Annotated in this window: 37 protein-coding genes; 24 read left to right on the plus strand and 13 right to left on the minus strand. The window is 64.3% G+C overall.

The genetic code is table 11. The features are described from left to right. The first annotated feature begins 55 nt into the window (after window positions 1-55). From AC3WRI_RS23475 to AC3WRI_RS23490, 4 genes are all read left to right on the plus strand, one after another. Window positions 56-2,008, plus strand: coding sequence for a type VI secretion system Vgr family protein (locus AC3WRI_RS23475; RefSeq protein WP_492294193.1), 1,953 nt, complete (start codon window positions 56-58; stop codon window positions 2,006-2,008). Further along, the gene (locus AC3WRI_RS23480; RefSeq protein WP_011614613.1) at window positions 1,998-3,824 is read left to right on the plus strand and encodes an esterase/lipase family protein; all 1,827 of its coding nucleotides are present in this window, start codon (window positions 1,998-2,000) and stop codon (window positions 3,822-3,824) included. The genes AC3WRI_RS23475 and AC3WRI_RS23480 overlap by 11 nt, the downstream gene beginning before the upstream one ends. Beyond that, window positions 3,821-5,032, plus strand: coding sequence for a T6SS immunity protein Tli4 family protein (locus AC3WRI_RS23485; protein WP_011614614.1), 1,212 nt, complete (start codon window positions 3,821-3,823; stop codon window positions 5,030-5,032). The genes AC3WRI_RS23480 and AC3WRI_RS23485 overlap by 4 nt, the downstream gene beginning before the upstream one ends. A gap of 67 nt (window positions 5,033-5,099) precedes the next feature. Then, complete coding sequence (locus AC3WRI_RS23490) at window positions 5,100-5,540, plus strand: T6SS immunity protein Tli4 family protein (protein ID WP_011614615.1); 441 nt, start codon at window positions 5,100-5,102, stop codon at window positions 5,538-5,540. 55 nt (window positions 5,541-5,595) lie between these two features. Here the strand turns inward: AC3WRI_RS23490 and AC3WRI_RS23495 are convergent, their stop codons facing one another. Together AC3WRI_RS23495 and AC3WRI_RS23500 are read right to left on the minus strand one after the other, a co-directional pair. Then, window positions 5,596-6,537, minus strand: a complete 942-nt coding sequence (locus tag AC3WRI_RS23495) for a LysR family transcriptional regulator (protein WP_037025144.1) — start codon at window positions 6,535-6,537, stop codon at window positions 5,596-5,598. Window positions 6,538-6,619: 82 nt separating this feature from the next. Further along, entirely contained in the window at window positions 6,620-7,633 is a 1,014-nt protein-coding gene (locus AC3WRI_RS23500; protein ID WP_010811233.1) for a LacI family DNA-binding transcriptional regulator, read from the minus strand. A 225-nt stretch (window positions 7,634-7,858) separates the two neighbouring features. On the opposite strand from AC3WRI_RS23500, the gene AC3WRI_RS23505 reads away from it, so the two are divergent. Next, on the plus strand, window positions 7,859-8,800 hold the full coding sequence (locus tag AC3WRI_RS23505; RefSeq protein ID WP_011614616.1) for a zinc-binding dehydrogenase: 942 nt from the start codon (window positions 7,859-7,861) through the stop codon (window positions 8,798-8,800). A gap of 263 nt (window positions 8,801-9,063) precedes the next feature. Here the strand turns inward: AC3WRI_RS23505 and AC3WRI_RS23510 are convergent, their stop codons facing one another. From AC3WRI_RS23510 to AC3WRI_RS23525, 4 genes are all read right to left on the minus strand, one after another. After that, window positions 9,064-9,984 (minus strand): dioxygenase family protein, encoded by a 921-nt coding sequence (locus AC3WRI_RS23510; protein WP_010811235.1) that lies wholly within the window; start codon window positions 9,982-9,984, stop codon window positions 9,064-9,066. A gap of 394 nt (window positions 9,985-10,378) precedes the next feature. After that, a complete protein-coding gene (locus AC3WRI_RS23515) occupies window positions 10,379-10,933 on the minus strand; it encodes a cupin domain-containing protein (RefSeq protein ID WP_011614618.1) in 555 nt (184 codons plus the stop codon). A gap of 214 nt (window positions 10,934-11,147) precedes the next feature. After that, window positions 11,148-11,759 carry a UdgX family uracil-DNA binding protein gene (locus AC3WRI_RS23520; RefSeq protein ID WP_041687167.1) on the minus strand — a complete coding sequence of 204 codons (612 nt, stop codon included), beginning with the start codon at window positions 11,757-11,759 and terminating at the stop codon, window positions 11,148-11,150. Between the two features lie 31 nt (window positions 11,760-11,790). Then, window positions 11,791-12,486 carry a recombinase family protein gene (locus AC3WRI_RS23525; protein ID WP_011614620.1) on the minus strand — a complete coding sequence of 232 codons (696 nt, stop codon included), beginning with the start codon at window positions 12,484-12,486 and terminating at the stop codon, window positions 11,791-11,793. 288 nt (window positions 12,487-12,774) lie between these two features. Here AC3WRI_RS23525 and AC3WRI_RS23530 point away from each other — a divergent pair, with 288 nt between their 5' ends. Together AC3WRI_RS23530 and fdxA are read left to right on the plus strand one after the other, a co-directional pair. Beyond that, window positions 12,775-13,242, plus strand: a complete 468-nt coding sequence (locus AC3WRI_RS23530; RefSeq protein ID WP_010811239.1) for a hemerythrin domain-containing protein — start codon at window positions 12,775-12,777, stop codon at window positions 13,240-13,242. Window positions 13,243-13,376: 134 nt separating this feature from the next. Beyond that, entirely contained in the window at window positions 13,377-13,706 is a 330-nt protein-coding gene (gene fdxA / locus AC3WRI_RS23535; protein WP_010811240.1) for a ferredoxin FdxA, read from the plus strand. Here the strand turns inward: fdxA and AC3WRI_RS23540 are convergent. After that, the gene (locus AC3WRI_RS23540; RefSeq protein WP_010811241.1) at window positions 13,703-14,797 is read right to left on the minus strand and encodes a substrate-binding domain-containing protein; all 1,095 of its coding nucleotides are present in this window, start codon (window positions 14,795-14,797) and stop codon (window positions 13,703-13,705) included. The genes fdxA and AC3WRI_RS23540 overlap by 4 nt on opposite strands. Window positions 14,798-14,947: 150 nt before the next feature. Here AC3WRI_RS23540 and AC3WRI_RS23545 point away from each other — a divergent pair, with 150 nt between their 5' ends. Genes AC3WRI_RS23545 through AC3WRI_RS23565 form a run of 5 tightly spaced genes read left to right on the plus strand, consistent with a single transcriptional unit; the run spans window position 14,948 to window position 21,055 of the window. After that, window positions 14,948-15,478, plus strand: coding sequence for a formate dehydrogenase subunit gamma (locus AC3WRI_RS23545; protein WP_011614621.1), 531 nt, complete (start codon window positions 14,948-14,950; stop codon window positions 15,476-15,478). Then, window positions 15,475-17,037: a formate dehydrogenase beta subunit gene (locus AC3WRI_RS23550; protein ID WP_011614622.1), complete on the plus strand. Its 1,563-nt coding sequence runs from the start codon at window positions 15,475-15,477 to the stop codon at window positions 17,035-17,037. Before AC3WRI_RS23545 ends, AC3WRI_RS23550 begins: the two co-directional genes overlap by 4 nt. Before the next feature lie 35 nt (window positions 17,038-17,072). Continuing rightward, entirely contained in the window at window positions 17,073-19,952 is a 2,880-nt protein-coding gene (fdhF, locus tag AC3WRI_RS23555) for a formate dehydrogenase subunit alpha (RefSeq protein ID WP_011614623.1), read from the plus strand. A 15-nt stretch (window positions 19,953-19,967) separates the two neighbouring features. Next, entirely contained in the window at window positions 19,968-20,834 is an 867-nt protein-coding gene (gene fdhD, locus AC3WRI_RS23560) for a formate dehydrogenase accessory sulfurtransferase FdhD (RefSeq protein ID WP_010811245.1), read from the plus strand. Next, window positions 20,831-21,055 (plus strand): formate dehydrogenase subunit delta, encoded by a 225-nt coding sequence (locus AC3WRI_RS23565; protein WP_010811246.1) that lies wholly within the window; start codon window positions 20,831-20,833, stop codon window positions 21,053-21,055. Before fdhD ends, AC3WRI_RS23565 begins: the two co-directional genes overlap by 4 nt. Window positions 21,056-21,073: 18 nt before the next feature. Here the strand turns inward: AC3WRI_RS23565 and tssA are convergent, their stop codons facing one another. From tssA to AC3WRI_RS23595, 6 genes are read right to left on the minus strand one after another with little or no spacing between them, the layout of a single operon-like run. After that, window positions 21,074-22,120 carry a type VI secretion system protein TssA gene (tssA, locus tag AC3WRI_RS23570; RefSeq protein WP_011614624.1) on the minus strand — a complete coding sequence of 349 codons (1,047 nt, stop codon included), beginning with the start codon at window positions 22,118-22,120 and terminating at the stop codon, window positions 21,074-21,076. A 2-nt stretch (window positions 22,121-22,122) separates the two neighbouring features. Then, on the minus strand, window positions 22,123-23,163 hold the full coding sequence (tssG, locus tag AC3WRI_RS23575) for a type VI secretion system baseplate subunit TssG (RefSeq protein WP_011614625.1): 1,041 nt from the start codon (window positions 23,161-23,163) through the stop codon (window positions 22,123-22,125). A gap of 2 nt (window positions 23,164-23,165) precedes the next feature. After that, window positions 23,166-25,046, minus strand: coding sequence for a type VI secretion system baseplate subunit TssF (tssF, locus tag AC3WRI_RS23580; protein ID WP_041687169.1), 1,881 nt, complete (start codon window positions 25,044-25,046; stop codon window positions 23,166-23,168). A gap of 4 nt (window positions 25,047-25,050) precedes the next feature. Further along, on the minus strand, window positions 25,051-25,572 hold the full coding sequence (gene tssE / locus AC3WRI_RS23585) for a type VI secretion system baseplate subunit TssE (protein ID WP_011614627.1): 522 nt from the start codon (window positions 25,570-25,572) through the stop codon (window positions 25,051-25,053). Beyond that, the gene (locus tag AC3WRI_RS23590; RefSeq protein ID WP_011614628.1) at window positions 25,565-26,401 is read right to left on the minus strand and encodes a type VI secretion system accessory protein TagJ; all 837 of its coding nucleotides are present in this window, start codon (window positions 26,399-26,401) and stop codon (window positions 25,565-25,567) included. Before AC3WRI_RS23590 ends, tssE begins: the two co-directional genes overlap by 8 nt. Then, window positions 26,391-26,993: a TagK domain-containing protein gene (locus tag AC3WRI_RS23595; RefSeq protein ID WP_011614629.1), complete on the minus strand. Its 603-nt coding sequence runs from the start codon at window positions 26,991-26,993 to the stop codon at window positions 26,391-26,393. Before AC3WRI_RS23595 ends, AC3WRI_RS23590 begins: the two co-directional genes overlap by 11 nt. 454 nt (window positions 26,994-27,447) lie before the next feature. On the opposite strand from AC3WRI_RS23595, the gene tssH reads away from it, so the two are divergent. The 12 genes from tssH to icmH all read left to right on the plus strand — a co-directional run. Then, window positions 27,448-30,162: a type VI secretion system ATPase TssH gene (gene tssH / locus AC3WRI_RS23600; RefSeq protein ID WP_011614630.1), complete on the plus strand. Its 2,715-nt coding sequence runs from the start codon at window positions 27,448-27,450 to the stop codon at window positions 30,160-30,162. A gap of 39 nt (window positions 30,163-30,201) precedes the next feature. Beyond that, window positions 30,202-30,735, plus strand: a complete 534-nt coding sequence (gene tssB / locus AC3WRI_RS23605; protein WP_010811254.1) for a type VI secretion system contractile sheath small subunit — start codon at window positions 30,202-30,204, stop codon at window positions 30,733-30,735. A gap of 49 nt (window positions 30,736-30,784) precedes the next feature. Next, window positions 30,785-32,278, plus strand: a complete 1,494-nt coding sequence (gene tssC / locus AC3WRI_RS23610) for a type VI secretion system contractile sheath large subunit (protein WP_492294182.1) — start codon at window positions 30,785-30,787, stop codon at window positions 32,276-32,278. 128 nt (window positions 32,279-32,406) lie between these two features. Then, complete coding sequence (locus AC3WRI_RS23615) at window positions 32,407-32,892, plus strand: Hcp family type VI secretion system effector (RefSeq protein WP_010811256.1); 486 nt, start codon at window positions 32,407-32,409, stop codon at window positions 32,890-32,892. 313 nt (window positions 32,893-33,205) lie between these two features. Then, window positions 33,206-34,300, plus strand: a complete 1,095-nt coding sequence (locus tag AC3WRI_RS23620) for a T6SS immunity protein Tli4 family protein (protein WP_011614632.1) — start codon at window positions 33,206-33,208, stop codon at window positions 34,298-34,300. Window positions 34,301-34,323: 23 nt separating this feature from the next. Continuing rightward, window positions 34,324-36,918, plus strand: a complete 2,595-nt coding sequence (locus AC3WRI_RS23625) for a type VI secretion system Vgr family protein (protein WP_011614633.1) — start codon at window positions 34,324-34,326, stop codon at window positions 36,916-36,918. A gap of 33 nt (window positions 36,919-36,951) precedes the next feature. Next, window positions 36,952-39,300 carry a T6SS effector phospholipase Tle3 domain-containing protein gene (locus tag AC3WRI_RS23630; protein ID WP_492294183.1) on the plus strand — a complete coding sequence of 783 codons (2,349 nt, stop codon included), beginning with the start codon at window positions 36,952-36,954 and terminating at the stop codon, window positions 39,298-39,300. A 91-nt stretch (window positions 39,301-39,391) separates the two neighbouring features. Then, window positions 39,392-40,852: a hypothetical protein gene (locus tag AC3WRI_RS23635; RefSeq protein ID WP_011614635.1), complete on the plus strand. Its 1,461-nt coding sequence runs from the start codon at window positions 39,392-39,394 to the stop codon at window positions 40,850-40,852. A gap of 145 nt (window positions 40,853-40,997) precedes the next feature. Continuing rightward, window positions 40,998-41,258: a PAAR domain-containing protein gene (locus AC3WRI_RS23640; RefSeq protein ID WP_010811517.1), complete on the plus strand. Its 261-nt coding sequence runs from the start codon at window positions 40,998-41,000 to the stop codon at window positions 41,256-41,258. Window positions 41,259-41,287: 29 nt separating this feature from the next. After that, a complete protein-coding gene (gene tssJ / locus AC3WRI_RS23645; protein WP_010811518.1) occupies window positions 41,288-41,794 on the plus strand; it encodes a type VI secretion system lipoprotein TssJ in 507 nt (168 codons plus the stop codon). Window positions 41,795-41,798: 4 nt separating this feature from the next. Then, on the plus strand, window positions 41,799-43,142 hold the full coding sequence (gene tssK / locus AC3WRI_RS23650; protein WP_492294185.1) for a type VI secretion system baseplate subunit TssK: 1,344 nt from the start codon (window positions 41,799-41,801) through the stop codon (window positions 43,140-43,142). Next, a partial coding sequence (gene icmH, locus AC3WRI_RS23655; RefSeq protein ID WP_492294187.1) for a type IVB secretion system protein IcmH/DotU occupies window positions 43,139-43,777 on the plus strand: 639 nt, incomplete at its 3' end. The genes tssK and icmH, both read left to right, overlap by 4 nt.

Below are 43,777 nucleotides of genomic sequence, written 5' to 3' on the forward strand. Positions count from 1 at the left end.
TTCTGACGGCAAGCACCGCCTGGTTCTGGTCGATCACGTCGGTGGCTATTTCAGCATGCCGAGCGAGGCGTACCAGGCGCTGGAAATCCATCCGCCTGGCGCCCGGGTCGATCAGGAACACCTCGATGCCTTCTCGGTTGTCGATGCCGTGGTCGCAGGCAAGTACACGACCAATGCCTACAGCTTCACCCAGCCACGCGGCAACCTGAGCGCCAGCAGTTCGGACCCGCGGGACACGGGCCTGAACACTGGCGCGCTGCATCAGGAGGTGTACGACTTCCCCAGCGAGCACGCCCAGCCCGCCACGGACAACCGCCCGTGGGACGAAGGCGACATGATCGCCCGCATCCGCATGGAGGAGATCCGTTCGCGCGGCCTGCGCTGCTTTGGCGCCGGCAACCTGCGTGCCGTGGTGCCCGGCTGCACCATGCACGTCAAGGGACACCCCCAGCACGCCGCCAACCGCGAATACGTGGTGCTCAACACCAGCCTCAGGCTGGAAGACGTGGCCGAAGCCTCTGGTGAAGGCCAGCGGTGGCACTGCCGGGTGGAATTCGAGTGTCACCCCACCCATGAGGTCTTCCGTCCGGCACTGAGCATCCCGTGGCCAGTGGTCACTGGCCCGCAAAGCGCGACGGTAGTTGGCCCCGAAGGCCATATCGTATGGCCCGACCGCTTCGGGCGCGTGCGCGTGCAGTTTCCGTGGGACCGCTTCAACAGGATGTCCTGCTGGGTACGCGTGGCGACGCCATGGGCGGGTTCGCAGTACGGCCAGGTCAGCATCCCGCGCATCGGCAGCGAAGTGCTGGTGATGTTCCTGGACGGCGGTGATCCGGACAAGCCCATCGTGATGGGCGCGGTGCCGAACAGCCTCAACATGCCGCCGTGGCAGCTACCGCATCAGCATGCGCTGACCGGCATTCGCAGCCGTGAGCATGACGGCTCCAGCAGCGGTCATCTGGTGTTCGACGATACCAAGGGGCAAATCCAGTCCCAGCTGTCCTCGGACTACCAGCGCTCGCAACTGAGCCTGGGCTACCTGAGCCGCATCGAGGACAACCGGGGTCGCCAGGATCATCGGGGCAACGGCTTCGAATTGCGCACCGATGGGCACGGTGCCGTGCGCGGCGGCGATGGCCTGCTGATCAGCACCGAGCCCCGACCCGATGCCAGGGCGCACCATAAGGACATGGGCGAGACGGTTGACCGGCTGCAGCAGGCCCAGCATGCCCACGACACCATGGGCCAGCTCGCGCAGCACCATCACGCGCAGGATGAGGAACAGCAGGACGTCGCCAAGGCGCTCAAGGCCCAAGATGAAGAAATCCGCGGTTCGGGCGAGGTCAATGGCGAGTTGACCGCGCCTCATCTCGTCCTTGCGTCGGCAGCAGGATTGGCCGCGACGACCGCCAAATCCACCCAATTGCACAGCGGCGAGCATCTGGCTGTCACGACTGGCAAGCATGCATCCATCGTCAGCAGCGGCGGCATCTTTGCCAGCGCGGCGCGACGGATTGCGCTGTTCGCGCACAGCCTCGGCATACGGCTGGTGGCCGCCACGGACCACATTGCGCTCGAAGCGCAGGATGGCGACATCAAGGGCACCGCCAAACGCAACATTCATTTCCGCGCGCTTGGCGACATCGTTTTCGAGGCCGACCAGGGCATTCTGTTCAAGGTCGGGCAGACCTATATGCGCGTGACTCCCTCGCAGATCGTCGAGGGCATGGGCGGGGTAAGGCAGATTCACGCGACCGATTTCAGTGTCGATGGCCCGGATGGCATGAACCCCAGCGCCCTGGCGCTACCACAGAGCGATTTCGATCAGGAGGTGTACTTGCATCTGCCCGACGGCTCGCCCGCCAGGAACTGGAAATTCCGGCTGACGCAATCCGACGGCAACGTGATCGAGGGCCTCACCGGCCCCGATGGGCTGACCAAGTTCCAGCAAAGCCAGGGCGCTGAAAACATCATGATTCAGATTCTGGAGTCCGCAAGTGGCCACTGATCGCATCCATCTGAAAACCGGCGAAGAGATCGGCGGACACGCCGGAGCCGTCGTTGCACTCACACCTTCGACCGACACGCGCCGCGCCAGTCTGCCGGTGCCGCCTGACAAGGTGATTCCGGTCATCTTCCTGCCGGGCATCATGGGGAGCCACCTTCGCATGAGCCGGAAGCGGCAGGAAGATCTCAAGCGCGACGACAACATTGCCTGGCGGCCGGATGACACTGGGGACACGCTTGCCCGCCGCAACGACTCTCCGGGTCGCCGGCAAATGAACTTCGATCCCGATGAAACCGAAGTGGACCGTTACGAGATCACCGAGGACGCCGGAAAGTTCGACATGACCGGCGAGGAAACGGTCAATTCCGACAAGCGGCACGCCAACGTCCCCGATGGGCTGCCCGACATCGGCTTGCTGATGAGCGCGCCGTTGCCGCCTGCCGCCGAGCAGTGGAAGGCCAAGCGTGGCAAGCACGAGGCCACCGCCGCGCAGAAGGCCCGCTGGCGCGGCTGGAGCGAAGTCATGTTCGAGACCTACGGCGAGGTGATCAAGCTGATGGAGGCTCACCTGAACGACATGCTGGTGGCCGGGGAGCTCTCGCCGGCCTGGAAGAAGGGCAAGAAGGTGGAAGTGCTGGGCGTCAACCCCGCCTATTGGGGCGGCGCCGGCGATGCGCTGACCGAGGCCGATGTCCTGCGCGTGGCGAACTGCTGGTATCCGGTCTACGCGATGGGCTACAACTGGCTGGAAAGCAATGGCACGTCCGCAAAGAAGCTGGCCAGGCGCATCGACGAAATCATCGGGATGTACAAGGCCAACGGGCGGCAGTGCAAAAAGGTGATCGTCGTCACGCACTCGATGGGTGGCCTGGTGGCCCGCGCCCTGCTGCATCCGGACTACGGCAACGCGCAGGACAAGATTCTCGGCGTCTACCATAGCGTCCAGCCTGCGCTCGGCGCCGGGGCGGCCTACAAGCGCGTGCGCACAGGGTCCGACGTGCAGGACAATCTGGTTGGGAACATTGCCCGCAATGTCATGGGCAGAACAGGCAAGGAAGTGACGGCGGTATTTGCCAATGCCTCGGGGCCGCTGGAGCTGCTGCCGACCGCCTCCTATCCGCGAGGATGGTTGCGTCTGCAGACCGGCGACTACCGACAGGCCATGGCGCTGCCGATTGCATCGGATGCACCGCTGAAGGCGTATCTGAGCGATCTGGACTTGCATCAGAAGCTGGGCGTGGACAAGCCGGCGCCGCCGATGGCGGTGGGCGATCCGGTCTACGACATCTACACGCGCAATCCGAAGTGCTGGTGGCGGCTGCTGAATCCGGATTGGATCAATCCGGCTAACAAGCCTTACGTCGATATGGATGCAGATACGGCCGCTAAGTGGAAAATCGCCGAAGCGCAGAAATTCCACAAGAAGATCAAGGACCTGTATCACCCCACGACCTATGCGAGCTACGGCGAGGACAGTTCGCAGAAATGCTACGGCAGCGTGACCTGGCGGGCGGACACTGCCGATCTGGCACCGCATGGCGACCCACTCACGTGGACCATCGAGAGCGAGGATGCCGAGGGCCGCATCGTGGTGCGCACCAGAGGCAATCAGACGCTCACCCTGCGCCTGGAGCCGCCGACAGATGCCGGGGACCAGACGGTGCCTGCCAAGGCGTCCGCCGAAGCCGTGCGCGGTACGCTATTCCGGCAAACCGGCTACGAGCATCAGGGCAGCTATCAGAATGACCAGGTGCTGGCGAGCGCGCTGTATTCGATCATCAAGATTGCCAACACTGCGCCATGGTGGGGCATATGACCCGCTGCGGCTTCACCACGATCTTGGCTGGCCTGCTGCTCGCGGGTTGCCAATCGTTTGCGTATCCGGAGAACAAGATGTCGGAACCCGTTGCACTGTCGCCGCGCTTGCAGACTCTCTTCGCCAAGACCAAACCAGTGTGCTTTGGCCGCTATGTGATGGAAGTCCCGGCGGAAGCCAAACTACTGTGGGGCTTCCAGGATTTCCCCGGCGAAATTGTGACCCATGTCGGCGCGGCAGGCAGGCTGATGGAAATGGCGGAAACATATCGCGCGGCGCAACTCGCAAAAGACAAGACGGCTGAAATCACTTACTTCGGGCGGGGGCCAACGGAACACAGTGTACAAGTTCGCTGGTTCCCAAGCGATGTCGCCAAGCAATATGGGGCCGAAGGGACCTACACCTTTGTCACGGCAGGGCCGCATCTGTATGAGTGGTCGGGCGGACGAAAGAACCCCGAACTGATTCGAGCGCTGCGTGCACGCGACAACGCAGAAATCCCCACGGCCCCCGGCGTCTGCATCGACCACGGCTTCGTCGCGGACGCGTCCGGCAGCTATCAGGAAATCTTTGGCGCAGGCATTCGGCTGCCCAGCCTGCCCGATGTGAGCTTTTCCGTGGACTCCAACAAGCTGGCCAGCGTGGACGGCGAACCTGGTCTGCTGACTTCGATTGCCGAGCAAAGGAAGTACCTGGGTAGCCGCTACCCGAAATTGACGACCCTGCGCGAGGGCAAGCGCACGGTCGGCGTCTGGCAAGGGGAAGAATCGCTGGTCCGCCGTGCGGATGGCACACATGACTTCGAGTGGGAAGCTGTTGGCAGGGAGCGAACGACGCTGCATCCGGCAGTGATCGGCGCCAAGATGTACACCAAGGTGGCGGCCAATCGCATCGGCGCTGCGGATCAGGCATCGCTGACGGACGAAGAAGCTGTAGCCCTCTGGGACAGGCTGCTGGATGGTGTGCGTTTCCGCGTGAACGCACCGCCGACGCAGACCGGTGATCCGGTCACGGTTCGGTCGGGCGAAACCACCCCGCTGTCCGGCATCTGGCGCGCCTCGCTTCCGCCCGAACACCCTCAGGCGGATTGGGTGGCCAGCAAGTCCGGCATCCTGCGGCAAAAAGGGATGCCGATGATCCGCTTCGGGCTTTTGCCGTCCGACGAAGCGCTGGTTGTCTGGACGTGGATGGGCGAGGCCAGCACATGAGCCCCCGCCGCATCATCACGGTCGGTGACATGACAGATCGCACAAGCACTACAACATGGGAGGAGCAATGATCCACCGCGCCTTGGCCATCATCAGCATGACTGCCCTGCTGATGGTGGGCGGCCAATCGTATGCCGCGCCGGAGAACGGAAAGTTGGAATCCGTAGCGATGTCACCGCGCTTGCAGACCCTCTTTGCCAAGACCAAGCAGGTTTGCTTTGGGCGCTATGCGATGGAGGTCCCGGCGGAAGCTAATCTCGGGAGTGGTGCCCAATACTTTAGTAGGGAACGTTCTACGCTGCACCCAGCTTGGATCCACGCGAATATGCGAACAGAGGTCGTCGCTGCGGACAAGGCATCGCTGAGCGACGAGGAAGCCATTGTCCTTTGGGACAAGCTACTGGAAGGCGTGCGTTTTCGAGTCAACGCGCCGCCCACCCAAACGGGCGATATGACCGACCACAATGGCGTGGTGGCCACGGGTTCCCCCAAAATACAAGCGCCGTAGCGCGGCTGCATGACGAGGTGGACTGCCCAACAGCCGCGCCCGCCAAGCGCGTCCGCTAACTATCCAAAACCTCCCCCAACAACCGACTATTAGGCCAGTTCCCATCAACCGCCAATTCCCTGGCAACATCCCTGAGCGTTTCCATCACAGCCAGCGTCGCCCGCGACGGCGGCCGCGCGGCCGCATAGCCGATCATCCGATGCAACTCCAGCCCACGAATCGGCAAGGCCTGCAGACGCTGCGCCTGCAGCTCGTCGCGTATCGCCGCGGCAAAGTGCACGGTCCAGCCGAACCCGCGCACCACCAGGCGCCTGGCCACCTCGATTGATTCGACCTCCATCGTGACTTGCAGCTCCACCCGCTGGCGCGCCGCCAGCGCTTCCAGCGCCAGGCGCACGCCTGACTTGGACACCCCAGTCAGGATCAGAGGCAGGCCCTGCAGCTGTTCAATGTCCACAGGCCCATCCCCCAGCGACGCAGCGCCCCAGGGGCCGATCGCGCACAGGCTTTCGGCAACCAGCGGCACTACCGAGACCCCGGGGCTCGACACCGGCCCGCTCAGCAGCCCGACGTCGAGCGTGCCTTGCAGCAACGCATCCTGTAGCGCGGGCGCAAAGTTCTCGACCAGTCGCAGCCGGATTTCCGGATAGCGCTGGCGCAGCGCCTCGGCCAGCGGGATGAACAGCAGCGGCGCCAGCGCCGGGGTCAGTCCCAGCGCCACCAGCCCGCGCGGCGAGGCCGCCAGGTCGGCGATGTCGACCTTGACCTGGTCGGCATAGCGCAGCAGGAAGGACGCGCGGTCCAGCAACACCAGGCCTTCCGGCGTGGGCGTGGCGCCGCGCACATGGCGTTCCAGCAGCCGCACGCCCAGCTCTTCCTCGAGCAGCCGGATCTGCCGGCTCAGCGCGGGCTGCGCGATGTGCAGCGCAGCCGAGGCGCGGCCGAAGTGCTGCAGCGTGGCCAGCACCTTGAAATAGCGAAGCTGTCGGAGATCCATCGTCATGCCTCAGGGTAGGTGCCTTATCGTGCAATCGATTGCACGATAAGGCACAAAGAAGCGGAGCCATATGGCGGCCGCCTTACAGGGGCCGGGTTGATGCCCGCACCACCAGCTCGGGAGTCAGCAGGGTCCGCGCCGTGGTGGCGATGCTGCCGTCGAGCGCGCCCAGCATCAGCGCCGCCGCGCGCGTGCCCATCTCGTAGAACGGCACGCGGATGGTGGTCAGTGCCGGCGACACCGCGTGCATCAGCAGCATGTCGTTGTGACCGACCACGGACAGGTCCGACGGACAGCTGCCGCCCGCCGCGCGCACGGCCGCATAGCAGCCGAGCGCAAGGAAATCATTGGCGGCCACGACCGCGGTGATGCGCTGCCGCCGCGACAGCAGCTGCGCGCACGCGGCCTGGCCGGCGTCTTCCGTATAAGCCGGCGCACGCTCCACCGGGCATTGGGACGCGGACAGGCCCAGGTCAGCCACTGCCTGCAGGAAGCCCGCCTCGCGTTCATGCCCGGTCGACAGGCTGGATGGCCCGGCAACATGCCCGATGCGGCGGTGGCCCAGCGCATGCAGGTGGCCGACTGCCAGCGCCATCGCCTGGCGGCTGTCGCCGACCACGCTCGACACGCGCCCCGCATCGTCGCTGCGGTTGACCATCACAATGGGCACGCCCTGCGCCAGGCAGTGCGCCACCACGGGGTCGTTGCGCTCGGCGGTGGCCAGGATCAGGCCGTCCACCTGGCGCGCCAGCAGCTGGTCGACGATAAAGGTCTGGCGCGCCTTGTCGCCGCCGGCATTGGCCACGATCGGAATATAGCGATGCCGGGACAGGGCGTTCTCGATGCCCAGTACGATCGGCGGGAACACCGGGCTGCCGATGTCAGGCACCACCACGCCGATGGTGCCTGAGCGCCGCGTGCGCAGTGCCGCCGCGATGCGGTTGGGCGAGTAGTGCAGGTCCTGTGCCGCCTTGAGCACGCGCGCCACCAGTTCGTCGCCGATGCGGTGGCGGGTCTCGGGGTTGAGCACGCGCGACACGGTCGAAGGATGGACGTCCAATGCCTCGGCGATCTGCTTGATGGTGGGTTTGCTCATCGCTGTCGTGCCATGTGCGGCAGGCTGCTTGCCATACCTTCTGGTTATCGGGATGCCGCCAAAAAGTGGATTGGACGCCGGGCTGCGGCCATTCCTAGAATCGGCCTCGATGCCGGCCAGCTTCGCGTTTGTTGTGCAATCGATTGCATTGTAATCTGCTGACTAGGCGATGCCAAGTCGCAGATCGACCCGGACCAGAAGGACATCAAGGACAAGGAGAAGCACATGAAAGGAGCGGTTTCGCTCGCCGGCAGGGCGCCGGTGTACCAGGAGTTTGACGATCCCACCCCGGCGGGCGGGCAGGTGGTAGTTGACGTAGGCGCCGCGGCGCTGTCACGGCTGGATATGGCCATTGCCGAGGGCCGGCATTACATCAAGCCGGCGGCGGGCAGCTTTGTCGTCGGGCGCGAGGGCGTGGGGCGGCTTGCGGATGGACAACGGGTCTACTTCAACGTCAACGCACCGGTCGCGCCGTTCGGCTCGATGGCGCAGCGCGCGCTGGTGGATCCGGCGCTGACCTTCCCGGTGCCGGACGGCATCGATGACGAGCGCGCCGCCGCGCTCGGCAACGCCGGCCTGGCGGCATGGCTGCCGCTGTCGTGGCGGGCGCGCATGCAGCCGGGCGAGACCGTGCTCGTGCTCGGCGCGACCGGTATCTCGGGATTGCTGGCGGTGGCCGCGGCAAAGCTGCTGGGTGCCGGCCGCGTGATCGCGGCAGGGCGCAATGTGCAGGCGCTGCAGCGCGCACGCCGGCTTGGCGCGGATGCGGTGGTGCCGCTCGACCAGCCCGGCGACTTGCTGGATGCCTATCGCAACGCGGCCGACGGCAACGTCGACATCGTGCTGGATTACCTGTGCGGCGCGCCGGCAGAGGCCGCGCTGCTGGCGCTTGGCCACGGCGGGCGGCTGGTCCATATCGGCACCACGGTGGCGCCCACCATTGCCTTTGCCGGCGCCGCGGCGCGCAAGGCGTGTTTCGACATCATGGGCTTTGCCTACTACCATGCGCCCGTCGCGGTCCAGGCGCAGGCCTATGCCGAGCTATGCCGGCATACCGCGGCAGGGCGCATGGAAATCGATATCGTCTCCGCGCCGCTGGAGGATGTCGGGCAAGTGTGGGCCGCGCAGGCCAGGGGCGCGCGCCAGCGTTTCGTGCTGGTGCCCTGAGTCGGCAGGGGTTCTTGCCAAGCGGCATCGAGCGATGCCGTTTGGTCATGACGCCGGAAGAACAAGCCCGGCCGGATCGCCGCGTCCGCGCATGGCGCCGGACTGGCGACCGCCAGCACTGCCACGATTGCGTGGACATCCAATGCTGGCGGTCGCGTGACCTGAATGAACTACGGAGCGAGCACGTCAGGGTCCGCGGCTTCGGCGCCAAGTTGCAGGGCGCCGGGCGGGCAGGTTCAACATCTCCGTGAGTCGAAAGAGGTTCAGGGCAAGGGCGGCTTGGGCAGGCGCGTCTCCCCCGGTTCGAGTTTCAGTTCGACATCGAGACGGAAGCCGCCGCCATCGACCGGCTCAAAATCGCGCAGCAGCGAGCCGACGGCGCCAAACGCCGCGTCGCTGAAGGCAAAGGGATCCAGGGCATCGAAGATCTGCGTGGTCAGTACCTTGTGCCCTGGTGCGATGGCGATGAAGTGAAGATGGGCCGGGCGCATGTGGTCGCGGTTCTGCAGGGCCAGGAGGTCGCCGCAGGGGCCGTCGATCGGGACGCCATAGCCTGAGGGCCGCACGCTCTCGAACCAGAAGCGCCCGTCGGCATCGGTCTCGAACGCGCCACGCAGGTTCATGTCCTCCTGGTGTTCGTCCTGGTTCTCGTACAGGCCGCTTGGCGCTGCCTGCCATGTCTCGACGCGCGCGCCGGCGATCGGCGTGCCGTCGATCGACACGACGCGTCCCTGCACGAACAGCGGATCGCCCGTGGTGTCCGGGGTTGCGATGTGCGCGCCGTTGGCGCGAACCGGCTGGTTCGCACGCCAGAACGGGCCGATCAGCGCGGGCTCGGTGCCGCCGGCTGCAAGCACGGCCTTGGCATCCATCAGAAGCACCAGCGTGGCAAGCCCGAGAATATCCGCCAGCAAGATGCCCTCGTGTTTTTTCGGTCCGGTGGCCTGGCCGATGCGGACCATGAAGTCCAGGCCATGGTGGAGTTCCTCATAGGTCAGTTGGACCTCTGACGCGAAGGCGTGCGCATGCCGGATAAGCGCATCAAGAATGGTCCTGGTGCGCGGGTCGTGTGTCCCGGAATTCGCTTTGAGCACGGCCTTCAGCAGTGCCTCGGGGGTGGCTGGAATCGATTGCGCGTTCGATGCGGATGGCGCGAGCGCGCTTTCTGCGGAGGCAGATGTCATGATGGTCGGCTCCTGATGATTGAAAGAGTGGATGTTGCCTGGCGAGGAGACGGACATTGGCGCCCGGTCTCAGTCGCTCTGGATACGTGCCTTGTTCGCGACTTCGGCCCGGAGCGGGACATTTTCCGCGACCCGGGCAGCGAGTTCTGTGGGCTGGCACAGCCACGGCCTCGAAGCCGAGATCGCGCGACTGTTGCCGCACTTCGCTGCTCGGCAGGATGCGACGGACGTACAGGTGGCGGCTCGGGTGCGCCTGCCGGAGCAAACAGCGCCTGTATGGTCTCGGAACGATAGCCCGCAAAGCCGGACTCGGCCAAGGTCGGAATCTGCGGCAGCCCGGGCTAGCGCCGAAGGCTACTGGGCGCTAGCACCCTGAGCGACCCGGCGGCCGTCTTCAGTCTGCGGCGCGGTGTTCCGCCTTGTCCGCTTCCGTTTCCGTGATGTAGCCGTCCTTGCCGTAGACGAGACCGGTGGCCTCGGCTGCCTTCACTACGTCCGGGTGCCAGGCAATGCGGCCGCACTCCTCGTCGGTGCCGCCGACCACCGAGTACACGACCAGGGCGTGGTCGTTAGGGTTGCGGAACCCTCTCATCACGCCGATCGGGCAGGAGATCACATCCCACTGGTTCAGCATCAGCGAGTACTGGCCCTTCTCGCCCCAGATGACTTCCATCTGGCCATTCAACGGGCAGAACACTTCCTCGGTCTTGTGCGCGTGCAGGCTGGCGCCTTGCCCGACCGGGATTTCGATAAAGGTCACGCCGAAGCGGTGGTTACCCGGAATCGCCGGCTCGACGCCTTTGTTCTCGAGCACGCCGCGGTTCATGATCTTGTAGATGTTCTTCTTCATGCCGGGCAGGCGGCTTTCGATGAAGGTCTCACCGTAAGGTTTGACCTTGCCCCAGCGCGCGATGCGGGTGGCTTCCATTTCCTGAGGAGTGGGATCCATGCTGATTCCTTGGTGCAATGAAGTTGGGAGAACGAGAGGGCGATCGCCTTCTGTCCGTGCAACTTTAAGAAGCGCCCAGCGATTAATCCATTACCATTTTTCTCGCGACTCGATAACATTTCGGTATCGAGAACTTGCAAGACTTCGGTACTTTGTCGTGACGGTATCCTGCCGGCCGATGGAATCTTCTCCCTTCAGGGAGTGGCCTGATGCTTCAGCCTTCCGCGCCGCCGCGCGCCAGCCGCGCGGCGGCGCGCAGGCTGCGCACGATGCGGTCGAAGGTGGCGGCTCGCGCCTCGTCGGTGCGCTGGCGCAAGGCGAACGACGGGTGGTAGGTGGCGATGACAAGCCGTCCCTCGTGCTCGACTGGCGTCTCCATCATTCCAGCCAGGGACACGCTCTTGCGGCCCAGCACCGCACGAGCCGCGGTGGCGCCAAGCGCGACCACGACCCTGGGCCCGACCTTCTCCAGTTCGCGCTCCAGCCACAGGCTGCAGGCCTCGATCTCCTGCTGTGCCGGCGACTTGTGCAGCCGGCGCTTGCCGCGCCATTCGAACTTGAAGTGCTTGACCGCATTGGTCATGAAGAGCTTGTCGCGGTCCAGCCCCGCGCTGGCCAGTGCTTCGTCCAGGAGGTGCCCGGCCGGGCCGACGAAGGGGGAGCCCTGCAGGTCTTCCTGCGCCCCCGGTTGCTCGCCAACCAGCATGATGCGCGCATGGGCGGCGCCGGCGCCGGGCACGCCCTGGGTGGCATTGCGCCACAACGGGCAACGCCGGCATTGGTTCAGTTCATCGCGGCTGACGGGCAGCTTCCTGTGCTCGGGCATGGGGGCACGGCGCGCTGTGCTGCTGTCGGTCTCATCCGGTGGCAGCTTCGGTCGCCGATTCTTCAGCGTCGGCCATGGCCGCGGATGCCGCATGGGGCTGGGCGCCTGGCTCGGCGGCGCGGATGCGCAGCACGGTCTGGCGTGAAGTGCTGAAGCGCCGCGCGGTCTCGCTCACTGAATTGCCCGCGGCCAGCGCGTTCAGGATCGCATGGCGCTGTTCAGGCGTGTGCTTGGGCGGGCGGCCCACCTGACGTCCCATGGCCTTGGCCGCGGCCAGGCTCTCGCGCACGCGCACGCTGCGGGCGGCGCCTTCCAGCGCGGCGACCGCACGCAGCACCTCGACCGCCTCCGGCGGCGTGGTGTTGGCCAGGTCGTCACGGGACAGCTGCACGCAATACAACGCCACCCCCAGCAGGCGGAAGCGCCGGATGGTGGCCAGCACCTCGGGCACGCTCCAGCCCAGGCTGCACAGCCGCAGTGACACGACCGAGTCGGCCGGCTGCACCTGGTGCTGCAGCGCGCGCAGGCGCGGGCGCTGCAGCGCGGGCACTGACGCGGGCTCTTCTTCCCAGAAGGCATGGCGCGCATCTACGCCATAGCCGGCCTCGCGCGCGGTTTGTAATTCGTCCATCATGGCCGGCTGGCCATCGGCACAATTGGAGTAGAGGAATGAGGTCGGCATGGTGGTGATGAACGGCGCGGACGCGCCGTCCGGTATCGGTTGCATTTCGGACAGGGATACTCCTGTTTCGGCTTACTGCGCCACGCCGCAAATTTCATGCCGCGCTTGCCCCGCACAGGGCAAAGGTGAGGGGGCTCCCAAGGCACGGTATGCAGGCAAATGAAGCCGCGGCAAGCCTGGTCCGACCGACGCGGCGCTGCGGGCACAATTACAAGGCTTCGCGCAGGAATTGCAACGACTGGCAGGTGCGCTGCCTGCGCTGGGGCGGGCACGGAATCTGCGTTCTCCCCAGCGCAAAGCCGGAGCGCCGGCAAATCCCACCAGGAGAAAGCCGTGGACAAGTCGAAGATTCCCGCAGACCAGGCCCAGGCCCTCGGCGCATTGATGGACGACCATCGCGCTGTCAAGAAGCAGTTCAAGGCGTTCAAGGACACTGAAGATCGCGACGAGAAGCAGGCGATCGCGCTGGACGTGTGCCACCAGCTCACGGTGCACGCCACCATCGAGGAGGAGATCTTCTATCCGGCGCTGCGCGGCGTCAGCGACGAGATCGACGACCTGCTGGACGAAGCCGAGGTCGAGCACCAGGTGGCGAAGGACCTGATCGCTGCGATCGAGGAGGATCCGGCCGGCGACAAGCTCGAGGCCAACTACACGGTGCTGTCAGAATACGTTGCCCACCATATCGAGGAAGAGGAGGGCGAGCTGTTCAAGAACGCGATCAAGGAAAAGGTCAACCTGCGCGACGTGGCACAGGCCATGGCGGCGCGCAAGGAAGAACTGATGCGCGAGACCGCTTGACGCGCCTGCGCCCGGGCCAGGCCGGGCGCGGCTCTTCAGCGGATTTGAAGGAGTCGCACAATGCGGCGCGTCCCGCGCCCGCGGGCGGGGCGTTACCATCACGCGGTCATCACCCGCCGTACCGCAACTGCCCCATGACCTTTGTCGTGACGGATGCCTGCATCCAGTGCCGCCATACCGATTGCGTCGAAGTCTGCCCGATGTCGTGCTTCCACGAAGGGCCCAACTTCCTCGCCATCGACCCCGACCAGTGCATCGATTGCTCGATGTGCGTGCCGCTGTGCCCGGTCGGCGCGATCTACTCGGAGCATGACCTGCCCGAGGACCAGCGCCATTTCATTGCCCTCAATGCCGAACTGTCGCGGCGCGCTGACTGGCTGCCGTTGCTCAAGGCCAAAGGGCCGATCCCCGGCCATGAGCAATGGGCCGGTCATCCTGACCGCCTCTCGTTGCTGGAGCGCTAGCGCGCCTCAGCGTAATCCGGGAACGCTTCTTCCAGCGTCAGCACGGTGCCGGTCAGCGTGCCGTCGTAGCCGGGCAGTGCATTGACGCGCTGGCGGAAGGCTTCGCTGGTAAGCGCGTCCACCGCGCCGGCCAGTGCCGCGCTGCGCAGCTTGGCGCGCTCGATCGCAAAGAAGTAGCGCTCCTTGATCACCGGCACGAACGCCAGCCCGAAGCGCCGCGCCGCGGTTTCCACGCCAAAGCCCACGTCGGCCATGCCGCTGCCGATATACGCGGCCACCGCGGCGTGGGTGAATTCACCGTTGCTGTAGCCCTCGATGCGGGCCGTGTCGATGCCGCGCGCGGCCAGCATCAGGTCCAGCAGCAGGCGCGTGCCCGAGCCCACCTGGCGGTTGACGAAGCGCACCTCGCGCCGGGTCAGGTCTTCCAGCGTGTGGATGCCAAGCGGGTTGTCCGGCCGCACGAACAGTCCCTGGCTGCGCACCGCCAGGTGCACCAGGCAGTGGGTGTCCGGCTTGAGCCAGGTGGTGAAATGCCGCCACATGCCGTGCTCGAACTCGCCCACCGGCACATGGAAGCCGGCGATATCGCAGGCGCCTTCGGCCAGTGCCGCCACGGCCTCGACGCTGCCGCAGTACTTCAGGTCGTGCCGCACCTGCTGCTCGTCGAGGAAGTCGCGCAGCGCCGCCACCGCGAAGCCGTGGCTGGCATGCAGCCGCGCCGTGGCTTCGGGCTGGTCCATCAGCTTCTTCAACTCGATCTCCAGCTCGGACGCCAGGCTGTCCAGCGTCGGCGACAGCCGCGCGCCGATCCGCTTGCTGGCCCACACCAACTGCTGCGCCAGCGGCGTCAGCGCGCTGCCGCGCCCGCGGGTCTTGTCGATCAGCGGGCCGCCGAACAGCGCCTCGGCATCGCGCAGGATGCCCCAGGCGTAGCGGTAGGACAGCGATACCGCCTGCGCCGAGTGGCTGATGCTGCCGGATTCCTCGATATGGCCGAGCAGGGCCACCAGGCGGGACACGTCCAGGGCCTCGCCACCGGGGCTGGCGTCGTCCCGGATCTGCAGGTGCGGGTGGATCGAGATGCGAATCATATGTAGAAAATAGCTTATTGAAGGGCCGCTGTCACTCTCATATAGTCCTTCAAACGGGAAAAAACGGCGACGTCACAGCCCGTAAATAGGAAAAAAATAGCATATAAGAGGCCGCGCTGCCGATCTGCGCAATGCCTCACAGGAGACGCTATGCCAGAAATTTCCCCCCACGCACCGGCATCCGCCGATGCCACGCGCATCGCCGCCATCGTGGCCGCGCGCCAGGACATACCGGGCGCCTTGCTGCCGATCCTGCATGAGATCCAGGACACACAGGGCTATATCCCCGACGCCGCCGTGCCCGTCATTGCCCGCGCGCTGAACCTGTCGCGCGCCGAGGTGCACGGCGTGATCACCTTCTACCACCATTTCCGCCAGCAGCCGGCCGGGCGCCACGTGGTGCAGGTCTGCCGCGCCGAAGCCTGCCAGTCGGTCGGCGCCGAAGCGCTGGCCGAGCATGCGCAGCGCGCACTTGGCTGTGGCTTTCATGAAACCACCGCGGACGGGCAGGTGACGCTGGAGCCGGTTTATTGCCTGGGCCAGTGCGCCTGCGGCCCCGCCGTGATGGTCGGCGAGCAGCTGCACGGCTATGTCGATGCCAGGCGCTTCGACGCGCTGGTGCGCTCGCTGCGCGAGTCGTCCGCGGAAAAGACCACGGAAGCCGCGGAGGCACAGGCATGATCACGATCACCACCATCTTCGTGCCGCGCGATTCCACCGCGCTGGCACTGGGCGCCGACGACGTCGCCCGCGCCATCGCGCGTGAAGCCGCGGCGCGCAACGAGCACGTGCGCATTGTGCGCAATGGCTCGCGCGGCATGTTCTGGCTGGAGCCGCTGGTCGAGGTGCAGACCGGAGCCGGCCGCGTGGCCTATGGCCCGGTCAGCGCCGCAGACGTGCCGGGGCTGTTCGACGCCGGCTTGCTGCAAGGCGGCGAGCACGCGCTGTCGCAGGGCGTCACCGAAGAGATCCCCTTCCTGAAGCAGCAGGAGCGCCTGACCTTCGCCCGCGTCGGCATCACCGATCCGCTGTCGCTGGACGACTACCGCGCGCATGAGGGCTTTGCCGGCCTGGAGCGCGCGCTGGCGATGCAGCCCGCCGAGATCGTGCAGGAGGTCACCGACTCCGGCCTGCGCGGCCGCGGCGGCGCGGCGTTCCCGACCGGCATCAAGTGGAAGACCGTGCTGGGCGCGCAGTCCGCGGTCAAGTACATCGTCTGCAATGCCGACGAGGGCGACTCGGGCACGTTCTCCGATCGCATGGTGATGGAAGACGACCCGTTCATGCTGATCGAAGGCATGACCATTGCCGCGCTTGCGGTGGGTGCGGAGCAGGGCTACATCTACTGCCGTTCCGAATACCCGCACGCGATTGCCGTGCTGGAAAGCGCGATTGGTATCGCCAACGCCGCCGGCTGGCTCGGCGACGACATCCGCGGCAGCGGCAAGCGCTTCCACCTCGAAGTGCGCAAGGGCGCCGGCGCCTATGTCTGCGGCGAGGAAACCGCGCTGCTGGAAAGCCTGGAAGGACGGCGCGGCGTGGTGCGCGCCAAGCCGCCGCTGCCGGCGCTGCAGGGGCTGTTCGGCAAGCCCACGGTGATCAACAACGTGATCTCGCTGGCCACCGTGCCGGTGATCCTGGCGCGCGGCGCGCAGTACTACCGCGACTACGGCATGGGCCGTTCGCGCGGCACGCTGCCGTTCCAGCTTGCCGGCAACATCAAGCAGGGCGGACTGGTGGAAAAGGCGTTCGGCGTGACGCTGCGCGAGCTGCTGGTCGACTACGGCGGCGGCACGCGCAGCGGCCGCGCCATCCGCGCGGTGCAGGTGGGCGGGCCGCTGGGCGCCTACCTGCCCGAGTCGCGCTTCGACGTGCCGCTGGACTATGAAGCCTATGCCGCGTTCGGCGGCGTGGTCGGCCACGGCGGCATCGTGGTGTTCGATGAAACCGTCGACATGGCAAAGCAGGCCCGCTACGCGATGGAGTTCTGCGCGATCGAATCGTGCGGCAAGTGCACCCCGTGCCGGATCGGCTCGACCCGCGGCGTCGAAGTGATGGACCGCATCATCGCCGGCGAGCAGCCGGTCAAGCACGTCGCCCTGGTGCGCGACCTGTGCGACACCATGCTCAACGGCTCGCTGTGCGCGATGGGCGGCATGACCCCGTACCCGGTGCTGTCCGCGCTGAATGAATTCCCCGAGGACTTCGGCCTCGCCTCCAACCCAGCCAAGGCCGCCTGAGCCAGGTCCAGCAGAGACACGGGAGACAAACCGCCATGAACGCCCGCAACGAGATCGATTTCGGCACGCCCGCCAGCCCATCCACCGAACTGGTCACCCTGGAGGTCGATGGCGTCAGCGTCACCGTGCCCGCCGGCACCTCGGTGATGCGCGCCGCGATGGAAGCGCAGATCGCCGTCCCCAAGCTGTGCGCCACCGACAGCCTCGAAGCCTTCGGCTCGTGCCGGCTGTGCCTGGTCGAGATCGAAGGGCGCCGCGGCTATCCGGCATCGTGCACCACGCCGGTCGAAGCCGGCATGAAGGTCAAGACCCAGAGCGACAAGCTGGCCGACCTGCGCCGCGGCGTGATGGAGCTGTATATCTCCGACCACCCGCTCGATTGCCTGACCTGCCCGACCAACGGCAACTGCGAGCTGCAGGACATGGCCGGCGTGGTCGGCCTGCGTGAAGTGCGCTACAACGACGGCGGCCCGGAAGCTGCGCCGATCGCGACCCACACGCAGATGAAGAAGGACGAATCCAATCCTTACTTCACCTACGACCCCTCCAAGTGCATCGTCTGCAACCGCTGCGTGCGCGCCTGCGAGGAAACGCAGGGCACCTTCGCCCTGACCATCAGCGGCCGCGGCTTCGATTCCCGCGTCTCGCCCGGAACCAGCCAGTCGTTCATGGAATCGGACTGCGTCTCGTGCGGCGCCTGCGTGCAGGCGTGCCCGACCGCGACGCTGACCGAGACCTCGGTGATCAAGTTCGGCCAGCCCTCGCACAGCACCGTGACCACCTGTGCCTATTGCGGCGTGGGCTGTTCGTTCAAGGCCGAGATGAAGGGCAATGAAGTGGTGCGCATGGTGCCGTACAAGGACGGCAAGGCCAATGAAGGCCACGCCTGCGTCAAGGGCCGCTTTGCCTGGGGCTACGCCACGCACAAGGACCGCATCCTCAAGCCGATGATCCGCGCCAAGATCACCGATCCGTGGCGCGAGGTGTCGTGGGAAGAGGCGATCGACTATGCCGCGTCGCAGTTCAAGCGTATCCAGGCCGAGCACGGCAAGGACTCCATCGGCGGCATCGTGTCGTCGCGCTGCACCAATGAAGAGGGCTACCTGGTGCAGAAGCTGGTGCGCGCAGCCTTCGGCAACAACAACGTCGACACCTGCGCGCGCGTGTGCCATTCGCCGACCGGCTACGGCCTGAAGCAGACCCTGGGCGAATCGGCCGGCACGCAGACCTTCAAGTCGGTGGAGAAGGCCGACGTGATCATGGTGATCGGTGCCAACCCGACCGACGGCCACCCGGTCTTTGCGTCGCGCATGAAGAAGCGCCTGCGCGCCGGCGCCAGGCTGATCGTGGTCGATCCGCGCCGCATCGACCTGGTCGACTCCCCGCATATCCGTGCCGACTATCACCTGCAACTGCGCCCGGGCACCAACGTGGCGCTGGTGACCTCGCTGGCCCACGTGATCGTCACCGAAGGCCTGCTCAACGAAGCTTTCATCGCCGAGCGCTGCGAGGACCGCGCCTTCCAGCAATGGCGCGATTTCGTCTCGCTGCCGGAGAACTCGCCGGAGGCGATGGAAAGCGTGACCGGCATTCCGGCGGAACAGCTGCGCGGTGCCGCACGCCTGTATGCCACCGGCGGCAACGCTGCGATCTACTACGGCCTGGGCGTGACCGAGCATGCGCAAGGCTCAACCACCGTGATGGGCATTGCCAACCTCGCCATGGCCACCGGCAATATCGGCCGCGAAGGCGTGGGTGTGAACCCGCTGCGCGGGCAGAACAATGTGCAGGGCTCGTGCGACATCGGTTCGTTCCCGCATGAGCTGCCGGGCTATCGCCACGTGTCGGACTCGACCACGCGCGGTCTGTTCGAAGCCGCGTGGAATGTCGAGATCAGCCCCGAGCCGGGCCTGCGCATCCCCAATATGTTTGAAGCCGCGCTGGCCGGCAGCTTCAAGGGCCTCTACTGCCAGGGCGAGGACATTGTCCAGTCCGACCCGAACACGCAGCACGTGTCCGAGGCGCTGTCATCGATGGAATGCATCGTGGTGCAGGACATCTTCCTGAACGAGACCGCCAAGTACGCGCACGTGTTCCTGCCGGGCTCGTCCTTCCTGGAAAAGGACGGCACCTTCACCAACGCCGAGCGCCGCATCTCGCGCGTGCGCAAGGTGATGCCGCCCAAGGCGCGCTATGCCGACTGGGAAGCCACCATCCTGCTGGCCAATGCGCTGGGCTACCCGATGGACTACAAGCATCCGTCGGAGATCATGGACGAGATCGCGCGCCTGACGCCGACCTTCGCCGGTGTCAGCTACAAGCGCCTGGACCAGCTCGGCAGCATCCAGTGGCCGTGCAACGCCGACGCGCCGGAAGGCACGCCGACCATGCATATCGACACCTTCGTGCGCGGCAAGGGCAAGTTCATCATCACCAAGTACGTGCCCACCACCGAGAAGATCACGCGCGCCTTCCCGCTGATCCTGACCACCGGCCGCATCCTGTCGCAATACAACGTCGGCGCGCAGACGCGCCGTACCGACAACGTCTACTGGCATGCCGAGGACCGGCTCGAGATCCATCCGCACGATGCCGAGGAGCGCGGCATCAAGGACGGCGACTGGGTCGGGGTGCAGAGCCGTGCCGGCGACACGGTGCTGCGCGCGATCGTCAGCGAGCGCATGCAGCCGGGCGTGGTCTACACCACCTTCCACTTCCCGGAATCCGGCGCCAACGTGATCACCACCGACAACTCCGACTGGGCCACCAACTGCCCGGAGTACAAGGTGACCGCGGTGCAGGTGCTGCCGGTGGCGCAGCCGTCGGCGTGGCAGCGGGAGTACCAGGAGTTCAACGCCCAGCAGCTGCAACTGCTGGAAGCCGCCAGCGCCGACCCGGCGCAGGCCGTACGCTGAGCGGAGGGCCGCACCATGATGCGCTGCATGCAGTCACCGGAGGTGCATCCGGCCGCGGCCGGAGACGCCGAGCCGCCCACTCACAGCACCTTCGCCGTCAGCCGCTGGCGCCGCGGCGAGCTGATGCTGAGCCCCGATGAAGTGGCCGAGGAAGTGCCGGTCGCGCTGGTGTACAACGGCATCTCGCACGCGGTGATGCTGGCGACGCCGGCCGACCTGGAGGACTTCGCACTCGGCTTCAGCCTGAGCGAAGGCATCGTTACCCGTGCCAGCGACGTCTATGACATCGAGATCGACACGCGCGAGCACGGCATCGCCGTGCAGCTGGAGATCGCATCGGAAGCCTTCATGCGGCTCAAGGACCGCCGCCGCTCGCTGGCCGGGCGCACCGGCTGCGGGCTGTGCGGCACCGAATCGCTGGAACAGGTGATGCGCCTGCCGGCACCGGTGCGCAGCGATGCCAGCTTCCATACCGACGTGATCCAGGCCGCGTTCGTGCAACTGCAACTGCGGCAGGAACTGCAGCAACACACGGGTGCGACGCACGCTGCCGCATGGCTGCGTGCCGATGGCCATGTATCACTGGTGCGTGAAGACGTGGGCCGCCACAACGCGCTGGACAAGCTGGCGGGCGCGCTCGCCAGCAGCGGCGAGGACATCTCCAGCGGCGCGGTGCTGGTGACCAGCCGCGCCAGCTATGAAATGGTGCTGAAGACCGCCGCCATCGGCGCCGGCGTGCTCGCCGCAGTGTCCGCACCGACGGCGCTGGCCGTGCGGCTTGCCGAACAAGCCAGCATCACCCTGGCCGGCTTCGTGCGCGCCGGCGCGCACGTGGTCTATGCCCATCCCCAACGCCTGCAGCACGAAGCGAGCCTGGCATGAAGATCGACAACCTCATCACCATGGCCAACCAGATCGGCAGCTTCTTCGAGGCCATGCCGGATCGGGAAGAGGCCGTCTCTGATATTGCAGGGCATATCAAGCGGTTTTGGGAGCCGCGCATGCGCAAGGCCTTGCTGGGGCATGTGGATGCCGAGGCAGGGAGCGGGCTGCTGGACATCGTGCGCGAGGCGCTGGGGCGGCATCGGGCGATGCTGGAGTAGCTTGCAGGCCGGTTGCCGCTATGTGTCCTGCGCCCAGCGCTCCACCAGATCCGCAGGGATCGCCTGGAACACTTCATCGAAGCGCTTGCCGGTCAGCCGCTCGGCTTGCCTGAGCAGCAGTGCCACCGGGCTGCTGGGTTCGTGGAACTCGAACCATTGACGCGCGGTGCGGATGGTGGCCAGGGCGGCATCGCGATCCCGCGGTTTGCAGGCGCCTGAGTGCACGGCGGTTGCGGCAGGGGAAAGACCGCCGGCAGCATCGCCGCATGAAGGAGAAGCGACTGGCGCGGCGGTGGATGCAGCGACCGGCGGTGCCGGGGCGGTCGCGACAGTGCTCGTCATCATGCCAAGCAGCTTGAGCAGAGGGCTCAAGTCGGGGCTGTCCTGCCGGAGGTTGGCTTTTGCCCAACCGTCAATGGCCGCTGCCTGGCCTGCGGCCTCGTCGAGTGCCGTGAGGGCGGGGCTGTTCTGCTGGCGCAGATCCTGCATTTGCTGCCGCACCGATTCCGGCGCCAGGGCGTCCGCGGGCCGCGGCACGCCGAGCGAGCGCTCGACATCCCGGATCTGCAGCCGGAGCGCCGCGTTGCCTGTGATCGTCAACTCCCGCACGTCCCGCATCAGCCCCTCCGGGTCGGTCAGCGCGGCGAGCGCATTGGCGCGCATCGCGGGATCGGTTTCGCCATCGACGCATAACTGCGGATGGATGGCATCGGGCCATTTTGCCAGCAGCCGCGCCATGGCCGCGAGTCCGTCGCGCAGACCGCTTGCCTGGCCTAGCCGGGTACGGCAGCGCAGCAGCAGCGCCAGGATGCGGATGTCGCGCGTGCGCAGCAGCAGGCGCCGGCAGTCGCGCTCCAGATCCGCCCAGTTGATGGCTTCGGGCTCGCTGACGAAGTTGCCGTACTGCGCGTCGGGCTTCGGCGCCGCCTTGGCCAGCAGCACGACGAACTCAGGGTCGTACTCCAGGTCGTCACCGCATGGCCTGTCGGGTGCGACAGGTTCCAGCAGTTCCGGGAAGGGAAAGTCGGGTCTTGGCACCGGTACGGCCTTGGCTTTGGCATTCATGGTCAGTGTGTTGCATAGTGTTCGGGCTCGAACACCATGCCGGTGATGGCGCGGCTTCGATCCGGTTCGCCCAGCCATGTGGACCAGCCCAGGCGTTCCTGCGAGCCCAGGATGGCAGGCGGCGCCGAGTCCGGGATCACCTGCAGCTCGGCTTCCCAGACGAACTCGAAGCCGACGAAGGCGCGCACCCATTCGATGAGCGTCGGAAGATCCCTGCCGTTCGGCGTGAAGTTCAAGTATTGCTGCAACCCGAGCGGGCCGATCACCAGGCGGAACTTGTGTTGGCGGTCCGGCACCATTTCGCCAAGCATGGCGCCTTGCCCCATGACGCCTGGGGCGCCCGGGTGTCCCAGGCGGCTGCGCTCGGCCGGATCGACGGCGATCCAGTGCAATACATACTCTTCAAGCCTGACGGGCACACCAAAGAAGTGAGAAAGCGTGGCCGCGATGCCGTCGGGATCGCGCGCTTCGCGCACCTGGTGCGCACTCGCAGCGAGCCGGGCGTGCGGCGGCAGGGTGCTGTGCGCGATTTCGTCGGCTTCATTGCCCGCCAGCCAGCCGACATAGCGGGAGAACACCTCGCCGTCGCGCCGATCGAGGCCCGCGGTGGCTTGGGCGCTTGCCCACGCGCGGTAGAACTGCGTGAAGGCGCGATGGTGGAAAAGATCCAGGAAGTCGGCGGTGGTGTTGTCCCGGTGTGCTTCGCTACGCTCGCGTACAACTTCCGTCAGGTGAATCGGCAGCGCCCCGTTCGGCCCCAGCATGCCCAAGCCAAACAATTGCACCTTGAGCCGGCCGGCCAGCGGCTGCACCTGCGCGATCTCCCGGGGCGCGAAGGTGAGCGCGGCCTGCTGGCCAGCCCGGAAAGGCTCGTCGCGTGGCCGGCTTGCCTGCCCGATCGGGGGCAAGTCAGGGTGCCGGGCGGACAGATGCCGCAGGAGCCCCAGGAAGCTCAGCTTCCACGGCGCCTGGCCGGCATAGTTTCCGGGCGCGGCCGTCGCCGCCGGCGAGGGCGGCACATTGTCGTCGTTGCCTTTGAACATGGCTACACGGCGCTGCGGCCGCCCATGCGCACGGGCCAACGATGCACCAGGCCGCGTTGCATGGAGTGCAGTTCGGTTTGCGTGAAGACATTGACCGAGACGTGGCGCGCCAGGAAATGCTCCAGCACCACGCCGAACAGATATGGGCTGATGCCGGAGAAGCCGCCTTCGTCCACCGTGAGCTGGCACTGGATGCCGCGGCCGTAGATCAAGGGCCCGTTGCCTGGCAGCCGGCGCATGACTGGCTTCACGTTCGCGCCGATCAGGCTCTGGATTTGCCCCTGGTGCGCGAGGTCGTCGTTCGCCACGAAAAGCCGCAGCATGTCACGCAGGCCCTGGCCGCCTGAGCGATGCTCCAGGTCGGTCAGCGACAAGTAGTTGAAGCCCAGCAGCCGTATCAGGCGCCAGGCCATTTCTCCGTCCGCATAGGGCGGCCGTGGTGCCGACGGCGCGCGGATCAGGCCGATCCCGTCCACGGGGATGGAAGCTGCCGGGGTCAGGTCGTGCCGGCCATTGCGCGGTACAAGATTGGGCAGATCGCGATTTGTAACCAGCGATTCCACTGACAGGTAGCGCAAGGCGTCCGGGTAGGGAGCTTCGTTCTGGTCCACCAGCGACACGAACAGCTCGGTGCCGACGTATGCCGTGCGTGTGCCGTACTTGCGAGCCTGCTCAGAGATCAGCCGACGCTCGCGCCGCAGGGAAAAGTAGCGGCCGTGGTTGCCTTCATCACTATTCAGGGTGGTAAAGAGCGGCTGGAAGTCGATGCCTGCGCTGTGCTCGGACCTTTGTGCGCAGAGCTGCCTGACGGTGTGGATTTCGTAGTCAAGCGGATGCTGCCGGTCGGCGACCAGGTGAAACTCGGCGCGGCCCGGCGTGACCTCGATGCGATCGGTGCGCTTTGGAAACAGATTGACCACCGGTGTGCAAAACAGCGCGAACTGTTCGCGGTCGACCTTGCTGGTCAGATCCCGGGGCGGCTTTGACAGCAGCACGACGATCTCGGCTTCCTTGCCGCGGATCCGGCTCAGGCCCTGAGCGAGCTTGTTGAGGCCGAAGAAATAGAAGCGCTGTGGGCAAGCGAAGTACTCATGCAACAGGTTGTGCCCGTGGAAGCTGTTCCACTGCAAAGGCAGCGCGCCTTCGCCCGGTCCCATTCCCACGTAACTGACAGCATCCTGCGCCACTGCGCAGGGGCGCTCGCTCATGGCCCCGGGGTGTCCGATCAGCGTCGCCACACCGGCGCTGTGCAACAGTTCGAACAGTTGTGAGGCGATCAGGTCATCGCCGCGCAGATAGACCGGCAGGTGGTCCAGGCCGGGCAGCTGGTCGAAGGTCGCGCCTCGCGTACAGCGCAGGCGCAACCGCAGTGCACCCTGTACTGTCACATGGGCGGGCACATAGCGCTCCGGCCCCCTGACATCGGGCGGAATGCCAGTGAGCCGCGCTTCGGTGATCTCAACCGGCCACAGTGTCAACGGCTGCGTGGTCCTGAACTGGCAGGCCGTCTTCTCTCCAGGCGCCGCCGCCGCGTTGACCTCCGTGCCGCGCGGAACCTCCACGCCATGCGCAAAATCGCCCTCGTTCTGGCTGGGTCGGAACTGCGCGACCGCAATCGATGGCGTCGGCGCCACATAGTTGGGGTAGATCACCTCCAGCAGCCGCTGGGTGAAGCGTGGGAACTCTGCGTCCAGCTTGATCTCGGTACGCGCTGACAGGAAGCAGAACGCCTCGATCAGGCGCTCGACGTAGGGGTCGGCCACCTCGATGCCCTGCATGCCCAGCCGTTTCGCGACCTTCGGGTGCTGTTTGGCGAATTCCCCGGCCAGCTCGCGCATATAGACGAGCTCGCGATTGTAGTAATCGAGCAGTTGCGGATCCATGGTGTCAGCTGGCGTGGATCGATTGGACACTCATCCGGCTGGTTTCCAGGTCGAGCGAGCTTTGGGCAGTGAACGCCATCGGATACGGGTTCATATGGATCAGGCCTTTGATCTCGAACACCAGGGTGTTATAGCGTTGTGGCGCATCTTCTTTCAGTAGCGGCTTCACTTCCAGCGAGCCGGGGATGAGCCGGGGTTCGAAGTCCAGGATCGCACGCCTGACGATGGTGACGATATCGCTCCACTTGTGTTCGGCCAGATAACTGCCGGCGACCGGGGACACGCCGTAGTTGATGGTCGATGCGGCAGCAGCGGGATAGCGCTTGCGATCGATTTCATCCTCGCGATTGGTGGTGTTGAGCAGATAGGTGAGGTCGCGTTGGATGATCTCGCGCATCTGGGCACGCGTGACGGTGTATTCGTCCGCGCTTTCCGTCTGGCGCTGGGGCGCGTCGTCGCGCAGCCGGTCCAGCAACGTCGGCAGCAGTTGCGAATTCGGGCGGCGCGGCGGGCGGTGTTCAGCCATGCTCCGCGTCCAGGGTGAGCGTTGTCACATCCAGCATGGCGACATCTCCCGTGTCTGTCATCCAGGTCTTCTGGCCGAAACCGATGACACCTGTCTCACCCGCTTCACTCCAGCTGGTTTCGCGAGCCAGCCGAATCCCGTCGCTGCCTTGTTCGGAGCCTGGGTAGCGCACCGGCAGGAAGCCACGGCTGACCACGCCGTCGGCGAGTGTCACCGTGGCCGGGCGCCATAACAGATCCAGCAACCCGGACGCCTTGCCCAACTCGATCTTGCGCATCTGCGCAAAGGGCAGCCAGGCGTAGCGCCCCGCGGTCACGATCTCGCAGGTCGGTCCCAGCCGTGTGTCTGTGTCGGTAATCCAGGCAAAGCGCACGCCGTCGTGCGCGCCGGCTGAGGCTGGCACCTGCGACAGGGCCAGGTGCCGGCTGGCGTCCGCGGCTGAGCATTCGCCGGCCTTGTTTTCCGCCAGAGCCGTGTGGAGCTTTGCCACCCACGCCGGGGCCGGCAGCAGCGAGCCGGGGGTGCGCTGGCCGGCGAATACCTCGCCACGAAACACCTCCGCACGGATCAGGTCGCGGTACACATGCGCGGTTTGCGCGAAGCCGGGCGCAAGCTGCGTGGCGACCTGCAATTGCTTGAGGGCCCTGGACCAGTCACCGACCACGCAGAGCCACTGGAATAGCTGCCAACGGAAAGCGAAAGAGCCAGGTTCCTCGCGGACCTGCGCCTCCGTCTGGGCCAGCGCGCCTTTGACCGAGCCGCTTCGGCGAAGGATTGATGACAGCCCCGTGCCGGGTGCCTGACGAGGGGTGTGCGCTTCAAGCGTCATGGCCAGGATCAGGCGGCAGCGCCGGCGCGGGACGGTAGGCGCTGTCCATCGACACCAGATGGTGTTCGCGACGGGTAAGCAGGGCCGTGACATCGCGGCGCCGCGTGGGCGCAATGTCGCCAGCGAACAGCCACAGCACGTCCGGCGCAGCCGGGGTTGAAAAGAGTTCGTGCTCTTCCAGGGATTCCCGGGAGCCGATCAGCGAATCAATATGGCCTGCCGTGTCCAGCATGTCCATCAAGCTATCGGCATGGTTCGCTTCGCGCGCGAGCGTTTGCAGCGGCTTCGGTTCGCCCTCCGCCGGGATCGGAGCTGTCGACGCTGCGTTGGAGCTGGCATGTGCACTGACGTAGTTCGGGTCCCTTAGCGCCGCCTCGGCCTCGCGTTTGAGCTGATCGAGCACGTCGGCCGGCTCAGGGCCAGCCGCCGCCGTTGTCCCCGCACCACCGGCTGGCTTCACCAGCGAGAACGGATCGGCACCGTCTGGCTGCGTCCCGCCGAGCGCATCCCAAGGCCAGGGCGCATTGCTGTCGCCATCGAGTCTGGCGTTGACGGCGTGGATTTCCGCAGTGCGGTTCTGCCAGTCGCTCATAGCCCGGCCACCTGAGGTTATTGGTTTTCGAAAGCGTCTGATGATAATCGCAAATCCTGGTGTAACGAAATTCTAAATGGAATGGAATTTTCCTATTTAATATCCGGAAAATCAGAATTAAAAAGTGATCATAGAGATTTAAGGGTGATCCTATGGACATTGGATAAAAATTATGTATATCTCGGATGGATTGTCAAAATTTGTAATATTCCATGGGGACATGGTGTTGGGTCATTGTCGGCCAGAAGAAAACGTGATAACCGCGCGATGGAGTGAATAAAGTACATAAAATCAATGAGTTATATAGATTTTTGGTGCCGATGCGCCAGAGGCCTGGTCGCGGACGAGACATTTGCTAGCGTATTGTTTTGGTCATATCCTAAAAAAGCCAAATAACAAAATCTCCGTGCAATGGTAGTCCTCTTATCCAAGGGGCGAACGGCAAAGGCATCGAATGGATATTTCGCGTCAGGCTTTATTTGGCCGACTCAATCTCACGCTATTCAAGGCGATCGAAAGCGCGACGGCCTTTTGCAAGCTCCGCGGCAACCCGTACGTGGAGCTTGTGCATTGGCTCCACCAACTGCTGCAAGCCCCGGATGGCGACCTGCAGCGGATGCTGCGCCATGCCGGCGCCGACCTGTCCGTGCTTGAAGCCGACCTGACCCGCGCGCTGGCCGCGTTGCCTGCCGGCGCCACCTCGATCAGTGACTTTTCGTTCCAGCTTGAGTCGGCGATCGAGCGAGCGTGGGTCTATGCGACGCTTGCTTTTTCCGATGACCACGTGCGCGGCGCTTATCTGCTCGCTGCGCTGCTCAAGACGCCGGAGTTGCGCCGTACGGTGCTGGGCATCTCAAGCCAGTTCGCGAAGGTGCGGCCCGATGACCTGGTGGAAATGGCACCGGCGCTCATCGCGCAATCGCCTGAGAGCCGTGAAGCGGCTTATGACGGCAGTGGCCTGGCGCCGGCCACACCGGGTGAAGCCAGTGGCGCGACGGCACCTGCCAGTGCCGGCAAGCCCGCCCTGGGCAGGTACTGCCGCGACCTGACCGAGGAAGCACGCGCGGGCCGGCTGGATCCGGTGATCGGTCGCGAGCATGAGATCCGCACCATGACGGACATCCTGCTGCGCCGCCGTCAGAACAATCCGCTCCTGACCGGAGAGGCGGGTGTCGGCAAGACCGCCGTCATCGAGGGGCTGGCACAGGCCATTGCCGCGGGTGAGGTGCCGCCCAGCCTGAAGGACATCAGGCTGCTGAGCCTCGACGTGGGTGCGCTGCTAGCGGGCGCCAGCATGAAAGGCGAGTTCGAAGCGCGGTTGAAGGGCGTGCTTGAGGAAGCTGCCAAATCCCCGACGCCCGTGATCCTGTTCGTCGATGAGGTCCACACACTGGTTGGCGCCGGTGGCCAGGCCGGCACCGGCGATGCCGCGAACCTGCTCAAGCCGGCGCTGGCGCGTGGGACACTGCGCACGATCGGCGCCACCACCTGGAGCGAATACAAGCGCCACATCGAGAAGGACCCGGCGCTCACCCGCCGCTTCCAGGTCCTGCAGGTCATGGAACCGGACGAAGCCAGGGCGGTTGCCATGGTGCGGGGTCTGGTCCGGACGTTCGAGGCGCATCACCAGGTACTGATCCGCGACGAGGGGGTGCGCGCCGCCGTCAGGCTATCGCATCGCTTTATCCCGTCGCGGCAGTTGCCCGACAAGGCGATCAGCCTGCTCGACACCGCTTGTGCGCGCGTAGCCCTGTCATTGCATGCGCCCCCGGCAGAAGTCGAACATCTGCGCCACGAACTCGCCGCGGCCGACGCCGAGTGCGCACTATTGGCCCGGGAAGCCGGCTTTGGCCGGCCGGACGCTGCGCGGATTGCGCTCGCACGGGCTCGGCGCGAGCAGTTCGAAGCCGACCTGGCTTTGGCCTCGGCGCGCTGGGACCGGGTGCGCGGTCTGGCGACCGACCTGGTCGCCCGCCGATACGCACTGGTGCAGTCCGCGTCGGATGAATCGACTGTGGCCGCGCCGGCGCGACGAACCCTGGATGAGCTCGAGGGCCATCTTCATGCCGCGCAAGCGGATGCGCCGCTTGTGTACACGGAAGTGGATGAACGCGTGGTCGCCGCAATCGTCGCCGACTGGACCGGTATCCCGGTTGGGCGCATGGTCGCGGACGAGGTGGCAACCGTGATGCAGCTGCCGCAGACACTTGGCGAACGCGTGATCGGGCAAGGCCATGCGCTAACCCAGCTCGGGGAGCGCGTCACGACCGCCCGTGCACAACTGACTGACCCCAACAAGCCGGTCGGAGTCTTCCTGCTGGCAGGCCCGTCGGGCGTTGGCAAGACCGAGACTGCGCTGGCGTTGGCCGACGCCCTGTACGGCGGTGAGCAAAACCTCATCACCATCAACCTCTCGGAATTCCAGGAGCCGCATACCGTCTCGACGCTCAAGGGCGCGCCGCCGGGTTATGTCGGCTACGGCGAAGGGGGCGTACTGACCGAAGCGGTGCGCCGCCGGCCCTACAGCGTGGTGTTGCTCGACGAGGTCGAGAAGGCCCATGCCGATATCCACGAAGTCTTCTACCAGGTCTTCGACAAGGGCTACATGGAGGATGGCGAGGGGCGCCATATCGACTTCAGGAACACCATCCTGCTGCTCACCAGCAATGCCGGCTCCGATCTGCTGGCGAATCTCTGTGAAGACCCGGCGCTGATGCCGGAGCCCGCTGCACTGCGCGACGCGCTGATGCCCGAGCTGCGCAAGGTGTTCCCGGCGGCGTTCCTCGGGCGGCTGGTAGTCGTGCCATATCTGCCGCTGGCGGCTGAAAACCTGGGCCGCATCGTGCGCCTGCATCTCGATCGCGTGGCGGTGCGCATGCAGCATCAGCACGGCATTGTGCTGACTTACGACGACCCGGTGGTCGAGTTCATCGTGGCGCGCTGTCCGGTCGGCGAGACCGGCGCCCGGCAGCTGATCGGCTTCATTGAGCAGGTCATCCAGCCGCAACTGGCGCGCCTGTGGCTGTTGGCCCTGTCCGAGAAGCGCGAGCTCGCCGTGATCGCGATCCGCGTCGCCGACAGCGCGCCTGCCGGGCTCGCCTACCACACCGAATACCGCGTTGGCCACGATGCCGTTGTGCCGGAGTGTCCCGAGGCCGGCTCGGCTTGACGCCGACCGGCATGTCCATGTAACCCGCAGGGGAGATCCATGTCTGTTGTGAACAGTTCGCAGAAATTCATCGCGCGCAACCGCGCGCCGCGCGTACAGATCGAGTACGACGTCGAAGTCTATGGCTCGGAGAAGCGTATCGAGCTGCCCTTCGTGATGGGCGTGCTGGCCGACCTGTCGGGCAGGCCGGCCGAGCCGCTGCCGGCGGTTGCCGATCGCAAGTTTCTTGAGATCGATATCGACAACTTCGACGAGCGCATGAAGGCCATGAAGCCGCGCGTGGCGTTTGCGGTGCCCAACACGCTGTCCGGCGACGGCCAGCTCATGGTCGACATGACATTCGAGAGCATCGAGGATTTCTCGCCCGCGGCGGTAGCCGGCAAGGTTGATGCGCTCAGGCAATTGCTCGAAGCCCGCACCCAGCTCGCCAACCTGCAGACCTACATGGATGGCAAGTCGGGCGCCGAATCGCTGATCAACCAGTTGCTGCAGGATCCCGCGCTGCTGCAGTCGCTTGCCAAGGCGCCCAAGCCCAGGGCCGGCGACGACGAACCTCAGTCGCCGCAGTCCTGAATGGATCGGCTACTTGCCTTCCTGAACCACCTCATCAAGCAAGGATTCCATGGCCACCGCCCAACCAGCACAACACCAAGCGCTCGCGAGCGCTGACCATTCCGACTTCGCCGCGCTGATCAGCCGCGAATTCTCGCCCAAGACCGAACAGGCCCGCGAGGCCGTCGACCTCGCCGTCAAGACCCTGGCCGAGCAGGCGCTCGCCAGCTCGTTCACCATGAGCGATGATGCCTACAAGAGCATCGAAGCCATCATCGGCGCCATCGACAAGAAGCTCTCCGAGCAGATCAACCTGATCCTGCACCATGAGGACTTCCAGAAGCTGGAGTCCGCCTGGCGCGGCCTGCACCACCTGGTCTCAAACACCGAAACCGACGACAAGCTGCGCATCCGCGTGATGGATGTGTCCAAGGAAGAGCTGCGCCGGACCCTGCGCCGCTACAAGGGCATCGGCTGGGACCAAAGCCCGTTCTTCAAGCGCATCTATGAAGAAGAGTACGGCCAGCTTGGTGGTGAACCCTACGGCTGCCTGGTAGCCGACTACTACTTCGATCACACACCGCCCGACGTCGAACTCCTTGGCTCGCTTGCCAAGATCTCGGCAGCGGCTCACGCCCCGTTCATTGCAGGCGCCTCGCCGTCGGTGCTGCAGATGGATTCGTGGCAGGAACTCGCCAATCCGCGCGATCTGTCCAAGATATTCCAGAACCTGGAATACGCGCCGTGGAACAGCCTGCGCAACTCGGAAGATGCCCGCTATGTCGGCCTCGCCATGCCGCGTTTCCTGTCGCGCCTTCCCTACGGCATCAAGACCAATCCGGTCGATGAATTTGACTTCGAGGAAGACACCGACGGTGCGGATCACCGCAAGTACGTGTGGAGCAATGCTGCCTACGCCATGGCGGTCAACATCAACCGTTCGTTCAAGCTCTATGGCTGGTGCACGCTGATCCGCGGCGTCGAAAGCGGCGGCGTGGTCGAGAACCTGCCGTGCCACACCTTCCCGACCGACGATGGCGGCATTGACATAAAGTGCCCGACCGAAATCGCCATCTCGGACCGCCGTGAAGCCGAACTGTCGAAGAACGGCTTTATCTCGCTGGTGCACCGCAAGAACACCGACTACGCAGCTTTTATCGGTGCCCAGTCGATGCAGAAGCCAGCCGAGTACTACGACGCTGATGCGACCGCCAATGCCAACCTGTCGGCACGCCTGCCGTACCTGTTCGCCTGCTCGCGCTTTGCCCATTACCTGAAGTGCATCGTGCGCGACAAGATCGGCGCCTTCAAGGAACGCGAGGACATGCAGCGCTGGCTCAACGAATGGATCATGAATTACGTTGATGCCGACCCGGCCAACTCGTCGCAGGAGACCAAGGCACGCCGACCGCTGGCTGCAGCCGAGGTGGTCGTCGAGGAACTGGAAGGCAACCCCGGCTACTACAGCGCCAAGTTCTTCCTGCGTCCGCACTTCCAGCTCGAGGGCCTGACCGTTTCGCTGCGGCTTGTGGCGCGCCTGCCGTCGGTCAAGGACGCCGCCTGAGCGTCGCTCAGGCGTTGAAACGTACCGGTAGTTCCACGCCGAGGTATCGCGCCCCTGACCTGATTGGGGCGCGGCCCTGGCTGTGGCTCTTGTCTGCAGTACCTGTCTTAACGTCAAGGAGTTTTGCAATGGCACAGGACATTTTCCTGAAGATCAATGGCATCGATGGCGAGTCGCAGGATTCGTCGCACAAGAACGAAGTCGAAGTGCTGGCCTGGGACTGGAGCATCGAGCAGCAGTCCACCATGCACGCGGGCAGCGGCGGCGGCGCCGGCAAGGCGACCGTGTCGGACCTGTCCTTCGAGCACTTCATCGACCGCGCCTCGCCCAACCTGATGAAGTACTGCCTGACCGGCAAGCACATCAACGAGGCCGTGCTGGTGGTGCGCAAGGCCGGCGGCAATCCGCTCGAATACCTGAAGCTCACCATGACCGACGTGATCGTCACCAAGGTGAGCCCCAAGGGCTCGGTGGATGACGAAGTGCGCATGCGCGAGAAGGTGGCGCTGTCGTTCTCCAGGGTGAAGCAGGAGTATGTGGTGCAGAACGCCCAGGGCGGCAGCGGTGGTGCTGTGACCGCGGGCTACGACATCAAGGGCAATAAGGAAGCCTGATTGTCATGACCGGTCTCGCCGGCTACCCGAGTGGAAGCTGGCGAGGCCAAGGACGCTGGCATTGACCGAGTGCGGAATCCATGCGGATGACAACGGCCAGACTCCGAGCGGCCGTTAAAGAGATGACCTCATGAGTGCGCTAAACAATCTGAAGAGCCTGGCCGTTGGGCGGAATCGCACCGTTAGCGTTTCCAGCGCGGCGATTCCCGACCTGCTGGGACAGCCCCAGCTGGAATGAGATGGCTCAGTTCGTGACGCTGTATAGCATTGTCAAGCTGACGGCACAAGTCAGGACGCCCCCGGGGAACTTGATATGGCCGCCAAACTGAACATGGCTGGCCTGTTTCTGGCCGCACTTCTAACGACTGGCTGTCAACGAGCGGCCACAAATCCCTTTCCGCCCATGGATATCCACCAGCCATACAAGACGCATTGCATTGGCCGTTTCCTAATTGACCTGCCAGAAGAGTTCAATTCGGTACCGGATTCGATGGACAGTCCCGGCGATGCCGAGTTGCTCTATGGCAAAGATAAGGACTTCAAGCGCATCTATGTCAAGGTGCCCAAGCAACGTCCGGTGGAGGCAGAGCCGGTCATCCTGCGCGAAGATTTTGAGCGGGCGGTGAGTAAGCGAATGCAAGAACTAAGGGATGCACGCAATGAAGTTACACATGCCCCGATGTTGGTGTCCAGTACACCGTTAGGTGAAGGTGAAGGAGGCTATCTGATTCGTCGCTACGACAATGCGCAGCAAGGTAAATACTTTAGAAGCGAAATCCACCTCCTGGCGGGAGACTTGCGATACGTCATCTTTGAGGAAAAGAGCTACCCCGATAGCGAGCCGGCGGAAGCGGTAGAAGCGCGGTTGCGAAACCTCGCAGTCCACACTCGCGCCTATACCGACCCGGAGGCTGCCGGTCCCGGCTTCTGTGTCAAAGGCGTAGTGCTGAACGACATCCACGACGAAGAGACGGCGATGTTCAGTTTTCAAAGTGAACTCCATAAGGATCTTCTCTTTGACATCCATTCGCGCGCGCTTGTCACGCAGGACGAGGGCATGATCGCGCGACTGGAAAAGCGATTGGAAGGCGCCCCGCTGGCATATCGGCTCGCATTCCACACCCTACGCAAGGGCAAGCGAACCGTTGCCGGCATGGAAGCAGATGAGCTTGTGGAGACCTTCAAGGAAGAGGGATACAGGCGGCAGGGTTTGAAGGCGGAGACCAAGCGGGATACGCCGCAGTACATGCAGCCGCAGATGCATCTTACGTTAATGACCGGCGGACAGATTCCTGGTGGCGCTTATGTCGACTCATCGATGGATGACGATGAGGTGCTGAGGATTTGGGACAAGGTGGCGAATTCGATCCGGCCCCGGCCAGGTGCGGTGGAGGGAGAGAGGAGGTGAGCAGGGAAACCAGAACCCATCCCATGAATCGGCTAGCTGCTTTTGCTTCGTGTTCTCGCACCGTTAGCGTTTCCAGCGCAGCCATTCCTGATTTGCTGGGACAGCCCCAGCTGGAATTCGTGAGGCTCTCAGGTCATGAGGGATTGAGCGAACTCTTCACCTACAAGGTAGACCTGCGTGCGGTCTCGCCTGCCGCGGAACAGTATCTTGCGGAGGCAGATCCCGATGCGATGATCGGCCGCGAGATGACCGTCACGATCGAGCTCGATGGCATGGGCACAGGGCTGCTGGGTGGCGTGGGCGCAGGGCACCGCGAGATCACCGGCGTCATCTCAGATATCGAGCATGTCGGCGGCGTTGCGGAGAATCGCTTGTACCGGTTCACGCTGCGTCCCTGGCTGTGGCTCGCGACGCAGACGTCGGACTTCAAGCCCTTCCAGAAGAAGACGGTGATTGAGATTCTTGACGAGGTGCTTGCGGACTACCCGTTCTCGGTGGAGAAGCGCCTCGATACATCGGTCTATCCGAAGCTTGCCTGGGAGGTGCAGCATGGCGAGACCGATGCGCATTTCATCCAGCGCCTGACCGAAGAGTATGGCATTACATACTTCTTCGAGCATGACGGCGGACACCATCGGCTGATCCTGGCCGCCGAATCGGGCGCGTACCGCGCGTTTCCCAGCGAGGCCTATCGCACGCTGCCACTCTATCCGCGTGGCTTCAAGATCGACCAGGAACATCTGGTCCGCTTCGATCCGGTCAACCGGCTGCGCACGGGCAAGGTGACGTTGAACGACTACGATCCACGCAAGCCGCGCGCGAATCTGACCACCGACAACAGCCAGCCGCGCAATACCAGCTTCGCCGACTTCGAGCGCTACGAGCACCCGGGCGACTATGTCGATCCGGCGGTGGGCGAGATGCGGGCGAGGATCCGCATGGAGGAGCGCCGCTCGCGTGGCCGGCGTGCGCGGGGCGTGGGTGCGCTGCGCGGAGTGGTGGCGGGCTGCACCTACCTGGTGAGCAATCACGGCAACCCGGCGATGAACCGCGAGTATCTGGTGATCGGTGCGACGCTGGAGCTGGAGGATGTCGGCGGCGAATCCGGCAGCGGGCAACAGTTTTCGTGCCGCGTTGCGTTTGAAGCGCACCCCACTGATGAAGTCTTTCGCCCGCCGCGCACGGTCGGCAAGCCATACGTGGCCGGCGTGCAGCGGGCCGTGGTGACCGGCCCGAAGAACCAGGAGATCTGGTGCAACGATCACGGCAACGTGATCATTCAATTCGAATGGGATCGCTACGGGAAGTACGACGAGAACTCGTCACCGTGGATTCGGGTGGTCAACGGCTGGTCGGGCGACCAGTTCGGCGCGATGCACATTCCGCGTATCGGGCAGGAGGTCATTGTGGCGTTCATCAACGGCGATCCGGACTGTCCCGTGATTGTCGGGCGGGCGCCGAATCAGCTCAATCTGCCGCCGTGGGCGCTGCCGGGGCAGCATGCCTTGTCGGGGATTCGCAGCAAGGAGTTGTTTGGCGGGCGCCACAATCACCTGCTGATGGACGATACGAAGGATCAGATCCAGGCGCAGCTGTCCTCGGATCACCAGGCATCGCAACTGAACCTGGGCTATCTGACCGGGGTGCCGGACCACGCCGGGCGCAAGGACCGGCGTGGTGAAGGCTTCGACCTGCGCACCGATGGGCAGGGTGCCATACGCGGTGGGAAGGGCTTGTTCGTTACCGCGGAAGGGCAGGTAGGCGCCATGGGCGGGCACCTGTCGCGCGACGAGTTTATCCGCTGCATGGAGGCGGCGCTGGAGGCGGCGAAGGCGTTGGGGGACTATGGCCATGCCCATGAAGGGCTGGCTGCCGATACGGACCCGCAGGCCGAACTCACGCGGGCCGTCAGGGAGTGGGACGCTGGCGCCAACAACCACAAGGACGTGCCTGGTGAGGGAGGTCAGCCGCTGATCGGTGCCTATGCGCCGGCGGGCATGGCACTGGCCACGCCCAAGATATTGACGACGTATGCCGGCAAGCATATCGACACCGTCTCACGGTTGAACCAGCAAATGACCGCAGGGCAGCAGTTCGTTGTCAATGCGGGGCAGGGAATCGGGTTCTTCGCGCACAGCGGTGAGCTGCGCGGCATTGCGCATCAGGGCAATCTGCTTCTGCAGGCGCAGAAATCCAACATCGAAGCGAATGCCAGACAGAACGTAGTGGTGACCGCAACCGATGGCAACATCGTTCTGAACGCGGGCAAGAGCCTGAGCTTGATGACAGCGGACGGTGCCGGCATCCGCATTGGCGGAGGCAAGGTGGATATCTATGGTCCTGGCGGGATCCTGCTGCATACGTCGGATTTCGACATCGTAGGGCCGTCCAGCCTGAACGGACCGTTGCCGCAGTTTAGCCAGGGTGACGCGGGCCGAAAGTTCCTGCTGAAGGCAGGCGAGCTCGAGCGACCGGTCCCCAATGCACCCTACCAGATTGTCAAGGCGGACGGCAGTGTGGTGGAAGGTGTAACCAATGCCGCTGGCGAAACCGCGCAGTCGGCTTCGGATCTGATCGAGGCGGTGAGCGTAAAGATATTTGCGCCCAAGCTGTACTGAGTCTGCTTCGCATCGATTGTCACGGAACCAGATATGAGTGCACCCATAGTATCCAGACAAGGGGTCAACCCGATTGCCAGCGCCGACGACATTCACGTTCCAAGTAAGGCGCTCCGAAAGCTCGACCTGAAGACGCTGCCCGGCATCATCATCTTCGTGCACGGCGTGAACTCGAACGGCGAATGGTTCGCCAGCGCTGAAGAAGGCTTGTGCAAAGGCTTGAATCAGCGCCAGCAGCGCGGGGAAACGGGCGATACGTACGACATGGGGGCGCTACGGCCAGCGCAGTATCTGTCGGAGCTGACACCCAAAGGCTACCTGTCCCGGGAAGTCAATGCGACGAACTTCGTTGCCGATGGCGACCAGAGCCCCATTATCCGATTCCGCTGGGGCTATAAAGCTGCCAAGGAGGACCTGGCGACGGTTGGGCCAAACATCTTGCTTGACGAAGAGGATGCCTGGGGCGGCGGTCCCTTCGCCAACGGATGCTCTGCCCTGCCGGATCTGTGGACCACGGGCACGGTCACCGACCTGTTTGCCGGGTTACAGGCGCAGGACCTGAATACGGAGACAAGCCGGCTGATCTACGGCTGCCCCCCACGCCACTATGGAGCGCATGCCGCCCGGCGCCTGGCCGCACTGGTGGCGCAAGTCCGGGTCAAGCATATTGACGCCTATGGCAAGGCGTGTCCGGTCACGGTGGTCTGTCACAGCCAGGGCAATATGGTCGGCATGGCCTCGGCATTTATTGGCAAACATGACTTCGGCGGGGATGGCGTGGCGGACACCTATGTACTCGCCAATCCGCCATACAGCGTCCTGCCGAACTTCTTCGATAACTTCGGGCAGTACAACGCCGACACGGACCTGGGCCGCGTCACCGTTTTTGCGCGGCGCAAGACGCTGGATCGCTTCTTTGAGATTGTCGGTGCCTCCAGCTTTGATCATGCCAGCGACGACTGCGTCAACGCCCTGACGCCCACCCGGCGTCCCAAGCAAGGGGAAGCCCCCTGGACTGCCGGGAAGGACAGCAAGGAACGTCAGACACGCAAGCACGTTTTCCTCTATAGCAATCCCCACGATCAAGTGATTTCAGTAAGCACCGTGCAGGGGATGGGGTGGCTGGGCCTGTCGAAGGAGGTGCTGGCCGGTACCGATCACGACATGCTGGAGTCGGCCAAGGCGCGCGGCGATCGCCCCTATGCTTTCGCGCATCATGCCGAAGTCTTGTTCCAGCGTGTGTGGGCCCAGGGCAATCCGGGCAAGTATGGCCAGATGCCATTCGAAGTTGGTGCCAAGCCAAGCAACTTCGTCTATTACGACAAAGGTAACCCGTCGAAGGTCGATCCGATCCAGGGCGATGGCAAGGCATTCTGGTACCGCAAGCCATTGCCACTGCGCTTTCATCTGACGCGGGTATGGCAGGACGACCAGCGCGGCTTCGGAGAAAAGCTTGGTGCGACCGCGCTCGGTGGAATCTATGAAATGACCTTCGCCCTGCTAAGGGTGACGACCTTCGGGCATGTCAACTATGTGCCCGTGAACGCTGATCCGCCGGACGGCTGGACCGTGCCGATCAATGCTCCGGCAGTGAAGGAGGCCATCGCGCCGCGGGCCATCCACCTGTATCACCCCGACAAGCGGGCGCCTGACGACGGCGGGCAAAGCGCGAAAGCCGGGACCGTGGAAGGGATCTTCAACCAGGGACCCGAGTCGCACACGGATGCGCTCAATCCGGCAGGCAGGAGCGACGACATCTACGACAAGTACCGGAGCGCGGGGCAGGGCGCGGCGGACTACAGCGACGAAGCGGCGCTGCGCTATGAACACAATGCCAGCGTGCGTCAGCTTGCCCGGCGCAAGGCTGACAACCCCTATGAGGCGGCCATTGGGCAGATGAAGGATGGCGGAGATCTTACGGGGGACGAGTATGCGGAATTCCGCGAGTTCGATGCAGACAAGCGCGGGTATTTCCTGAAATACGCGGTGGATCTGAATGCTACGAACCACTCGACCATCCTGACCAATCCGGTGCACTGCGAGAAGGTGCTCGCCTATGACGTTGATGTGGGCATCTGCATGATGCCGGAGGCGGAGATGAAGTGGCTGAGGCAACTGGCGGACTGGAGGCGCTGTGACCGGGAAGACGATCAGATGAAGGAATGGAGTTGGTACTACGGTTCTGGTCGGATAAATGGAGATCGGCTGGAGAGTCAAAAGGATTACAAAGCTGATGTTCCGAGAGCGCTTGGTATGGATGATGAGCGCTCGGACAACCGCATCTCACAGACACCTTCCGCAAACAAGCATCACCGACCCACCGAGCGTGACCCAGCCTTCGGCGGGCAAGTTCTGCAGGGAGGGCTCGGTGAACACCACTGACCGATTCAAACAGCACACCAACCGGCTAGCCGTGGCCATCGCGGGAGCCGTCACTGCGGCGCTGCTGTCAGCCTGTTCATTGGGAAAACCCATGTCTACCTACCACCGAGATCCGTCGCCGTATCCAATTGCTGCGCGCGTGCCCGCGAGCGGCCCTGACGCCCCAGTCGCATATGTGCTTGGCGTGCAATGGATGAATCCCCTGATGTGGAAGGACTACCCGACCCACTGGAATTTGCTGTGGGCGCAGGGACTGGCGCACCGCAATCCGTCCGATACGGACAGCCCGCATCTGAAGCTCGGTGATGCGCCGGGGCTGCTTGTCCGCGGCGTCAACCCAGTCTGGAAGAACGACAATCCCAACCCGGTCTACTGGAAAGCGCTTAACGCCTTGATCCGTGAGCCGCTCTATCCACTGGGCTACCACACCGCGGCCAACGCGAACTACTTCTATTCGATCCGAAACGGCACGCGACGGCCGGATTTTGCCGACATCCGAGTGTTCGCCGGCATGCCGCAGACATGGATCAATACACCCACCTATATCAAGGAGTCCAATCGATACATGAATGGCCGGGACCGATTGGCAGAGCAGATCGATTGGGGAATGCCGGCACCGTCGATTCTGGCAGAGAACGAAGAGCATGCCGATGAGCGTATGGCGGACTATTTTGTGAAGAACTATGCCGGTTATGACGGTCAGCCCAGAAGGGGGCTCCCTTATGACTCGGACATGGTAATCGGCCTGCCAACCTTCACGCTTAACGCAGCGCGCCGGCTGTTCTTTATGGAAATCTATAGCGCGGCCGAGGCGATGAGCCTGAAGATCTTCCCCGAACCAAAGCTGGCCAATGTCACGGTGATGGCGGGCGAGGAAGCCGTGGGCTTCTATGACCTGCAGGCGGCGATTGCCTACCTGAACGCCAACCCGAAGAAGACGGTGTGGGTGTACACCATGGACGCGCCCAACTACCCGAAAGGCGAGCAGACCAACGAAAATTCGGTGCTGCTGATCCTGGGACATCCCAGCGCGGATTGGGGCTATGCGCCGCTGGCGGCGCTGTACACCCCGCAGCAGCACGAGGGCGGCATCGGAGCGAAGTCAGCTACCCCTGGTGGCGCGTGGCAGGGCCTGCTGCAAGCCGTGCAAGCGCAAGTGCCGCAGGAGCATCCGGTCGACCGCGTCTACCACGACATGGACCGGCGCGCGCCCAATGTGACCACAGTGCTTGCGCCCCTGCGTGCGGCGGTGCACCAGCAGTGGCCGGACCTGGACCAGTTGAAAGACTTCCGCAGCGTCTCGGAACATATGGTGGGCCCGGCGCGCGCGGCCAGCGCGGGGCTGAACATTGCCTATGCGGTGGCGTATGCGGACCAGACCGGGCATAGCGCAGTCGTGACCAGCGTGGCGGAACCCAACGATGCGTGGACGGTGCTGGTGGCGCCACCGCCAGGCTGGACCAAGCGCGAACCTCCCAAGGAATGGCCGCGGGCTCGGGGCAGGACAACTGCCTACTACCCGTGGTTCGGCAAGCAGACGGATGGGCGTTGAGGGGATGAGAACAATGGTCAATTGGATGAACACGCTTTGCCACCAACGAGGATTTCGTCGGGGCGCTCCTGCTGGCCCGCTCATCGGAAGAGTTGCACCGGCCCATTGCAGTATGTACGCCATTTACCTGGGAGCAGATATATCAATGGCAGATTCCATTGTTGTCGTTGGCGATGGTCACACGCATGGCGGCGTCGTGCTGGCAGGCTCGCCCAACCGCAAGATCAACGGTCGCCCTATCGCACGTCAGGGGGATGCAGTCAGTTGTCCCTTGCATGGGATAAGCCGCATTTCGCAGGTAAGAGGCCTGTACAAGGTCGATGGCGTGCCAGGTGCGGTCAGCGGTGATATGACGGATTGCGGCGCGGTACTGATTGGCTCGGTGTCGGCGCGGGTGGGCTCATGACTCGCAAGGCTCTCTTGATACGGCACAGGATGGCGAGAACCGTGTCGCTGCTTGGCCTATTCGCAGTATCGGTCCTCGGCTCGGCCTGCTCCACAGCACCGGCCCAGCGCGAGCAGATGAAGCTGGATCTGGCTGTATCTGCCAAAGATACCGTCAACCCTGACGACAAGGGCAGGCCCTCTCCGGTCCTGGTTCGGGTCTACGAACTCAAGACCGACAGCGCGTTTGAGAATGCGGACTACTACTCGCTGGAGAAGTCGGACAAGACGCTGCTGACGCAGGATCTGCTGGCACGAGACGAGTTCATCCTCCGGCCCGGCGAGTCGCGCGACATCGAGCGCAAGCTCAATCCGGACACGCAAGCCATCGGCATTCTGGTCGGGTACAGGGAGCTTGGCAAAGCCACCTGGAGATCTGTCTACAAACTGCCACCGGCGCCGGACGCTGCGTGGTACCGCATGGCAATTCCGGCACGCAAGGTCAAGCTGCAAGTCTCGTTGGACCAGCAGACCATCACAATTTCCAAACCTGATTGAATCCATGAGCTGGTACAACAAGGTCGTCTGGAGCGAGGGACTGTTCCTGCGCCCGCAACTCTTTCAGCAGCAGGAGCGCTATCTGGAATACTACGCGCACAAGCGTAGCGCCGCGCTCAGCCCGTTCTTCTGGGGCTTTCACCATTTCTCGATCGATGCTGAAGCGCTCTCGCTGGGTAAGCTGGTGGTCTCCAGTGCCGCTGGAATCTTCCAGGACGGTACGCCCTTTGACGCTCCGGCACATACGGCAGTGCCGGCGCCGCTTGCGCTTCAGGCCGAGCACCTGAATCAGATCATCTGTCTGGCGGTGCCGATCCGCACGCCAAATGCGGAAGAAACGAATTTCGATGATGCCACGGATTCCCTGGCGCGATACCGTGCCTTTGAGCAGGAATTGCTGGATGCGAATTCGATCGCACAGGGACCAAAACTGGTGCAGTTGGCAGACTTGCGTCTTCGGCTTTTGCCGGAGAAGGAACTCTCCGAGTCCTGGCTTGGCCTGCCGTTGACAAGAGTGACGGAAATCCGCGCCGATGGCAGTGCCAGACTGGATGCAGCGCTGATTCCGCCGGTCAATGTCTACACGGCCAGTGCATTGCTTCAAACATGGCTTACCGAAATCCACGGCCTCCTGCATCTCAGGGCCGATGCGATGGCCGAGCGCCTGTCTGCTGCCACTATGCGGGGCGGGGATGCTGCCGAAGTATCGGAATACCTGATCCTCCAATTGCTGAACCGGTACGAGCCGATTCTGACCCACCTGCTGAAGGCCAAGGCCGCGTCGCCAGAGGTGTTGTACCTGCACCTGGCGGCATTGTCGGGGGAACTGTCGACGTTCGTGCGCACCCAGACCCGTCGGCCGGCTGAGCATGCGGCTTATCGGCACGATGCTCCGCATCTTTGCCTGAAGCCATTGGTTGACGACCTGCGCTTCCTGCTCAATGTGGTGCTGGAACGCGCTGCGCAGCGGATTGAAATCACGGAGCAGTCACATGGGATCCGAACGGCGGTGCTCGATCCGGGCGAGATCGGCCGTTTCGCGACCTTTGTGCTGGCGGTGACCGCGCAGGTTCCGGCGGATCTGTTGCAGCAGCAGTTTCCGGCCCAGACCAAGGTGGGGCCGTCTGCGCGGTTGGCGGAACTGGTTCGGTCCCATCTTCCTGGAATTCCGCTGCAGTCATTGCCGGTGCCGCCACGGCAGATCCCGTTCAATGCTGGCCATGTCTACTTTGAACTGTCCCAGCAGCACCCGCTCTGGGACCAGGTGGCGCAGTACGGTGGGCTGGCGCTGCACGTAGCGGGGACCTTTCCTGAGTTGCGTATGGAACTGTGGGGAGTGCGGCAATGAGCAAGCCACTTGTGTCGAGTGATCCCCAATTGGACTCGCAAGCAGCGCAGCCTGCCAAGGCAGGAGATCGCGCGAGCCCACGCGCCGCAGCGGAGGCGAGCAGCCAGAACGACGCGCGCAAGTCCGTTGAGCAGCGGGTGGAAGAGATCAGCCGCAAGGCCAATCCCTTGCTTGCGGCAGCGCGGCCGCTGTTGCGCGCACTGGCCGACATGCCGACATCGCTGCGACAGGATCAGGCGGCTGCACTGAAGGGAATTCTGGTGGGGGAAGCGAAAGATTTTCAGGCAGTCTGCGAGCGCGCCAATATTCGGCGCGAGCACGTTCTGGCTGCACAGTATTGTCTGTGCACGGCGTTGGATGAGGCTGCCAATGGCATGCCATGGGGGCGCCATACCTGGGCGAACAACAGCTTGCTGATCCAGCTGCATGGCGAAAACGATGGCGGCGAGAAGGTGTTCCAGTTGTTGGGGCGGCTGGCGAGCTCCGCCGCAGAGCACATGGACGTGATCGAGGTGATCTATCACATCTTGTCACTCGGCTTCCTTGGCCGCTATGCTGGCCACGCCGATGGCGATCGCCAGCTCGACGCCATTCGGCAGCGGTTGTTGCACCTGATCAGCGCGGCACGCGAAAGC

The sequence above is a fragment of the Cupriavidus sp. FW305-27 genome, from assembly GCF_058787995.1.

Excerpts from the sequence above, each read along its gene's own strand:
- AC3WRI_RS23475 (WP_492294193.1), top strand. The coding sequence starts at position 56 with ATGCCGAGCGAGGCGTACCAGGCGCTGGAAATCCATCCGCCTGGCGCC.
- AC3WRI_RS23485 (WP_011614614.1), top strand. The coding sequence starts at position 3,821 with ATGACCCGCTGCGGCTTCACCACGATCTTGGCTGGCCTGCTGCTCGCG.
- AC3WRI_RS23490 (WP_011614615.1), top strand. The coding sequence starts at position 5,100 with ATGATCCACCGCGCCTTGGCCATCATCAGCATGACTGCCCTGCTGATG.
- AC3WRI_RS23495 (WP_037025144.1), bottom strand. The coding sequence starts at position 6,537 with ATGGATCTCCGACAGCTTCGCTATTTCAAGGTGCTGGCCACGCTGCAG.
- AC3WRI_RS23500 (WP_010811233.1), bottom strand. The coding sequence starts at position 7,633 with ATGAGCAAACCCACCATCAAGCAGATCGCCGAGGCATTGGACGTCCAT.
- AC3WRI_RS23505 (WP_011614616.1), top strand. The coding sequence starts at position 7,859 with ATGAAAGGAGCGGTTTCGCTCGCCGGCAGGGCGCCGGTGTACCAGGAG.
- AC3WRI_RS23510 (WP_010811235.1), bottom strand. The coding sequence starts at position 9,984 with ATGACATCTGCCTCCGCAGAAAGCGCGCTCGCGCCATCCGCATCGAAC.
- AC3WRI_RS23515 (WP_011614618.1), bottom strand. The coding sequence starts at position 10,933 with ATGGATCCCACTCCTCAGGAAATGGAAGCCACCCGCATCGCGCGCTGG.
- AC3WRI_RS23520 (WP_041687167.1), bottom strand. The coding sequence starts at position 11,759 with ATGCCCGAGCACAGGAAGCTGCCCGTCAGCCGCGATGAACTGAACCAA.
- AC3WRI_RS23525 (WP_011614620.1), bottom strand. The coding sequence starts at position 12,486 with ATGCAACCGATACCGGACGGCGCGTCCGCGCCGTTCATCACCACCATG.
- fdxA (WP_010811240.1), top strand. The coding sequence starts at position 13,377 with ATGACCTTTGTCGTGACGGATGCCTGCATCCAGTGCCGCCATACCGAT.
- AC3WRI_RS23540 (WP_010811241.1), bottom strand. The coding sequence starts at position 14,797 with ATGATTCGCATCTCGATCCACCCGCACCTGCAGATCCGGGACGACGCC.
- AC3WRI_RS23545 (WP_011614621.1), top strand. The coding sequence starts at position 14,948 with ATGCCAGAAATTTCCCCCCACGCACCGGCATCCGCCGATGCCACGCGC.
- AC3WRI_RS23550 (WP_011614622.1), top strand. The coding sequence starts at position 15,475 with ATGATCACGATCACCACCATCTTCGTGCCGCGCGATTCCACCGCGCTG.
- fdhF (WP_011614623.1), top strand. The coding sequence starts at position 17,073 with ATGAACGCCCGCAACGAGATCGATTTCGGCACGCCCGCCAGCCCATCC.
- fdhD (WP_010811245.1), top strand. The coding sequence starts at position 19,968 with ATGATGCGCTGCATGCAGTCACCGGAGGTGCATCCGGCCGCGGCCGGA.
- AC3WRI_RS23565 (WP_010811246.1), top strand. The coding sequence starts at position 20,831 with ATGAAGATCGACAACCTCATCACCATGGCCAACCAGATCGGCAGCTTC.
- tssA (WP_011614624.1), bottom strand. The coding sequence starts at position 22,120 with ATGAATGCCAAAGCCAAGGCCGTACCGGTGCCAAGACCCGACTTTCCC.
- tssG (WP_011614625.1), bottom strand. The coding sequence starts at position 23,163 with ATGTTCAAAGGCAACGACGACAATGTGCCGCCCTCGCCGGCGGCGACG.
- tssF (WP_041687169.1), bottom strand. The coding sequence starts at position 25,046 with ATGGATCCGCAACTGCTCGATTACTACAATCGCGAGCTCGTCTATATG.
- tssE (WP_011614627.1), bottom strand. The coding sequence starts at position 25,572 with ATGGCTGAACACCGCCCGCCGCGCCGCCCGAATTCGCAACTGCTGCCG.
- AC3WRI_RS23590 (WP_011614628.1), bottom strand. The coding sequence starts at position 26,401 with ATGACGCTTGAAGCGCACACCCCTCGTCAGGCACCCGGCACGGGGCTG.
- AC3WRI_RS23595 (WP_011614629.1), bottom strand. The coding sequence starts at position 26,993 with ATGAGCGACTGGCAGAACCGCACTGCGGAAATCCACGCCGTCAACGCC.
- tssH (WP_011614630.1), top strand. The coding sequence starts at position 27,448 with ATGGATATTTCGCGTCAGGCTTTATTTGGCCGACTCAATCTCACGCTA.
- tssB (WP_010811254.1), top strand. The coding sequence starts at position 30,202 with ATGTCTGTTGTGAACAGTTCGCAGAAATTCATCGCGCGCAACCGCGCG.
- tssC (WP_492294182.1), top strand. The coding sequence starts at position 30,785 with ATGGCCACCGCCCAACCAGCACAACACCAAGCGCTCGCGAGCGCTGAC.
- AC3WRI_RS23615 (WP_010811256.1), top strand. The coding sequence starts at position 32,407 with ATGGCACAGGACATTTTCCTGAAGATCAATGGCATCGATGGCGAGTCG.
- AC3WRI_RS23620 (WP_011614632.1), top strand. The coding sequence starts at position 33,206 with ATGGCCGCCAAACTGAACATGGCTGGCCTGTTTCTGGCCGCACTTCTA.
- AC3WRI_RS23625 (WP_011614633.1), top strand. The coding sequence starts at position 34,324 with ATGAATCGGCTAGCTGCTTTTGCTTCGTGTTCTCGCACCGTTAGCGTT.
- AC3WRI_RS23630 (WP_492294183.1), top strand. The coding sequence starts at position 36,952 with ATGAGTGCACCCATAGTATCCAGACAAGGGGTCAACCCGATTGCCAGC.
- AC3WRI_RS23635 (WP_011614635.1), top strand. The coding sequence starts at position 39,392 with ATGTCTACCTACCACCGAGATCCGTCGCCGTATCCAATTGCTGCGCGC.
- AC3WRI_RS23640 (WP_010811517.1), top strand. The coding sequence starts at position 40,998 with ATGGCAGATTCCATTGTTGTCGTTGGCGATGGTCACACGCATGGCGGC.
- tssJ (WP_010811518.1), top strand. The coding sequence starts at position 41,288 with ATGGCGAGAACCGTGTCGCTGCTTGGCCTATTCGCAGTATCGGTCCTC.
- tssK (WP_492294185.1), top strand. The coding sequence starts at position 41,799 with ATGAGCTGGTACAACAAGGTCGTCTGGAGCGAGGGACTGTTCCTGCGC.